Below are 57,671 nucleotides of genomic sequence, written 5' to 3'. Positions count from 1 at the left end.
AGTAATTCTCCCGTAGACGGATTGTACATTTTCAAGTTGACTTCCGCTTGACCGTAGTAACCACCTGTTTCCCGACCACCCTGCACGAAACCGTCAACTTCAATATAAACATCCGCACCGAGTTTTTGTGCAATCCACTGCACAACCGACAGATCTGCTGTTTCCGGTTCTTGGGCAAACAGCGAGGAGCTGTCTGATTTCAACGCTTCTACTGCGGCATAATCGACTGCACGATATCCGTTGTCGAGTAGGTATTTATTCGCCATATTGACAGCGGATTTTGAAAATGTATTCCCGTCTTTTGCCTTTTGATTCGGCACGACCATATACAGCATGCTATCGACATACTGTGTGATAAATCCGACATTGTTCCCCTGCAATTCGCTCTTTGTTTTTGCATCACGTACCTCGGAACTCGATAGAATATTGCCGCCCTTTGCAGAATAGGTACCGATCATATCAAGAGTCTTGCGTATCGCATCTATTTTTACGGGTACAGTGATTTCACAATAGTATCCGCGGTATGTTTCGCCGCGCCGCAAAATACGCATATAGTCGGTTTCAAGGTAAGCATTCGGCTTTGCATCAGTGTAAAAAACCGAATAGAGCTTACTACGGTTTTGCATTTCTTCCGTCTCTCCGATAAGGTCGATGACGGCGAGCCGCAATACATTTGCTTTTGCCTGATTAAGCGCCTCCAAAAATGAATATCCCTCGCCGGATCCGGCATAGTAAGGATTGATTCCCGTGTACTGCGGCATAACCGGTACAACAACACATGATGTCAAAAGCGCTAACAGTAGAGCATATAATACAGTATTTTTTTTCATACGCTTCTCCCTTTTTTTATGAGCAATATCGTGGGCTGTCAAAAACTTCAGTTTTGGACAGTTTATTTAGATTTAGCTGCGTGTCTAGAACCTGCCCGTTATTCCTATAAAAGCATGAAAGTTAATATGCGAAGATAAAATATCCCACTCATAATCATTGACCTTATTGAGTCCCTGACTGGGAGATAGGCTTGCGTTCTTCAATTTTTCAGCTGCTTGTACAGGGCTCAATAAATTGTGCATATAACCGAATCCGACACTGCCGCCTATCGTCCAATTCCGCGAAATAAAGTAATCTGCCGATACCAGAACCCGCCCGCCGAGCTGCGTTGCCATAACAGCAAAAGCGCCTGGTTTTGATGAGCCGGTTTGCACAGCAACGGAGGAGCTTGAAAAACAGAACTGTACTTCCGGCGTAATCTTAAATCGGGATACATAGGCATTATAGACCCCAATACCGAAATATCCCATTCCGAAAGGTATAAGCCGCATTGGTTTTGCACTAAGCGCAGCGGATCCTCCAACCGGCTGCTGTATGGCATATTCATATCCGATTGATATACTGAGATGAAAATTTGCCTTGTATGCGGCCCGTATGCCGAAGGTAGGCTGAACACGCAGATATTCCTTTAAGTCTCTTGTCTTTACCCCGGTAATAGGAACGGTTATACCCGCATACCCTTGCAGCAGAACACCGGATTTTAAAAGCTCTTTAACACCATCCCCTTCGACAATCGGCTGGTCCGCATAAATCACTTTTGCAATCGAAAAAGTATCGTGTACTTCCGAAATAATTACCAGACCGGTTTCTCTTACCGCCTGCTTTCCGGCAACTGAGATGGATTTTTGAAGAGTGTATTCATCTCCTGCATTTATACCGATGTCCTTTCCCAGCTCGATCGTAACGGTATTGTGTTCACGATTAACGGCAAGTATTCCGCTTGTCAATGCAAATTCCGGTTCAAATTTGATAGCTGTATATACCGAACTGAGTAAAGAAGAAATTGCATCGTCAACGGCATTGGAACGCCGTTTTGCGATTTTTCTGACATACAGCGGTATAACCCGCTCCCCTACTGAACCGGAAACGTCAAGGATTGATATTGCTCCTTCTATTCTAACCATCCAGTATTTTTTTATAACTTTTTTGCCCTCAACCTCGGTTTCTTCAAAGATAAGTCTTTCATCATAGTCGGTAATTCGGGGCGCAAAGACCAAAAATGCACCGGTAAGCCGTTCCCAATCGGCACGGGTAAAGGCCTCTTCTCCTGATAGCACAGTTTCGGAAATTTCCGACTGCTGTTCTTTCGTCCTTTTAATTTGATCGATAAAGGACGCAATAGTGTTTGAGTTGAGTCGGTACTCCATACCGATTACGTTAAATCGTTTAAAAGAAGTAACAATGCCGATAATTCGTTGATCTATCCTTGCGGCAACTTCGGAAGGGACATATCCTGAATGAGAAAGCCTAAAAACGGCGATATCTTTTTTACTGCTCACCGTTTGAGCGGAAAGCAACGTTACTAAGAGTAGATATACTAGAGCGAATACGTATCTTTTAAGATATTTAAACATAGCTATATACTAGCATAACCGATAATTTCGACGCAAGAGGATGGCAGGGTAACCGCATAAAATACTTCTTTAGCAGTCTCCCGCAAAAAATTGAGACTTTCCTAATTCCTAATAAAGAAGATATTTTTTACGTATGTCGTTGAATCGTTTTCCCTCTTTTTCCATGCGGGAAAAATAATCCTGTGCGGTTTGCGAAGGATCGGTGAGCTGTGTACAACCTGTTAATAAATGTAAGCCGCAGTATTTTTTACCCGCATTGTTTATCGTAAACTCGTCAGGATAGAGGCGCTTAAGCTCGTAAAACATGGCGATAGCCGTTTTAACGGGAGCGAAACTGCGGCGGTCGGTAACGGCAATCTGTACCCCTCCGCACAGCTTTCCCGTATAGAGTGAAAGCGACGGGGTAAAGAATGCGGACAAAAAGCGCACCCCTTCCAAGCCCAGCCGGTTCAGTCGAGTGGCTAGCCGATATGCATCGATATAAGGAGCCCCTAGGTACTGAAACGGCATCGTTGTTCCTCTCCCTACCGAAAGGTTTGTTCCTTCGAATAAACAGACACCCGCATATACGAGCGCGGTGAGGGGCGACGGAATATTGGGAGACGGCGGCACCCATATCAAAGGCAGCTCGTCAAAGTAAGTTTCTCTGTTCCAGCCTTCCATCGGGATCACCGTTAAATCACAGTGAATGCCGTATTCGGTGTTGAAGAGCAGGGCAAGCTCCCCGACCGTCATACCGTGCCGCTGTACAATGGGAAAATATCCCGTAAAGGAACGGTAGGCAAGCTCCAGCATATTCCCCTCGACGGCGCCGCCGATCGGGTTCGGACGGTCGAACACGACAAATGGTTTTTTGTGCCGCGCACATTCTTCCATCGCATACGCCATGGTGGAAATATAGGTATAGAACCGAGCGCCGACATCTTGAATATCAAAGCAGAGGATATCGATATCTTTCAGCATCTCCGGCGTCGGCCTCTTGGTGTTTCCGTAAAGGCTGTATACCGGAAGTCCCGTCCGCGGGTCGGCGCTATGTCCGATAGACGCACCTTCCCGTTCGTTGCCCTGCATGCCATGTTCGGGCGAAAAAAGCGCCGTAAGCTGCACCGACCGGCTTAACAGCACGGCAGAGGGAGTCCCTTCGGAATCGATACCGGTTTGGTTGGTAATTAGCCCTACCCGCTTCCCTGCGAAAACAGCACGGTACTGCGGCAATCGCTCAATTCCCAATTTCAGCCGATTCTCTGCCGTAGCTTCTTGGCATACAATACAAAATAAAAAGAAGAATACCGCCGCCGTTTTCACTTGGCGTAAATGGCATACATACGTTTTCATAAGGGGATGCAACCCAAATATATTTCTCATTAAGTGTATTATAGAGTACCTGCAAGCTTTGTTAAACCGGTATGGAAATTTTCAATGAGATGCAGTATATTTAGCAACAAAACACCCCAATACGGGAGAAACATATATCAGGAGAAAAAGATGAATACTGATACCATAAGAATGCGAAAGTTCTTTAACCGGATTACGGTAGCGGTGTTGGCCGTTATTGTATCGTTACTATGTACTGCGTGTCCTCAAAATGGGGGGGCTCCCGGCAACAACACGGGAAGCTACACACAGGTACCCTTTGCACAGTTAGACGACTATCTTAAAACAAAAGCCTCTGCCAGCACAGTAAACTACATCGAAGTAACAGGGCTTAAAAAAGAAGACTTAGGAGGACTTATGGAAGCAAGTCCTCTCGGCAAAACTCTTAAAGCGTCACCTTCTAAAAAAGTTGCGCTTAAATTCGGTGACAAAATAGAAGGACTTACAGATATGTTTTCTTGTTTTGACGGATGCAAAACTCTTATACAAGTTTTCGGAATACCCGGTAGCGTTACTGACATGAGTTTCTGCTTTAATGACTGTACAAACCTCACACAGACACCGATAATTCCCGCAAGCGTTACTGACATGAGCTACTGCTTTAGTGACTGTACAAACCTCTCCCAAACACCGGTCATTCCCGCCAATGTTACTGACATGAGATCTTGCTTTAATGACTGTACAAAGCTCACTCAAGCGCCAGTCATTCCTGTAAATGTTACGGATATGCAGAATTGCTTTTCCGGCTGCACAAATCTTAAAACTATTATACTGAAGTGTAATTATAATCCCGAAAAAGATAAGGACAATGATCCGTATTTCGAAGATGCCTTTGCTGGCTGTACGGCTTTAACGGCAGGCGGTATTAAGGTTCCTGCAGGACAGCTGGCAACGTACCAAGCTAATGCAGCTGTTATGGGCGTTACAGCGGATAAGTTTGCTGCCGAATAAGGTAAAACTTTTCGATATTTAAGAAAAATTATTTTTACGCGGGTAAAACTATAAGCTTCTCTCAACACTGCAGGCTTTAAACAGGGCAACCGCACCAGAAATATTTTAAACGGTTGCCTTCCGTCTGTGCGAAATTTTATCCAAAATTTCGCACATTTTTCCTAGCAGACGGGTGAACACATCAGGCTGAGTATATAAAATCGCAGAATTATTGAGGTTGTGAGACCATTTGAATCGCGAAGAGGTTCAACTCTGGTTGAACAGCCTCAATAATTCTGCGGGGGTCGTAAAAAAGGCCCAATATGTTTACCCTGATTCTGTGAGCCCTATAGCAGAAACCATCCGTTTTAAGTATACTAGCACCTAATTATGGAAGATAAAACGCAGGAAATGGAGCGGATTCAAGAACTGCTCGACAATAGGCACTACGTGGCTTTAATTGCAGAACTCGCCGAGATGAATGCGGTCGATGTAGCGGAAATATTGGATAAAGAAAATGCGGCAAATGCGGTGTTTCTTTTCAGAATGCTTCCGAAAGACCTTGCTGCCGAAGTATTCGCGCTCCTTTCGAGCGAGCAGCAAAGCGCATTTATTTCATCGATTACAGATAAAGAACTCGGTCCTATTCTGGACGAACTTGCGTTTGACGATGTCGTAGACCTTGTAGAAGAGATGCCTGCGAATGCCGTCAGAAAGATTTTAGCGAACTCCGGCGAAGAAGAGCGTAAGCTCATCAATCAATTCCTCAAATATCCTCCCGATTCAGCAGGAAGCCTGATGACGATTGAATACGTCAGCCTTAAAAAGACGATGACGGTAAAACAGGCGTTGGACTACATCAGAGAGACGGGGCTTAAAAAAGAAACGATTTATACCTGTTATGTAACTGATGCGAACAGGGTGCTTGAGGGCATCGTTTCATTAAAAGAGTTGGTGCTGGCGCCTGAGCAGGAACTGATTGAAAATATTTTTGAAAGCGAATGTATCTATGTGAACACTCACGATGACCAAGAAAGTGTTATCGCAGTTTTTAAGAAATACGCTTTCCTCGCATTGCCTGTTGTCGATGCGGAAAAACGACTGATCGGTATTATCACAGTTGACGACGTGATGGATGTTATGGAGCAAGAGGCTACCGAAGACTTCCAGATTATGGCCGCTATGCAGCCGTCCGAAGATGCGTACCTAAACACCGGCGTTTTTAAACTTGCCAAGCACCGTATCGGCTGGCTGATGCTTTTGATGGTTTCGGAAACCTTTACCGGTAAGATTATCGAACACTACACCGAACTGTTGGCAACGCTTACCATACTCACTTCTTTTATTCCTATGCTGATGGATACCGGCGGAAATTCGGGAAGTCAGTCATCAACGTTGATTATCCGCGGTCTTGCTACCGGCGAAATTCAGCTGCGAGACTGGGCAAAAGTATTATGGAAAGAACTTCGTATCGCAATTCTTGTAGGCTCGCTGCTCGGGTTCACTATTTTTGTAAAATCTTTTTTCTTGGACGGTAAACCGGTTCTTGTTTCTGCCAGTGTCGGCTTAACGCTTGTTGTAACCGTTACCATTGCAAAACTTACCGGCGGTCTTTTACCGATTCTTGCAAAAAAACTCCGGATGGATCCGGCAATTATGGCAGGCCCGCTCATCACCACGATTGTAGATGCGGTCAGCCTTATCGTCTATTTTAGAATTGCAAAGTTCTTATTGTTTTAAAGACTAATAGTATATTGGGATTATATGAAATGGTTTGAACGCTTCCGATACCGTACATTCTCTCAAACCGCCTCCGTAGAGGAACTGTTGGTTGAAGTGTTTAGGAAAACCATTCATCTGTCTTCTGCTTTAACCGTTGTATTTGCCGAACATTGGTATACGCCTACGATTGTCGCTATTGTTGCTATCACGCTGCTCTACTGTATCTCAGAATTTTTTCGTATGCGCGGCTATGAGCTCGGTATCATTGCGCATATTACTCGTTACGCATCACGGGCACGCGATAAAGGGCGGTTCGTATTGGGACCGCTAACACTTGCCACCGGAGTGCTTGCCGCACTTTTGTTTTTCCCCATGCATACGGCAAAAATTGCAATATTTGCACTTGCTTTCGGGGACGGTCTTGCGAGCCTTATCGGGAAGCGTTTCGGCAAAATTCATTTAGCTTTTTTTAAAGATAAAACCGTTGCGGGGAGTTTAACCTGTTTTGCTGCTGTATTCCTTTCGTCCTTAGCCGTCAGCGGGAATTTTGGGAAAAGCCTTGTCCTCGGTATTGTAGGGGCATGTATCGAAATGCTCCCGCTTAAAGATTACGACAATCTTTTAATACCGGTAGCTATCGGTTTTCTTGCCTTGCTTATCCGTGCATAAGTTCTTTTCGGCTATTTCATTGCTCCGCGTTCGTTCGAAAGTAACAGAGAATTGCCTAAGTAAAAAGAACTTTCTCCAGCGTCAGTAATGCTCTTTTTTTATCAAGGCCGCCTGCATAGCCGGTTAAGTTACCGTTCGCTCCGATAACACGATGACAGGGTACGATAATGGAAATGCCATTATGACCGACTGCACCGCCGACCGCATGTGCAGACATACGGGATAGACCTCGTTGACGGGCAATTTGCTTGGCTATTTCACCGTAGGTAGTTGTATGCCCGTACGGAATAGTACAGAGGATATTCCACACTGCATTTTGGAAATCCGTTCCGTTAAAATGGAGCGGCACGGTAAAATCAGGTTCTTTTCCGGAAAAATAGACATCAAGCCATCGCTTTGTTTGCTGTAAAAACGGGGTTTCTTTTTCTTCATGCTGTTCTTCAAGATACTGAGCAAAAAACTTTTCGCCGTTGAACCACACGCCGGTCAAACCTGCGCTGTCTGCTGCCAGCAAAATGTTCCCCAGCGGAGAATCATACCATTGGGTATATGTCATACGTATCCTCGGTTATCACATTTCAAGGCAACCTGTTTTAAAACTCATACGCGAGAGTGAGTCTGATAAAGCTATTGCGGGAAAATTGTCCGAAGTTTCCGGTCTTTTTACCGCCGAAGATACCGACATTACAGTCGATAAGCAAGGTTGCGAGCTGCCAATGGATACCGGGCATAATGCAAAAGTCTGCGTCCTCAAGCCCGACAATGGCGCCGAGTTTCCATTCCAAGGAATTACGCAAGAGGGTTTGCGATACGGAAAATGCGAGCTTAGTATCCGTTGCTTTTTTGCCGTATTCCACATCGCTGATTTGAGCAGCACTTCTGCTATGATGAAGCCGAATGTTTTCCGTTGCCGTTAAGCTGAGTTGAAAGCCGAGGGGTGCGGAATAGACCGCACCGATATTCCACGCAAGCGACGGGTTATATATGGAAGGATTATTGCCCGATAAATCCGAGGTGATATTTGCGGCGAATTCCGCACTGAGCGATACGGGGCCGAGTCCGACACCGTAGTCGATACCGATGTGGTGATAGGGATTATAGAGACCGGTAAAGGTTGTAGGGGAAAGGGTTTCAAATGCAAGCTCCGGCAGCCGACCGTAAAAATACTGAATACCGAAGTCGTGCTTGCCTCCTACGGCAGCCGTAAGCCGCCCGCCGCCCTGCGAATATACGAGGGTATTCGTTTTAACTGTGTCAACCGCACGGGTAAAAAACGATGGGTCGGTTTGCACAATCCGGTTAAATTGCTGCGAATACCAGCGGTCGGTTTTTCCGGTAACGATGCGGTTCCCTTCAAATACCGGCAAATATACGCCTTCCAGTTTGAGATCATACGGAAGGTACACGACTGCGGATATGAGCGGGCGGGCAATTTTCATCTCCTGCGGGGCATACATCAGCGTAAGGTCGGTTTTGTCGCGAGGATTGACGATATCAAGCACGCTCAAATCTTCCGCCCGCCCCCAGTTCATCTTTTGGATGCCGCCGGTAATAACTACCGAACCAAAGAGCATTTTGAGATATGCTTCGTCAATCCACGGAGCAATCTGGGGGCTTTTGGGAAAAACGTCCTGCTCTTTGCCGAGCAAGGGAGCGAGGGTTTTACCGTTAAGCTTAACGCCGAAATAGGCTTCCGTCATCGGCGCGGTTGCGTGAACGTGCAGCTTTCCCTCAACCAGCGAACCGGGCTGCACATCCTTAAAAGTCTTAAAATCGTTAAAATAAAACGAGCCGCCGAGGGAAAGCTTTCCGCCGATATCAATCGAAAAAGCACTGCCCGATTCCACCTCGCTGTCAAAGCCGAAGTCATCGGCCGCCTCTTCCGCATTCAACGCTGCCGCACAAACCAGACAAAACAGAATACCCGCCAGTATTGAAATTTTTTTCATTTAAGTCGCTCCAGTGATTACAACTTAGACAGCGGCACCATCTCCGGCGCCGTATTTTCACCTTCCATTGCAGAAAATTCGCTGAGCAGTTTCTTACCGCCGGAAGATATCCTCGTCGGTATTTTTATGATGACCTTGAGGTAGAGGTCGCCGGTTCTGCCGCTTGCAGCGGGGACACCTTCTCCGCGCACCTTGAGCGCATCGCCGTGCTGCGTACCGGCGGGAATTTTTACCGTCAGGCGCTTATCGTTCAGCGATTTTACCGTTATTTCTCCTCCGAGCGCGGCTTGCGTCATCGAGATGGGAATTACACAGTACAGGTCGTTCCCATGCCGTTCGAATAAGTGATGCGGCTTAATAAAGATGAATACGTAGAGGTCGCCGTAATCGCCGCCGCCTGAACCTGCATTTCCCTGTTTGGGAATGGTAATGCGCTTGCCTTCTTCAACACCGGCGGGGATGGTGATGATAATTTTTTGCTTTTTCCGCTCTAAGCCGGAACCGCCGCATTTTTTGCACGGGTTTTCAATAATAGTTCCCGAGCCGCCGCATCGCCGGCAGGTACTCGCGATGGAGAAAAAGCCGGTGTTCTGCCGTACCTGTCCGGTACCCTTACAGTCGGGGCACATCTTTCTGCCGCCCCCGCCGGCGCTTCCCGAGCCCTTGCATTCCGTACAGTGCTCGTCGCGTGAATACTGTATTTCAATCTTCTTGCCGTATACGGCGTCGGTAAAGTCGATTTGCAAGTCATACCGGAGGTTTGCACCCCGTGCGGGGCCGCTGCTCCGTGAAGAACCGCGGCTCGATGAACCGAACCCGCCGAATCCTCCGAACCCGCCTCCGCCGAATAAGCTTTCGAACAAGTCGGAAAGCCCGCCTCCGCCGCCGAAGATGTCTTCAAAACCTTGGAATGCGGACGGATCAAAACCGCCGCCCATATTTTTAACACCGTCAAAACCGTATTGGTCATAGACGCTGCGTTTTTTGTCGTCAATAAGCACTTCGTAGGCTTCAGTCGCCTCTTTAAATTTTTCTTCCGCTTCTTTATTTCCGGGGTTTTTATCGGGGTGATATTGAATTGCCAATTTACGGTAGGCTTTTTTTATTTCATCGGCGGTAGCGGTCTTTGCTACGCCCAATACCTCATAATAATCTCGTTGTGCCAAAATAAGCTCCTAGGGTAAACGCAGCAAACGATTTTTTAGTATATCCCGCAGAATCCTGTAGGCTGTTCAACCTCTCCTTTTAAAAATATGTGGGCATCTACTTCGTTATTTCACAAAAATTAGTCCTCGACGTGCAGAAGCACGACTGCGGGTAATTTTTGTTCATGCCTCGTATCTGCCTCGCCTATTTCTAAAAGGCTAACGGAGAGACTATTTTTAGCCTCTCCGTCTGCGATTTGTTTTTATCCGTTTGCTGTGCTTACCCTTATTCTAAAAAAAATATGCGAAATTTTCAAGAAAAATTCAAGAAAATTTCGCATAGAAGAAAAACCGTGGGGTTATTTATCTTCGTCTTTTACGACTTCGTAGTCAACGTCATCGGCGGTTCCTTTGGTGGGTCCGCTGTCGTCAGCGCCACCTGTTGCACCGGATCCGGCAGATCCCGCCGCCCCGGCCCCGGCACCCTGCTGCTTATACATTTCTTCTGCAATCTTGTACGCAGCCTGCTGGAGCGCTTCGGTCTTGGACTTGATGTCGGCAGTATCTCCGCCTTCTACAGCCTTCTTTAAGGTTGCAACAGCATCTTCAATACGCTGCTTGTCGGCGGCGTTCACCTTATCACCCATTTCCTTTAAGGTCTTTTCGGTTTGATAGATCATCGAGTCTGCTTCGTTGCGAACCTCAACTCTTTCGCGCTCTTTCTTATCGTTTTCGGCGTTGGCTTCCGCTTCCTTCACCATGCGGTCGATTTCGCTTTCGCTCAAGCCGCTGGAACTTTCGATGCGGATGTGCTGTTCTTTACCGGTTCCAAGGTCTTTTGCGGAAACATGCACGATACCGTTCGCGTCGATGTCGAAGGTAACTTCAATCTGCGGAACGCCGCGGGGAGCCGGAGGAATACCGACCAAGTCGAAGTTGCCGAGCGTCCGGTTCTGGCTTGCCATACCGCGCTCACCCTGCAAGACATGGATGGAAACCGCCGTCTGTCCGTCAGCCGCAGTAGAGAATACCTGACTCTTGCGGGTAGGAATGGTAGTGTTACGATTGATCAACGGAGTGAACACGCCGCCCATCGTTTCGATACCGAGCGAAAGCGGGGTAACATCGAGCAACAGTACGTCTTTGACATCGCCGCCCAAAATACCGCCCTGAATAGCAGCGCCGACCGCAACCGCTTCGTCGGGGTTTACACCCTTTGAACCTTCTTTACCGAAAATTTCTTTGATAATCTGCGCAACCTTCGGCATACGGGTAGAACCGCCGACCAGCAGGATTTCATCGATCTGATTCGGTTCAAGCCCTGCATCCTTTAGAGCTTTGCGGCACGGTTCTTTCGTGCGTTCAAAAAGGTCATCGGTCATCTGCTCAAACTTTGCACGGGTCAGCGTTTTCTGCAAGTGCTTGGGACCGTTTGCGTCGGCGGTGATGAACGGAAGGTTGATTTCCGTTTCTGCACGGCTGGAAAGCTCGATCTTTGCTTTTTCTGCCGCTTCGCGGAGACGCTGTAACGCCATACGATCCTGTGAAAGGTCGATACCCTGATCTGCCTTAAACTCTTTTTCGAGCCACTCAACAATGCGGTTATCAAAGTCATCGCCACCCAAGTGGGTATCGCCGTTGGTTGATTTAACCTCGAATACGCCGTCGCCCAATTCCAAAATCGAAATATCGAAGGTACCGCCGCCAAGGTCGTAGACCGCGATAACTTTCTCTTTCTTTGAATCCTTGTTAAAGCCGAATGCAAGCGAAGCCGCCGTCGGTTCGTTGATAATCCGCTTTACATCCAATCCTGCGATTTTACCGGCATCCTTTGTTGCTTGGCGCTGTGCGTCGTTAAAGTATGCAGGAACGGTGATAACCGCTTCGGTTACCGGTTCGCCTAAATAGTCTTCTGCGGTTTTCTTCATTTTCTGCAGAATAAACGCTGAAATTTCCTGCGTCGAATATTTTTTGCCATCCACTTCGATACGGACATCATCACCCTGCGGTACGATTTTATACGGAACACGTTTTAATTCGTCGGTTAATTCGCTGTACCGATGACCGATAAAGCGTTTTACCGAATAAATGGTACCTTCGGGATTGGTAATCATCTGGTTTTTAGCAGGCTGACCGACAATCCGTTCATCTTTTTTGAATGCGACGATAGAGGGTGTGGTACGTCCTCCTTCGGCATTTGGGATAACGACAGGCTCGCCACCTTCCATAATTGCAACACAAGAGTTGGTTGTTCCTAAGTCAATTCCGATAATCTTTCCCATAATAAAAAACTCCTTCTTATGTACCCCAATATGGGTACTATCTTATAGTCTTATTGACGGCTCCGAAAAGCGCAAAGAGCGTGATCGAGAGCCTCTTATTTCTTCTCGGCCGGTGTAGGCATCAATACCATGACCTTTGCCGGACGGAGAATCCGTTCCTTCAATTTATACCCTTTTTGCAGTTCCGCTCCGACAGTCGGTTCCGTAACCTCCGCCGAGGGATTTGTTGCAACGGCTTCGTGAATGTCGGGGTTAAATACCTTTCCCTGTACTTCGTAATACTGCAATCCGTACTTTGACTCAAGTAGCGAAGATAAGCCGTTCCGGATCATTACAACACCCTGCATAAAGGCAGCAGCGCTCTCTTCTCCGGCCTTTTTACCCGCTTCGATTGCACGGTCAAAGTCATCCAATATCTGCAAGAGGTCGGAAATCAAATTCGTGTTTGCGTAATCGATTGCCTCCTGTTTCTCTTTTATCATGCGCTTGCGGTAGTTATCGAAATCCGCCGCTTTGCGCAGATATTGATCCTGCAATTCCTTGCATTTTGCTTCCAAAGATGCGAGCTTTTCGGCATCGGACAGTTCCGGTTTAGCTTCCTTTGATGCTTCCGTGTCCGAAGCAGTTTGTCCAGAAGCCGTGTTGCCATGCTCTTGATTGCCGGTCTGCTGCTCAGACGCTACATTACGCCCGGTATTTTCCGTACCGCTACCGTGCGTATCCGCTGCCGCAGCTTTTTTACCGGCTTCGGAGTCCGTGTTCATACCGTTCTGCTCTGCCGGCTGCGCTTCGCACTCCTGCTCATGCTTTTTTCCGTGTTTTTTTGTCATTCCCTTCCTCAAAATATCCGACGCTTTATCTGCCTATTAGCTGAACCGCCGTCTGTGTTTCTCATTTGACAAATAGAAAATACTAACGGAATTACAAATGGTCAAGAAAAAATAAACTAAAGTGTTATCCATGTATCTGCAAAAAACTCGGTTAGCTTTTAGAGATACCACGGATATTTGACAGAGACGCGGGTTTCAAACTATACTGTCACGTATGACAATAGCCGGACGTAATAGAATCTTAATTTTCAGTATCTGTATTGCTGCGCTCATGGTAGTTGGAAGTATAAGTTGCTGTATTGCTATTGTTACACACAATTTGCTCGCAGAACTGCCGACAGCGCCTGAAAGTACCTTTCGGTTATTAAGTTTTCCATTTTTTGCCTATAATAATTATGCAGTCTTGGCCGGCATTACCGCGCTCCCTCTGATAGCGTTGGTACTGCTTATTTGCATTTTTTTCCTTTTTGAAAAAACCCATGCACTGGAAATTTCGTTTTTTAGTTTGTTTATTTTTGCACTGTCTTTTGAAGCATTACAACTGCTTTTTCCGTTGCAAGTGCAATATCCGTTATTGGTTGTTTTTATGGCTCCCGTTGCACGGATTATTTTCTTTTTCCGGTTCGGAGCCTGTTTAGCGCTTTTAACATCAAGCCTCTTTGCCCATAAAACTTTTACGCGAGAAACGGGGTCCATTATTTTCTTGTTGTGTTTTACTGCCTTCGCATTGTCTCATGTTATCCCAATCGATACCATTCATACGGTTTCGTTCTTCTCGTTTTCCCGCTCTTATCGCTATCTCCTTTATTCCTTTAACGGGATTGTTTGCGGATTGGCTGTAGCATCGTTTTTAATGGTCGGCATCTACCGCAGTATTACCGAGTATCGGAAGGCCGCGATTTGGCTGTTAGTAATGTTAATCGCATATACGCTCTTGTTGTATACCGGCTCATGGTTTTTCACCCTATTGGGTATCGGAGCGCTGTTAACAGCGGGGCTATTCTTTCTCAAAGCTATTCACCAATTTTATCTGTGGCAATAGGGAACCTCTAAAAAACTCGGTTAGGTTTTTAGAGACTCCCATATAAAAAATAAAAGATTGACAATGTAAAAAATCACCCTTATAATCCTACCTATTATGAATATAAATATAACGGATGTCTTTGATTCCTTTTGCATGCTTAACGCGGCATCCGCCTTTATTATAGCGGTAGCTTCATTAAAAAAAAGCAACTGGAATCCTGTTTTTAAGTCCATCGCTTACTTAGCCGCTATGATCGGTTTTTGGAATTTAATACGCTTTTTTTTGATACAAACGCACGAGCTTCAGTTAAGTTTTATTATGACTCGTTCCATCTATACGTGTATCGCATTTTCAGCGTTGTTTTTATTTTACTATGCCCAATCTTACTGTATACCGAATTTTCCGCTTTTATATCGTAGATTAATCGCGGTTATTCCCTGTATAACCTGTATATTAAGCATTACGGCAAATCGGCACTCCTTTTTTATTAGTATAAATCCGGAAGCAGAAATATTCGATATTGGTATTCAGCCGTTTATTTACGGCCACTGGTTCTACATACATGTTTTGTACAGCTATGCGTTAATCACCCTGTCGTGTATGTTATTTTTTATCAGACTGTTTTCGCCTCAAGTAAAAAACCGCAAGGAAGTTATCGCTATAACGGTTACAGTCTGTATTTTTACCGTAATAAATATCATCGGTACGTTTATTGGTCAAACGAAACCGATAATGCTTCTTTCGCTATTCGCTCATTTGTTCAGTATTAATGTTTTGTATTTCTTAACCTCTCGGGATATGGATCAAAAAGGACTCTATCTTGGCAGAAAGGACTTCTTTCAAGGTTTTAGTCAACCGGTGCTCATCTTTAATACAAAAAACGAATTACTTAAAGCAAATACCGCTGCTATGCAATTTTTTACTAAAGCAAACATCCCCATTCAACGGTATTCGCTGTATGACGATATGTTTTGCAGCCGTTTTTTTGTACCTATTCAGTCTCGAGAGCAAACCGAGTATGCTCTGTACATACAGCACAGGGCAACGGGAAAAGTGTTCCTTTGTCATAAAAAGATAGTTGTAAACCCTCAAAACGATAAAAGTGTCGGAACAACCATTATTATGTATGATGCCGGTATGTTAGGTGAACTTATACAAAAAATTGAACAAAATGCATTTACCGATGCACTTTGTGGATGTTTAAACCGAAGCTGCTTTGAGTTGCGGAAAGAAACAATCGTACAAAATTCTGTAAAGCCTTGTCTTTTGCTTGTCGCCGATATAGACGACCTTAAAAAGGTCAACGACACATTCGGACACAACGCTGGCGACGATTATATTCAAACATGCGCTGCAATACTCAAACAAGCGATAAATACGCCGAATACGCTGTTTCGCATAGGCGGGGACGAATTTGTTGCCTTTATACCGCATTGTACCGGAACTGATGCGACAACCATCATAAAAAAAATAGAAACATTATGCACAAAGCAAAAAAAATCTTGGGCGGTTTCCATTTCAGTGGGTTCTTCGATGATAAAAAACAATCATACTGACTTAATGCAGCACTTTACACAAGCGGATAGCGCTATGTATGCGCATAAGCAAAAACGCAAACAACAGCTTGCAGAGATTCAGCAGGCGATGTCTTCTTAGCTTATGGCATCGTTGGCCGGTACCGATCCTAAGGCATACCCTAAAATTAAATAAGAACACCTAAAAAAAAGTAAGGAAACAAAAAAATTTTCTTGCGGAAACAAACATTTCGTGCTACACTGATAATAACGCTGATTGGTACTCATTTATTCTAAAAGGAGGCTACTTTATGGAAAAACTCTTTCAGCTTCAAGCGCACAAAACGAATGTGCGTACCGAAATCATTGCAGGCTTGACCACATTCCTTGCAATGGCGTATATCCTTGCCGTTAACCCGCTCATTTTAAGTGACGCAGGCTTAAATGCCGGCAGTGTGTTTACGGCTACCGCATTATCTGCGGCAATTGCAACTTTGATGATGGCATTTCTTGCCAATCTCCCTGTTGCGCTTGCGCCCGGTATGGGGTTAAATGCTTTCTTCACGTATACCGTCGTTATCGGAATGAAGTATTCGCCCGCTACGGCATTAACGGCAGTATTCTTCGAAGGCTTGCTGTTTATTCTGCTGTCTTTTTTCAATGTACGGGAAGCGATTGTCGAATCAATCCCCTTCAATCTGAAAAAAGCGGTCGCAGCAGGTATCGGTCTTTTCATCACCTTAATCGGTATGAAAAATGCGGAAATTATCGTTGATAACCCTGCGACATTAGTCGGTCTCGGCAACGTTACTTCGGGGCCCGCCCTATTAGGAATTATCGGCTTGGTTATTACCGCAGTTTTGTATGTTTTGCGTGTTCCGGGTTCAATTCTTCTTGGAATTTTGATTACGACCGTAATCGGCATTCCGATAGGTGTTACCGTACCGTTTGGCGGCTGGGAAAATTGGTCAATCGTAAGCTTACCGGCAGCTCCGATTTTCTGGAATTTTGACTTTAGCAATATATTCAGCTTCCAGTTCTTTACAGTATTTTTCTCCTTCCTTTTTGTTGATATTTTTGATACGGTCGGTACCTTAGTCGGTGTTACCAACAGCGCAGGGCTTGTCGACAAAAACGGGAACATCCCGCGAGTAAAGCAAGCGTTATTATCCGATGCTATCGGTACGGTTTTCGGTGCCATGCTGGGAACCTCTACGGTTACCAGCTTTGTTGAAAGCACTTCGGGCGTAGCAGCCGGCGGACGAACCGGTTTAACAGCGTTGACAACCGGTGTGTTCTTCTTAATTGCTTTGATTTTCTCACCGCTTTTCTTATTAATCCCGTCAGCAGCTACCGCACCGGCGCTCATCATCGTCGGCTTCTTGATGCTAAGTGCCGCAGCCGAAATCGATTTCAAAGATCCTACGGAAGGTATTCCTGCATTCTTAACAATCGTTATGATGCCGTTTGCCTACAGCGTTGCCGAAGGTATCGTTTACGGTATCATGTCATACGTTATTTTGAAGGCAGCAACCGGTAAATTTAAGCAAATCCCGATTATTACATGGGTTTTGTTCATTATCTTCCTCTTGAGGATTATTTTCAATTAAATTATTTCTTAGCTAAAAGAATTTCGGGCATTTATACAAGGTATGAATGCCCTTTTTTATGCCTTTTTCCTGCTTGCAAAAGATATAAATAAGGATACAATAGTCGCCATGGATAGAAAATATGTATTACTGATCGACGGTGATAATATCCCGCCGAGTTTTTTGGAAGCTATCATTACCGAAGTTTCTAAAGAAGGTGAATTACTGATAAAGCGTTTATACGGCGACTGGACAACGCCGAATATGAACGGGTGGAAAAATTGGCTGGAGAAGATACCCATTCGCCCCGTACAGCAGTTCCGCAACGGTCCGAATGCAACCGATAATACCATTATTATGGATGCTATCGAGTTGGCTAATACCAATAAGAGCATTAACGCTGTTTGCATCGTTTCGACGGATTCGGATTACTACAGTCTTGCCCTTAAATTGCGAGAATACGGACTTTATGTACTTGGTATCGGAAAACAAAATGCTAAGGCTCTTTGGGTAAATGCCTGCAATGAATTTAAATATCTGGAAAATCTCGATAGCGCTGCAACCCCTGAAGAGGAAAGTCAAGACTCCCCCTTCGATTCTCTGGAGAAATTGCTGAACCATGCCTATAAAAACTCACGAATGACGGAAGACGGATGGGTTAGCCTTTCCGACTTGGGGAAATCCATCAGGCGGAGTATGCCGGAATTTGATCCCCGATCGTATAACCATAATACCTTACGCGAAATTCTTGAAGCCTTTCCCGATCAATATGAAATGACAACCGATAAACTGGTTCCGCCCAACCATTGGATTAAAGCAACGGAACGGCAAAAAAGCGATACGCTGAGCGGTACCATTAAGCGCTTTAAGGGAAACTGGGGAATCATCGAAACTACCGACCGCGGCGATTTCTACTTCGGTCTTACGAACCTTACGAAATCTTCTCGACGTAAGAAAATTATGGAAGGAATGCAGGTGCGGTTCAAGGTGTTTAAGGAACCGAATGCAGCCGGAGAAAATTTTGCCGAAAGAAACGGCAAAGCAACGGATGTGGAGCTCCGATAGACGTGTTTAATTAACATTCAATGGAAGGATAAGGGGACGTCATCACCTATTGGAACCGTTGTATCCGCTCATAAAGCGCAGAGGCAATAAGTAAGAGCGTCTCTTTGGTATTTTGTGCAGGGTCGTCTAGCACGGTTTCTAAAAGGTCATGCAACACAAGACCGAGGTATTTCCCCGCAGGAATACCGATTGCCATTAAATCTTTTCCGTTAACCGCTAAATCTTTCAGGCTGTAAGCTCCGTCCTCTTTGAGGATAGCATCAATGCGTGCCGTAAATTCTGCAAGAAAGTGCGGCTCAGCATACGTGCCGGTGAGTCCGAAAACATCCGCTTTCCTTAGCGCAAATAAATCGTCGATATTTTCTTTCCCAACGCGGACGATAAAACGGCGGACGGCGGCATCAGTCCATGAAGAATCATAATGAAACATGTGTTCCGCAACTAAATGAGCGGTTTTTTCTATTTCTGCATTGGAGTATTTTAGCCGCCGCATAATACTGCGAGTCATTTTTTCGGAAATAGCTTCGTGGCGGTAAAAGGTGCAGCTGCCGTCCGCCGCTTCCTTGCGGGCAGCGGGCTTCCCGATATCGTGGAAAAGCCCCGCGAGCCGAATATGGATGTGTTCCATTCCTGCTGGGCAGGCATTGCACACCAGAAAGCTATGGTCGAGTACATCAAAGTGATGATAGCTTCCCTGCCCGATGCCGCGGCATTCCATCAGTTCCGGAATAAAGAGATTCAGCAGCCCTGTGCTTTCCATTAGCCGCAAGCCGGTAAGCGGGGTTTGACAGCTGAGCATTTTTGTAAATTCTTCGCGGAATCGTTCAATCGAAATCTTTTGGGTGATATGCAGCGCCTGCGGGATTGCCTGTAGTGTTCCCGTATCAATGGTAAAGCCGAGCTGCGCTGCAAACCGGACGGCGCGGACGGGGCGCAATCCATCCTCCAAAAATCGGTCGAGCGGATTCCCGACTGTTCGGATTCGTCCTGTATGGATATCGGCTCTGCCGTTAAAGGGATCAACGATTTCTCCGTCAGGAAGAGAAACCGCAATGGCATTCATCGTAAAGTCGCGGCGCGCAAGGTCGGCTTCTATAGTCGCAGTATATGAAACGGCAGCGGGGTGCCGCCCGTCGGTGTAATCCGCTTCGGTACGGAAGGTTGTACATTCGATATGCTTGTTTTTATAGATGATGGTAACGGTACCGTGTTCTATGCCGGTGGGAATAGTTCGCCGAAATAAACGCGTTACTTCTTGCGGCGGCGCATCGGTTGCAATATCCCAATCGCTTGCCCTTTTCTTTAAGAAAAAATCGCGGACAGCTCCGCCGACGAGATATGCGGAAAAACCCGCTTCATGGAAATATCCGCTTATTTCTTTAAGTAGAGGCGGAACGGGAAATTTTTGCTCCATAATTTTACACTTTAATATCAGCTTCAGTTAAATAAAGAATCGTAAATCTTTTCTGCCGGTCATGTTGAATCGGTACGCTGTGATATAGGTTCCCGTTATCGCGGTTAATGCATTAATTGCTGCCGCAACGGAGCTGATAAAAAAGGCTGCCGGACGCAGAATCAGATACCCCGACTCAAAGCCGCGTCCATAAAACATGCACAATGAGGTAAGCGCAATATACGTTCCTCCGATGGGGAACCGTCCAAGCAAGCACGAGAAGAGAGAGGCATATCCCACCAGCCAAAATATATCGCTAAAAGCTATCCTAAATACATTAATCGAATAAGATTTTAAAATCACAACAAAACTGACGGTAATGACTAAAGCCGAACCCGCTCTTCCGAAAATAGAGAAAACAGGAAGGGCAACGGAGGAAATACGTCGACGCACGCCGAGACTTTCGTTGGAGTGACGCAGCAATACGCTGAGCGCAACATGGGTATCCTGTGAAAAAAAGGCTGCCATCATGGGGGCGAGGCTGGCATAGAGAACCCGATACGGATTTATATCACGGCAAAAAATCTTTAATAATGCGGGATAAATAATGAGGGCGATGATCAACAGATCGACAATAAGCAGAATTGCAAAATCGGCAAAAACCGCAGTCAACAGCATTTCGTGAAATTTAATCACCCAATAAGAGGAAACAGCCACCATACCGAATACCAGCATATCTACAAAAAAGACCAGTACCGCATAAGATATCCGCGCCAAAGAATCAATGAGCGTTATGGTTGGCTTCGCAATATTTCTGTCAACTGCACAACCGGCTCCGGCAAATCCGCCGAAAATACAAAGCGGTAGAATATAGGTTCCGTTTACCAGCGCTTCGAACGAGCTGGAAGGAAGTAATTGTAAAAGCGATTCTTTAACGCCGAGAACTTGTACATCGGATATGCCTTCTACAAAAATAGGTATACGAGCCGGTGTATGAATAAGTACGGATATTAATCCGATGCAAGACAATAATAATGCGGCGCCGCAGATAATGAGAATTGTAACAATCGCAACTTTAAGCAAACTTCTATTTTCGCGTAATTCAAAGATACTGAGTGTAAATCCGAAAAATACTGCCGGATAGAGAGCGTACCTTCCGAACTGTATTGCCGCATTTGATAAAAATTCTACAGCTTGTACAAACAGCGTATTTTCAGCACCGGCAACAAGAGCAAAGATTATCCCCAGCACAATGCCGATAAAATATTTCAACCAAATTTTCATAGCGATTGAGTGTAACCCAAAGATTGTACTGCGTCAACTCAGAGTCGAAGTTATAATCCTTACCGGTAAGTATGTACCACACGATTGCACAGATTCATGAGTACAAAGGGCAGCAAACGTTCTATAACGAAGAAGAAATAGCGGGCACTGACGCTCCTTTTATTGTATAAGCATGAATATTTTGTCGGCAGGTATACCAGTATCGAAATGCTAATAGAAATATGCTCAGCATTTTATTAAAGGCGTATATCCAATGCGATGAACGGTTCCGCAAAGCGTTTACTGCAGCTGCGCCTCTATCGTACCAACCGTACACAGCAGCTCAAGGAGCGGAATACGGAGCAAAGCGCGGGATGTCTTTTCAGTCTTTTTCTGTACGGTAACCGTCCCGACGGGACTGATATGCGCCGTCTGTACCTTATACGGCACATCGACGGTTAGCACAAATTCGGAGCTGCGGAGTTCGGCTGCAATCTTTTTTCCGTAAGCGGCGCCGATCAGCTCTTCGTATTCCGCAGGCGGTATTGCATCGCCGGTAAAGAGCGGCGCCATCAGCATATCAATAAAATCACGGCTTTCCTGCGGCAGTATCGCCAAAAACGATGCGATATTTTCGGGAGAAATACGCAATACCGTTTTTCGCTCTTTTGTATCGTAGCTGATAACATCCTTGAGCAGTTCATGATTATACGGCACAGTGCATGCAAGGCGTAATCCCATGGTTCCTTGCAGTGTAATATCTTGAACGCTAATTCCTTCTTTTGTAAACGCTTCTTTCAACTCTTGAACATTAAATACGGATTGCCCGTCAGTCTGCTCAGCCTTTTGTTTTAGTAAACGTGTGATATTTTTTTCCAACAAATCGCTCGGTATAAATTCTGCGGTAAGGCCGTAATCCGTATTATCCCGTATAACGATATGGGCAGAAGAAGAACAAGAAACCGTAATGCAAACGGTTGCGAAACAGCATACTAATATGCGATATACTATTTTCATGATAACAACTCCTCTTGTGTTTAGGGTAACCGCGCTAGAAATATTTTAAGCGGTTGCTTTCTTACTGTGCGAAATTTTATCTAAAATTTCGCACGGATATCGGGATGTATTTGGCAATTCTCAGGTGTTCTCGAAAAAAACGGAACAGTTGATTCGGCAAGAAAAATCTCTTCCGGCTTCATAATACTGCCTGCAAAGCGATACGTTTTTTTCCAGTACGGCTCTTGGATAGTCGAAATAATAACCCCTGTACGCGGCCCGTCCGATGCCGAATGAATAAATTTTCCCGCGCCGATATAAATACCGACATGGGAAATACCGCCTGCAGTGTTAAAGAAAAGCAAATCACCCGGCTGAATTTCTTCATCCGTTATCCTTTTTGCATATTCGGCAATCGCATCCGAGCGCCGCGGCATCTGCAACTTTAAAACATCAGCCCCATTGCGAAAAACAAAACCGGAACAGTCCATCCCCTTAGGAGAATGACCTGCGTAACGGTAGGGCGTACCGAGATAGTTCAACGCATTATTGACAAATGCGATCCGTTGAGAATCTTTTGGAGAAGGCGCCCCAAAAAGGAATTGCCCCGTCGCCAATATGATAAATAAATAGAAAAAAAAGGCTCGTATATCTTTCAAAATCATGTAAAATAGTTATACTAAAAATAAGAGAAAATTGCAATTTTGAAAGTAAATCAAAAAATTGTATTTATAAAGGAGTGTATTGATATGCATGAAATGGTAAAACGACCATGGGACTTTCTTGATGCATGGCGTGGGAAAAAATTTACCGGAGAATGGCCGACATTACCGGAGATGTTTGAAATTACTGTAGAACGTTTTCCGAATAGAAACTGTTTAACAGTCTTTGAGCCGGATAGAATTACGCTTACCTATCGTGAAACACTTGCGGCAATTAAGAAGTTAGCAGGTTGGCTTGTCGCTCATGGCGTAAAAAGGGGAACTCATATTGCCGTTTCGGGTAAAAATTCTTCCGAGTGGGCAATTGTCTATTTGGCGGCGCTGTATGCCGGTGGCATTATTATCCCCATCGACTACGGCCTACACAATTATGAGATCGAATCGCTTTTAAAAACAGCAAAGCCGCTCTTTTTCTTTGTTGATGAAGAAAAATATGATTATTTTATTGAAGCATCAAAATCGCAATCTTTTATCGGCGAAGTCTATTCTTTAAACAGTAAACACAGCGACCGCTATGTATATAATTTGGAAGCGGAACCGCTTGCTACCTATTATCCCTTGCAGGAAAACGACACAGCAGCTATCCTATTCACCTCGGGTACGATGGGTACTCCTAAAGGTGTTATGCTGTCCCACCGGAATATCGTCTCCGACTGTTACATCGCTCAATCGAACTTAACCATATTTGAAACCGATATTTTCTATGCACTGCTGCCGATTCATCACTCCTATACTATGGTCGCCGTTTTTATTGAAGCAATTTCCGTCGGTGCAGAAATCGTATTTGGAAAATCCTTAGTGGTATCTCGTATGCTGCGCGAGTTAAAAGAAGGAAAAATCACGATGCTTCTCGGTGTACCGCTCCTCTTTAACAAGCTGCTTGCCGGTATTATGAAAGGAGTGCGCAGCAAAGGCGTTGTGGTATATGGTATCATCAGATTTCTCATGGGGATTTCGTATATCGTGAAAAAGACAACAGGAAAAAATATCGGAAAAAAACTTTTTAAGAGCGTATTGGAAAAGGCGAATCTCACGACGCTCCGTATTGCAATTTCGGGCGGCGGACCGCTTTCAAAAGAAGTTTTTAGAGCATACAATGAATTCGGTATCGATTTTGTCCAAGGATACGGTTTGACCGAAACATCTCCTATTATTGCGTTAAACCCGAAAGATCACTTTAAGATTGAAAGCGTCGGACGTTACTTCCATCCCTATATGGAAATGAAAATTCTTGACCCTGATGAAAACGGTCGTGGAGAAATCTGCGTGAAAGGACCGATGATTATGCAGGGTTATTACAATATGCCGGAAGAAACTGCAGAGGTATTATCGGAAGACGGATGGTTCCGTACCGGTGATATCGGATGGATTGACGATGAAAAATATCTGTATCTCTGCGGACGCGCAAAGAATCTTATCGTTACCTCCGGCGGTAAAAACGTATACCCTGAAGAAATAGAAAATGCTTTCCAGATGTATTACAACGATATCGAACAGATAACTGTAAAAGGCTACCATCCTGCACACGATTTAACCAGTGAAGAAATTGAAGTATTGGTATACCCCACTGATGAGCTTTATAAAATGCTCAACCTTAACCGCGGCACTCCTGCCGGAGACAGCGCCGTTTATAAAAGAATAGAAACGATTGTCGAAATCGTGAACAAAGAACTACTGCCCTATCAGCGGATAACAAAAACCACACTTTTGGACAAACCGCTCGAAATGACCACAACCAAGAAAGTTAAACGGTACAATAAAGCTGAATAATGATCTGAGGTTGGAAAAAATACGGCATCCATTCTTACCGAACGGGTGCCGTACTCTAGAACTTCGATATATCGATAAGGTTTAGTTTACTTTAAATTTTCCAACTTCCATAACCAGCGCCTTAATGCTCTGTGTATTCTTTTGCGTAATCGCGTTGACTTCCTGTACGGCATTGTTAATCTGTGTTGCGCCTGAAGCCATTTCGTTCATACCATTGGTTATAATGCGCGTTAGATTATCCAATGTGCGCATTTCCGCTGCGACACCTTCCCCGCCTTTCAACATCTCTTCCGAACCGGACTGAACTTCCGTTGTTACCATATTGATGTTTTTAATAGCGGTTAATACTTCGTTGCTGCCGTTTGCCTGTTCGCGCATTGCTTCCGTAAGCCGGTCGCTCATTTCTTTTACTTGGGCTGCAAGGGTAAAAATAGTGTTAAACTTTCCTTCTACGGTTTTAGAAGATGACGAAAGCGTTTCTATTTCACTGCTGAGTATTTTAAGCGTTGTCGTAATGTTTTTTCCCTGCACGGCGGAATCCTCTGCCAACTTACGGATTTCGTCGGCGACAACGGCAAAGCCTTTGCCTGCCTCTCCTGCATGAGCAGCTTCAATGGCAGCATTCATTGCAAGTAAGTTCGTTTGCGATGCGATATGCTGAATAACGCTCGACGCTTCCATAAGTGAGCCGGATTCTTCCGCTATTTTCTGCGTTACCGTATTGGACGTAACCAGCGTTGCTTTTCCGTCTCCTGTCGCAGACACAAGGTCTTTCACGATTGTATCAGTCTTATTGAGCGTCTGACTGATAGAGGTAATATTTGCAACCATTTGCTCGACTGATGACGAAGACTGTGCAACACTTGCAGACTGCGTTTCGATACTGCTACTCAACTGCTTAATAGTGCGGATAATTTCCTCTACTGTCGCGGAAGTTTCGGTAACGCTCGCAGCTTGGGTCAAAACTTGTTGCTGAATACCGTCTATGTTTGCACTGATCTCGTTGATTGAGCTTGCCGTTTCGGACATATTCGAAGCAAGCTCACCACCTATCTCTTCCATAATATCGCTATTGACGCCGATAGATTTTATTGTAATACTAATTTTTTCTATTGTTTCGTTAAAATACTCCGATAAATCCGTTACCTCATCATTACCGCTTACAACCATACGAACCGTTAAATCACCTTCTCCTTGCGCAATATCCTTAAGCGCTGCAACAAGTTTTTGGATCGGTTTTACGATACTACGTGCAACAAAGTAGACGATAACCAATGCTGAAACAAAAATAACTACCAAGATAATGTCTATAGCAAGACTCATCTCATTCACTGATCCCATAAGCTCGCTATATGGAGCGGTCATAATAACCGTCCATCCTGATAGCTTGCTCTTAGCATAAGAAGATATTACGGAGGTGCCATCGCTGTCATAATACCCGATACCCGGTTCTTGCGCTTGTAACGCTTGTTGTTCAAACGATGCAAGCGGCACCATACTCGGATCACTTTGTGCATCTTCATAAGAATTGTATTGATCTTCGACAAAACCTATATCTTTATCCGCTATCGTATTTCCCGTTAAACCGAGTATATAGCAATAACCGCTCTGTCCCAAAACAATATCTTGAATTACTTCGGATAAAAGGTTGGCTCCGACAGTTACGCTCAATACGCCGACAATCTCTTTGTTATCGCCAATAATGGGAACGGCATAGACAATCTGCATTGCATTTGAGACACGAGATATAAGGGGTTCCGATACAAAACTTTTTCCCGATGAAGCAGCTTGGAACCAATCCCTGTCGCCGACATAAATAGGTTTCTCGTCATTTGCTCCATAACGGTTTCCCTGTAAATCAGTCACGCCGAAATAATCGACCCTTGCATTATGCTCCGCTTCATGCGCGAGACTCTGTGCTTTTTGATAGTATGAAAGGGAAGTATCACGCAGCGAAGGCATACGGGCAACCCCTTCAACAAATTGAAGAGTCGCTTGTATTCTTCCATCGATAATCTCTGCGACATCAGCAGCTTTATCTATTAAATGAGCTTCAATTTTTTCCGTTACAGCTTTGCGCGCAATCATAATTGCAAGCACCCCCTCGATGACAGATGCCCCCAGAATCAATAGCCCAAAAACCAACATCAATTTGTTTCTTAACGAAAAACGCTTTTTCTTTAGTTTACTTCCCATCTATTCGTCTCCTAATCGTTTTGATACCGACTACTCAATTAAGCGATAATTATAACAGTTGCCATATAGAACAGCATTGCCGACCTTTTACTGTTTTAAACGGTATAAACCTCACAGCATAATTCGACAATTTTAAAATTGCAAAACAGGAATATTATTTTCCTGAGCAAAGAGACCTATTTCTATGACTAATATTATAGAGAATATTATGAATTATATTTGTTTAAGTTCAGTTAGTCTATCCCTCCATAGGCTGAGTTTGAGAAACCGCCATACAGCACAGTACAATGCGATTACTGAAAAGAGTTCCTAGAGTTGTTCACCGGCGCGTAGTTTTACCCGCATTGCTTGGATTTTTGCATCCATCGCTTCAAGCTCATGTAACAGTTCTTTCTCGTGATTGGAAGTTTCGATAACCGCATAGATACCGCCGTTCTTAATGACGATACGTTTATCGGCATAGAGCGCAAGCGCCGGATCATGCGTAGCCATCAGCACGATTTTATCGTTCGATACCAAAAGCTGCAAAGCCTTTTTCCGGTCGATTCCGGCATTTTCAATCTCGTCTATCAGAACGATCGGAGATGAGCTTAAAATGGCGGTATCGGCAATCATTAACGCCCGGGACTGCCCGCCGCTTAGCACGGTAATCGGTGTGTCCAGCCGGAATTGTTCGCCTGCCAGTTTATTTGCCGCCTCGATAATACCGCTGACAGCTGCTTCTTTGTCTTTGACCATCCGGCTTTCCGCATGCAGCTCGATAAACTCCCGCACGGAAAGATCCATCACAAAGTTCATATTCTGCGAAAGCTGCGCAACCAGTTTATTGTTAATCGAAAACCGGAGCGCTTTATCGGGCGCCTCGCCGTTAATCAGTATTGCCCGACCGGTCGGCGTGTCTTTTTGTGCCGTCCATTCGATGTCGGCAAGCAGCCGCGACTTACCGGAACCGGTCGGTCCAACAATCGAAATAATCTGAGACGGATATAATACAAGGTCTTCAAAGTTTTCAGGCTCACCTGATTTATTCGTACCGGGCAGTATCGTAAGGCTCTGCACGCCTTGAACATCATCCCCATTTAAAAAACCGCTGCATTTGAATGATGTATTCAAAAAATGAGTATGATAACGTTTCTCTATCGAGCGCATAATCTTCACACTGTTCTTCGGAAAGACTTTTCAGAAAAGAGTCAAAAGTACGATGTGTATTATCCAGAATGTGCAGCTCGGTCAATCTGTTTTCTGCAAAAAAATCTTCAATAAACGGATACTCTGCGAGGAGCGTTTCTATCGTTTTTTTTGAAAGTTCTCTTTTCTTTTCGGCGGCGCCGTGCGTTTCAAAACCGGTATCTGCAGCCATATTGTCCCCCATAAAATTTTTGCACGATGTTTTGGACATCTCTAAAAACTCGGTTAGCCTTTTAGAGGTTCCCTTTAACTATTTGTTTGCGATTCGGCAATCTTCATCTTGCGGATGTTGCCCATCTGGAAATTTTCGCCGACCCGCGTTTCGCCCAAGCAGTAAGAACACAGCGCCGCGGGCATCGGGAATCGGAGTTCCATTCCCTGCACCGTCGAAATATCTTTATCGGGACTGAACAGCAGCGTGCTGAGTTCAAAAGCGCCTTGCCCCGTCAGTCCGTTCACCTGCATAATAACCGCCCGCGGATTAACGGTATTGACACGGGCGCAAAACACTTCGCGTTCGGCTTGCGACACAATATCGCCTTTTGTGATGACAACAATATCCGCCGCTTTTAAAAGCGGGCCGATTTTTTTCGGCGTATTGATGCCGGAAAGATTATCGATAACGCAGATCCCGAGAATATTCTTAATATACGGAGAACAGCGGTTGCACAAACCTGCGGATTCCGTTATCAGAAGGTCAAATTTCTCTTTTACACCCCATTGTACTACCTCTTCGATATTGGAAACAAAGAAGTGATCGGGGCAGAGTGAGCCGGAAATACCTTTTTGGACAGGGATACCGGCCTTTTCGTATAGCACATCGTCATCGGTGTAAAGGCAGTCAAATTTCACCACTCCGGCGCGGAGTCCTTGCGTGCGCAGCGCCTCGATTGTCTTTAGAATAACGCTTGTTTTGCCCGAAGACGGTGGGCCGGAAACGATCAAAAGATTCATAGTGTTGCGATTATATCATATACAATGAGGGTGTTCCGTAACATACGTTACAGAACACCCTTTTAAAAATATTCAAGCATCTGCGTTGTCGCATCGCCAAAACTATACATCCTTGTATAGTTTTGACTGTGAGTTTCGCATACAGACGAAACTCACTACTGGTTAATACAAGCGGCGTCCATGCCGCTACTGCAAACAGTCCTCGACGTATCAGAACCGCCACGGACGGCGGTGGTTCTATGCAGTAGGGGGCTGTCCTAAAAGTTTTGTTTTATTACCGATTGTATAGCCCCTGCTTCACAGAACTAACCATATTTTTCGTTTTTTTTGATTATTTTAGGGGTAACCCTCGATTTATCCCCCTTATGCCGCCTTCTTTTCCTGTTCTTTGCGCATAAGGTTCTTAATATTATAACCAAGCAATAACAGAGCGATCTCTACTGTTACTTTTTCAGTGCTGCGTAAATAAAAGCGACGGAAGTGCTGGTTCCCTTTTATTTGTCCAAAGACCGTTTCGCATTCTACCGAGCGGCGTTTCATGATTTTCTTGTTCTCATCATCATCAAGTAGCTCATTGACTTGCTTCTTTTGGGCAAGCCACTTCTCGTTCCGCTGTACCGTTCGCCCTTCTTTCGCTTTGCTACACTTTTCCCGTAACGGACAACCTTCACAGTTGTGACACTGATAGATATCAATAGTATGGGTATACCCGTTTTTCGTTTCTTTCGTCACGGTTTTCACATACGGTACTCTGTTGCCGGCTGGACAGGTGTATGCTTTTTGCTCACTATCATAGTCCCAATTTTCACTATTAAAGAGCTTCTTTTTAAAACTCTTCTTCCGCTGTTGATGATAGCTTCCATACTTTACTAATGCAACACTTCCATTTCTCTCAAGATACTCATAGTTTTCTTCACTGCCATACCCTGCATCTGCTATCACCATTTCAAAGGTGTATGCTCTAACCGTTTTTGTACATTATCAATATGAACCGGTAAGGTTCTCATATCCGCAGCATCCGCAAATATATCAAAGCCTATTGCAAAGGTATTCTCATTGCCTACTTGTACATTGTAGCCGGGCTTTAACTGCCCATTCTTCATAGCATCTTCTTTCATCCTCATAAAAGTGGCATCATGATCGGTTTTAGAAAAACTGTTTCTCCCATTAAAGGTTGCGTTGTATGCTTCATATTTTTCTTTTCGCGGCAGCAGCTCTGTCTCAAGTTCTTTCTTTGCTTTCTCCAGTTTTTTTTTAACTGTTTTTGCTTTCTTCTCACTGTTCTCTGCCAACGCTTCAAGCTTGTTATTTATCTTTTGCGCAACTTCTTTGATCTCTTCGCTCGTTACCTCTGCTCCTTCTCCAAGCTCTTCTAAATCTTTATCGCCATATATATCATTTTCTTGTTCGGCTATCGTATTTATTTCTTTTATCAACTCCCTGACCTTTTCGTCCAGTTTCTTTTCGTACTTTTCTACCGACCCTTTCCATACAAATGTATATTTGTTCGCCGCACTTTCTATCTTTGTTCCGTCCACAAAATACTTCTCTAGTTTGACATAGCCTTTTTCATACAAAAGCTTTACCGTTGCGGTAAATACTTCTTCAATCACACTTTTCAGCCTTTCTCCTCGGAATGCATTGATTGTTCTAAAGTCCGGTTTTTGGTTTGCCGCCAGCCACATTACATTCACATTTTCCCGGCATTGTTTCGCAATCTGCCGCGACGAATAGGTACCGGTCAGATAGCAGTAGATCAATACTTTTAACAGCATCTGCGGATGGTAGCGGCTTGCTCCCCCTCCCGTTGTGTAGGCTTCAAACAGGGCTTTCAGTTCTATTTCATCCACCGTTGCGCTGACTACTCTTACCAGATGATTCTCCGGTACCAATTCTTCTAAGCTCGGGGGCAATAGCCACCGTTCACTTTGATCATACGTCTTAAACGTTATTTTACTACTGACTCCTCTACTCATATCCTGATTTTATCACGTCTTTATACTTTTGGGACAGCCCCTCGCAGCCCAAGAATGTACACGGACGTTCATTTTGGGCGAGGATGTCCGTGGTTCCACGCAAAGGCGATGTTTTTGCGCAGCGAAAACTCGTCGTTGAAAAGTGTACACGGATGTACACTTTTCAACAGGCCTGCGGTTAATTTGTGCTCGCTCCTAGCATCTGCTCTACCCATTTTCAAAAGGCTAACGGAATGGCTATTGCCAAAAATCAACATCCCGACGCAGTGGACGGAAACATAGCCAATAGTTGGGCGACAATTCGTCCGGCTTTTCCGCGATGGGACAGTTCGTTTTTTTCTTGTGCCGTCAGTTCTGCAACCGTTTTGCCGATCTTGGGAAGATACACAATCGGATCATAACCGAAGCCGTGTTCTCCGCGCTCCGATTCGGCAATTACGCCCTCGCATGTTTCTTGTACCGTAAAAAAACGGTGAGCATCCAGCATTACCGCAATGCAGCAGACAAACCGGCAGCTGCGGTTTTCTATCCCTTTCATCTGTTGCAGCACAAGTTGATTCCGCTCCTCCGCTTTCAGCTGTACACCGTCTTTCATGCCGTAGCGGGCTGAATAGATACCGGGCTTACCGCCCAGCGCATCGATACACAGCCCCGAATCGTCGGCAATCACCGGACATTTAACACATTCGTATAGGACGCGGGCTTTTAATAATGCATTTTCTAAAAAAGTCGTTCCCGTTTCTTCGGGGTCAAAGAGGATACCCGCATCAGCAGGGAGGCTGATGTGATGGCCTTCCAAAATAGCGGCAAATTCTTCTTGCTTATGTCGGTTGCCGCTTGCTAAGTATATGTGCATGGCTTACCATAACACGCTTTTTTAAGCTCGACAAGATCGCTGTTAATCGTTGCTCGAGAAACGCCCAGTTGCCGTGCCAATGCTCGATTGCTCGGCCCCCGCGTGTATTCCCGTATCCGCTTCAGGTATCCCTGCCAACGTGCATAGCTGTATGCCTGACGATGTTTCAAACGTTTGATAACGGAACCATGCGCCTCATCAACCTTACGAAGCTGGAGCGTCGCACTCTTATACCGCACATAATAAAAATCCCGCTTTGCTACCCATTCGTTGTAAACAGCATCCCGTTTATCGGTCAGCTCCTTTGCTTCCTCAATCAGCAGTCTCACCTTTCGTACCGATATTCCTAAATGTACGGCAACTGTTTGCAGCAAATGTTCGTTGATACAAAAACAAGACTTACACAGTAGTTCGAGAAAATAACGTGTATAGATGTCTTTTCTTTTTCTTTCCCATCTGATTGTTTCCTGAATAGACTGAACTTTTTCGGGTAACACCGTATATGAAGGCGACGGACTTGCTGCATACAATTCATAGTTTTGTGATCCGTTCTGTTCGTCCCGTCTCGTTTTAACGATCCGCTGCTGATCATCTTGAGCAACGGAAGCATACGTTGCCTGTTCACGATTCCGCCTTAGAAAAAGCTTCCAACTATAGGTAAGAGACATTCGCAAGTAAGTAGGAAATATTGACCTATCGGGATTATAACCGTCTATGATAGTATCCAGCTTTGGATAGAGCCAAAGCAAAAAGTCACTGCGCATATCCTCGCTTCCACAGTAGACCCCGAATTCACCGAGATTAAAATACAAATACTGAAACAGCGTATCTACGGCTTTTTTTTGTTTATTCTGCCGTGAAAAGTCCGCCAATATCGTTTCAATGATATCCTCTTGCATACGTTTCTCCTTCGGTTTCATCTTGTCTATAGGGTTGTCATAGCAAGATATATGCCAAAAAAGGATTGCAGGATTTTTCAAAAACCGAACAGTCCATAAAAGATAATGATTGGCAAAGACGGATAATAAATTTATTAAAATAAGTCCTTCTATGATAATAACTTACAAGTTTTTTCATTAAATTATACGTATGAAAGAATATGTTTGTTCCGTTTTTCTCCTACCGTGATTATGCAGTAACATCGAAATATGGATAAAACGTAACTAATTCACCTGTCAGAATATGACATACGGAATATCAGAATTTGAGACTTCGAAAATAATCAGGGAAGTACTAATGAAAGCGAGGGCTGTATATATTTTTTTCGATAAATGCCCGTAGGGTAGGAATATGGCTAGTCTCAAGTTCTTTGACCGCATACAGTATTGTAACGTTCCCGTTTTGTAGCTCGGTCTTAATTTTTTCGATAAAAGCCGGTGCTTCAGGATTTTCCGCCAATTCATTTGCATAGAGGGCGGAAAAATGGCCGTAATCCATTTCTTTTCTATGATAGGCTTGTCGTATTGCCGATGATGGTGCAATATCTTTAGCCCAATCTCCGAGCGCTGCCTTTTCTTTTGTAAGTCCGCGCGGCCATAGCCGATCAGCTAATATCCTAAACCCGTCTTGCGGTTCAGCAGCATCGTATATCCGCTTCCAATATAGTGTTCCCATAATAATGCCTCCTAACGCATCTACGCCTTAATCTTGTGCCAGTACTCTTCCGACGTATCATGTATGGTTTGCATGCACCTTAGCGATGTATCGTAGCGTGTTATCCACGACACTATCCGCAAAAGCTCACTGTAAATACTTTTCCCAATCGCGCCAGCTCACATAAGCAGTGCCGTTGATGTTCATACTCATATCGGACAAATAAAACACTGCGTTTTTTGCCGTTTCATCATTCAGCAGCTGCAGGTATTTTTTTGTGTTGCGCGACAGCTTTGCGTCCGGGGCATTGGAACTTTTTATCTCAATCGCAAAAGTACGGTTCCAATCCGCAATCGTATCTACCTCCAAGCCCTTGCTGTCTCTAAAAAAGGTGAGGTTCGCTTTTTTACCCTAATTCAGGCGATGTTTCAGTAATTCCGAAACGGCAAAGGTCGCAACCGCGGCTCCCTTGTATCGGCTCAAGAGCAAATCTTCTTTTGTCTCCAGCCGCAAAAGATGACACATCAACTCTGAATCAACAAAATAGAGCTTCGGCGTTTTTACGATGCTTCGTCCAAGGTTATTAGTATTCGGTTCAAGAAAGTGGATAATAAACGAAGCCTCTAAAATAGAAAGCCAGCTCTTCACCGTCGGCGCAGAAATGCCGGTATCCCGCGCAATGCTATCCATAGAAAGCAGCTGACCGCTGTGCACCGCGCACACGTGCACAAACTTCTTGAACAGAGAAATATTGCCGGAATTAATCTGATCCCGTATATCCAAATCCAAGTAGGTATCGATATAGTTTTCATACCAATCCTCTCGAATTAGGACTGTCCCAAAAGTCGGTTACTTTCGGGACAGCCCCCGTTCCCTGTTATTTATACAGGGGTCCGAGTGTTGCACATGCACGATAATCCGCGCCTTCCAACTCATCGCCGAAAGCATTCCAGTACTGCGGACGGTAGATTTTTGCATTTTCAACATTGTGCATACACACCGGTATACGCAAAATAGCGGCCAGTGCGATCAGTTCTGCCCCGATATGTCCGTATGTAATTGCCCCGTGATTTGCACCCCACTTTGCCATGACGGAATAAACATCGGTGAACGCTCCCTTACCGGTCAAGCGCGGAACAAACCACGTAGTCGGCCAAGTCGGATTGGTGCGCAGATCAAGTTTTTCGTTTACGGCTTTAGGAAGCGATACGGTGGCGCCTTCGGCAATTTGCAGTACCGGACCCAAGCCGTGCACCAAGTTAAGACGCGCCATAGTAACCGGCATTCCGCCTTCCGTTAAGAAGTTGGAAGAATAACCGCCGCCTCTAAAGTATTCCAAGCTCGCATATCGCCACTGCGTGGCATCAAGACAGGCATTAGCTTCTCCGGAGGTGATTTCCCAGAACGGCTTCATAACGGACTTACCGTCTTTTTTCTGTTTCCCCGTACCGTCAAGACAGGTTGCTCCGGAATTAATCAAATGGATAAAGCCGTTTGCCGCATCGCCTTGAGGCTTCCATCCGGTAATCCGTTCAACCGCTTCGGGGCTCCAATAGGTTCTGACGTCGGAGAAAATCGCCGCACTATAGCCGAGCAGATGTTCAAACATCATACAAACGCCGTTCAGCGAATCATTTTCGGTGGCTACTAAGAATGGCTCACGGATACCGTTCCAGTCAAAACTGGAGTTCAGCATGGCTTCGAAGAAGTCGCCGTTCGGCATAAAATCAGTCCAGTGGCGCTGTCCTTGGAAGCCTGCCAACAAGGCGTTGCGTCCTTTGGCTTCCTCAGGAAATTTTGCTTCAAGTTTCTTGTTTCCGATCATCAAATCGCGGACGATGATCATGCACTTAACACAGATTTCCCATGTTTTATCTTTCCGTTCCCGTGAATGCTGCATTTTTTCGGGGTTGTCGTCCTTCCCCTCTTTGCAGTGTTCTTTTGTCCATGCAAGCGCTTTTTTGAATTCTTCTTCATCGTAGATATTCTCGTTGATGCGCCGAATAAGTTCGGACATATCGACGGTTTCATTTCTCATACCGAGATACCGCTGGAAAAAGTCCTGAGAAACGATCGAACCTGCAATCCCCATCGAGACGCTTCCGATAGACAGATATGATTTTCCCCGCATCCATGCAGCGGCAAGGGCTGCACGGGCAAAAAGCAAGATTTTTTCTTTTACATCGCAGGGAATAGCAGTGTCATCGGCATCTTGAACATCCCGTCCGTAAATGCCGAATGCGGGCAGCCCCTTCTGGGTGTGTCCTGCAAGCACGGCCGCAAGATATACCGCGCCGGGTCGTTCCGTACCGTTAAAGCCCCACACTGCCTTAATGGTCATCGGATTCATATCCATAGTTTCGGAACCGTAGCACCAGCAGGGGGTTACGGTCAGCGTGATATCCACACCTTCCCGCTGAAATTTTTCCTCGCAGGCAGCAGCCTCGCCGACACCGCCGATAGTAGAATCTGCGATAACGCACTCAACCGGCATACCATTCGGATGGCGGAGATTTCCGCTAATCAGCGCCGCAGCGCTCTTTGCCATATTCATGGTTTGGTCTTCAAGACTCTCCCGCACTCCCTGCTGCCGACCGTCAATAGCCGGTCTGATACCGATTTTCGGTAAGTGTCCTTTATACCGGTTTACCGGTTCCGTTTGCTTAAACTGTGTTGACATACGTCCTCCTTACTGTTTTCTGTTAACGACAAAACGCCCGAAATGCACTGTAATGTTCATCCCACAGGCGTGTATCTTCCGGCTCATATTCTGCAACCGGATATGAAGCGGCAATAACTTTCCGGGCTTCCTTGATATTCCGTACATCGCCGGAAGCGATTAATTGCACTACAATATTACCCAATGCCGAGGCTTCCGTAGGGCCTGCTTTTACCGGCCGTCCACAGGCATTTGCTGCAAGACGGCAGAGATGCGTATCCTTAATGCCGCCGCCGACTATATGAATAACAGGATATCGTTTACCGGTACACAGCTCTATTTCTTCAAGGGTTTTTCGATACAGGAAAGCGAGACTCTGATAAATGCACTGCATAATGCTTCCGACCGTTTCCGGCACGGGCTGACCGGTGTTCTTGCAGTATGCCCGTATCCGCCCGGGGATATCGCCGGGAACACCTAATTCGGGAGCATCCGGATCGATAAATGATACGAACGGCTTGGCTTTACGCGCCTCTGCCTCAAGCTCTGCAAACGAGTAGTTTTTACCTTCCCGCTGCCACTGCCTTTTGCTCTCTTGTATCAGCCAAAGGCCGGTACAGTTTTTTAGAAAATTTGTTTTACCGCCGAAACCTATTTCATTGGTAATATTAAACCGTGCGGAATCATCCGAAATAAGCGGAGCATCCAGCTCAGTTCCGAATAAAGACCATGTTCCGCAGCTGACAAAGATAAAATCGTCACAGTCGGCAGGAACAGCGGCAACGGCGCTCTGCGTATCATGCCCGCAAACGGCCGTAACCTTGACGGCAGTCTTTCCGAAACCTTCGCACACCGACGGTTTCAGTAAGCCGATTTCGGTACCGGAGGGGATAATAGGGGTAAGAATATGAGCAGGCAGCCCCAGTGCACCGATAATCTCCTCCGACCATGTTTGAGAGTCGGCATCAAGCATCTGTGTAGTAGAAGCGATGGAACACTCCGTCCGCTTTTCACCGGTTAAAAAATAATTGAAAAGATCCGGCATACACAGCATCGTTTCGGCGCCGTCAAGCAGGTAGGGACGCTGTTCCTTTAGTGCATAGAGCTGGAACACCGTATTAAGCGGCATTAGCTGTACGCCGGTAATACGGTAAAACCGCTCGGCGTTGATTTTTTGTAAAGCATGAGGGAAACTTGTTTCGGTTCGTCCGTCACGATAATGAACGGGCGTTTCAATAAGCGAACCGTCTTTTCGTAGCAAGCCGAAGTCTACCCCCCATGTATCAATCCCGATACTTGAGACAGGCACGTCCTGCTGCGCTTTCAGAATGCCCTGTGTAATTTCAAAAAATAAACGGTAAAAATCCCAATACAATACTCCATTTAGCATAACGGGATCATTTGAAAAACGATGACTTTCCTGCATCGTAATACGGCTGCCGTCAAAGCAGCCTAAGAAAGCGCGCCCGCTTGAAGCGCCGAAATCAAGCGCTAATACAACTTTATTACCGGATATCATAGGTTCTCTCATTCTTTTCGATAATGCTTATACCCCGGATGCCGGCCGGTTACCTTATAGTCGGCACGCATTCTGCACAAACGTTCAATGTTTTCAGGGGAAATTTCTTTTTCACCGCCGAGAATGGTTGCATTTATACTGATCTTTGCCCAGAGTTCCAACGTCTCCATACGGTAGTATGCAGTGATGAGATCACAACCGACCGCTAATGCTCCATGGTTTTCCAACAGCATTACATCGTGTTCTTGCAGATAGGGGGTAATCGCATCCGGAACTTCATGCGTGGAAGGCGTTCCGTATGGAGTTACCGGTACGGAACCGATCGTAATAACGGATTCGATCATCGTATAGCGATCCAAGGGTACATGAGCCACGGCGAAGCCTGTTGCGGCAGGCGGATGGGCGTGTACGACAGCCCCGACGTCATCACGTTCTTCGTAACAGCGAAAGTGCATTTTAATTTCGGAGGAAGGCTTATATCCTTCTGCTCCTTCAATAATAGCGCCGTCTTTTGCAACAATAAGCAGCTTTTCGGGTGTAATAAAACTCTTACTAATCCCTGTCGGGGTTACCAAAAAGGTGCCGTCGTCAAGTTTAACGGATACATTACCGTCATTGGCTGCAACCCAACCTAACTGCCACATTTTATGGCAAATATCGCACACTTGGTCTTTCAATTCACTTATGTTCATTTTATAGCCTCTTATGTTTTAAGTATAACACAGCCATTTCTCCTGTCAATTTCAATCACAAGATTGACAAAAATTCTTAGGAATTCTATTTTTTAATCAGTTTAGGGCGGATATCCTTTTTATGTCCTGCGGTGGGCTATCCCGGGCAGCAGGCATAACAGAAGCAACTCTTGCACAAGCCTCAGTCAAAAAAACAATGATTAAAAACGCTCGGCAGCGTATTTTACTGTGCGACAGCGATAAGATGAATGTAGAATTTTTTTGTAAAATTTGTGAATTTGATGAAATCGATTTGCTTTTGACCGATTCCCGTCCGCCTGAAGATATTATGCATATACTCGGAAATAAGATCGTGTATGAATAAAGGCATCTATAAAAACTTCAGGCATGAATTTTTAGAGCTTTCCATTTATGTTTCCCACAGGATAATCGCTTTTACCACAGATTCTTCTGTCGTGATTACACCGTCTTTTTGTTTTTCGTTCAAAAGCTGCATAACTGTTGCTTTTTCTTCATCGGTATATTCAACCTCTTGTGTATAAAATTCGACAGCATGAGTTACAGTCTGAATACGTTTATCAAAAAAAACGTTCGGATAATATCCCATCTGCCACAAAATATTCCAAATCCCATAGATATAATTTTTATTGTTATGCGGACGGTTAAATAATTTCTGTTGGAAGTGTTGTTCTATTTCTTCTTGAACAATGTCTTTTTGATATATAACTCGTTCCAGCATACAATACTTTTTTGAAATCATATTCATTCGTTTTATATTCTCGATGGAGCTGATTGCTGGCGTCATACACGCAAAGACAAAATCAAATTCGTCTTTAGTTGTAAATGTTTCCATCCAATTACCGTGAATTAATGTTGCCTGCGGAATATGCTGAAGTTTTTCTTGTGCATACGCAAGCATTTTTGAAGAAATATCGATACCGGTAAGATACGGTGTGTATGCCGAAAATTCCAGCAAATGCCGCCCCGTTCCGCAGCCGATATCCAAAACTTTAGAATCCGCACCAAGTAGTGTCCGTTCTTTTATCAGTCGAAATACAAATTCATTTGCAAACTGCTTTCGTTTTTTTTCCGTATGTGCATGAAAGCTTTCGCTTCTGTTATCCCACATTTGTTCGGAATTTGCGTCAGTCCGAGTTTTTTGAATATACCGTTCGAAATCATACATCGTTAGTTCCATCATTACCTTCTCCTATTTTTGCCCTGTCTCCAGTGCAGTATATTTTTGTAAAAAGACCTCAAAATTATGTTTGCGGATTTCAATGTCTTCTTTCCATTCACATAAATCATGTTTACCGCTCGACGTAATTGCATATTTCTTCCGTGCAGCTCCTTCCGGCGGCAATTCCCACTCCATCGTTACCAAGCCTTCTTTTTCCAAACTGCTGAGGCAGCGGTACACGGTTGACATATCGATGGTAAAACCGGGAAAATCCTGCAGAAGGATCGACTGTATATCCCGCGGATTGCGCGGCTGCTCTGCAAGGATAACTAAGATAAACGCCGTCAAATGCTTAAATTTCGATTTTTCATTGATATTCATTGCATACTCCCTCTCAATCCTTTTTACAAAATACTTCAGGGCAACTGCATCACAAATAGTTTAAGCAGTTGCCTTCCTTCTGTGCGAAATTTTATTAAAATTTCGCACATTTTTTCCAGCAGACGGGCAAGCGCATCAGGTTGAGTAGGCAAAATCGCAGAATAATGGAGACTGGGAGACCATTTGAGCCGTACAGCGGCGAAACTCTGGTTGAGCAGACTCCATTATTCTGCGGGGCTGTTAAAACAGCCACCTGATGCGCTTGCCCTACCAAACACCTTCCGTATGCTGCCTTCTTCTACGATGCGGCCGGCTTCCATGCGGTACACATAGTCGGCAACTTTCTTTACAAGGTCGATGTCGTGTGTAACCAGCAGCATCGAAAAGCCGAGTTCGTATTGCAGCTGCTTTAAAAGGCGCATGATGTTCACCTTAGATGAATCGTCGAGCATGGCGTTTATTTCATCTGCTAACAGCAGTATCGGCTGCATCGAGAGCGCCCGTGCAATCGCGGTTTTTTGCCGCTGCCCGCCGGATAATTCCCGTGCTTTTTTATGCAGCAGCGCAGCATCGGCAGGCAGCCCGCAGAGCTTTGCATATTTCGCTGCCGTTTCCGCAAAGGCAGCGGCGCTTTTACGGTAGCGGATGACGGATGGTTCGGCGATAATTTCCTGTACGCTCAGCGCGGTGTTCATTGAAGAAAACGCATCCTGCTCTACAATTTGCAGGGCATGTTCCCGCGCAAGCAAATTATTTTTTTCCATTGAGGTGCCGTTAAACACAATGGAACCGGCGTCTTTGTTCAAAAGCCCTGCAATGATATGCAGCACGGTCGTTTTCCCCGAACCGGATTTTCCCAGCAAGGCGACAATTTCTCCGTGCCGCACCCGCAGCGAGCAGTCTTGAACGGCTGCTGTTTTTTGTGTGCCCATACCGAACGTCTTTGAAAGATGGTGGACGCTTAAAATAGTCTGTATGCCGTTTTTTGCACAGGCACAGCCTTCACTGCACTCCGGCGGCAAATACGGCGTGTACGATAGGCACTCGCTGCTTTTTTGCGTACACCGCTCATAAAACGGGCAGCTCTGCCGTTCATCCGCTTCTTTAATGCCCCACAAATCCTTCCACGGATTAAGATAGGTACTCGATTGCAGCAGCGCATTGGTGTACGGGTGCTTTGCCTCTTCCAAGATATTCTGCGTTTTGCCTTTTTCGATAATATATCCGTGCAGCAGTACCATCAGATTATCAGTGAGGGCTTCAATCACTGCAAGATCATGGGAAACAATCAACATTGTCGTGCCGTATTCGCTCCGGATGTTTTTTAGAAGTTGCAGTATCTGCTGCTTTGATGCGGGGTCTAATGCGGTTGTCGGCTCATCAATCAACAAAAGCGGCGGGCGCAGGCAAATTGCCATTGCGATAAATACCCGCTGCCGCATACCGCCGGAAAGTTCATGCGGATACCGGTTTTTTACGCTTGCTTCCAGCCCGACGGACTGGAGCACTGCGGCAAGTTCTTGTTCCAACAGCGCGGCATCACTTGTTTTTTTGCGCAGGATTTCGGCAATTTGCTCCCCAACCGTTAGCGCAGGATTGAGCCGCTCATCCTGATTCTGAAACACCAGTCCGATTTCCGTAAAGCGGAGATGTTTCCACTCATTTTTTCCGGTATTTTGTATTTCTCTTCCATTATAAATGATTTTGCCCGTTATCTCAGCAGAGTCGGCATCGCCGCCGCGCTTTTCTTGCAGTAAGCCCATAATTACCGAAAGCAGCGTGCTCTTGCCGCCGCCTGATTCTCCGATGATGCCGCAGCGTTCACCCCGCTTGAGCGAAAAGCTGACATTCCATATTCCGGATTTGGCTCTATCAGTATTACCGGCTGCAGGAGTGCGTGTTCCTGCCTTGTCTGTATTACCGGCAGCGGTATGGTAAATTTCCGTATCGGCGGCGCTTCGGTACCGCACCGTGAGGTTTTCTACCCTGAGTATTTCGTCCGGCATCATGAGCGGGTACGCCCTCCAATGCTCAGCTCCATCCGCCTACCGATTGCCGCAACAGAGAGCACGGTACACACCATCACGGCTGTGGGAAATACGAGCCACCACTTCCAAAAATCCGTGAGGTAAATATTCGGAAAATCCATTGCACGGGTAATGGTCATCCCCCAGCTTTTTGACAGCGGATCGCCGAGTCCCAAATACGCGAGCGATGCTTCCGCCAGAATCGCTTTATTCATAATCTTAATCACACTCACCAGCATAATAGAAAAAAGCGGTTTCCAAAAATGCCACGCAAAGATATGCCAAAAATGCGCGCCGTACGCTTTTGAAAGCCGGATATACGGTTCCGTTTTCAGTTTGAGCACTTCGCTCCTGACAATTTTAGCAGGCATTATCCACGACACAAGGGAAATAGCAAAGATGATATTCGCCAACCCCGGACCCAAAAAAACTCCCAGCACTACCATCAGCAGCAGATCGGGAATACCGATACAAAAATCGATCATACTCACTATCACCGCGTCGATACTGCCGCCTGCATAGCCTGCAAGCATCCCGATGATACTGCCACCGATTGCTGCAGCTACTGCGCTCCCCACCGATAAGAGCAAACTGCTTTTTGCCCCATAACAGATCGACGCAAAAAAGATCGATGCCGAGGTCATCAGTGCCGAACCAATGTTCCCGCGACGGCGGACTCAGTGCAACTCCGCTGGGTATGGTACCCGATTTCAAAAACGGAAAGTACGGTAAAACGGCAGCCAGCACAACCGCACACAAAAAAAAGCATGGCAGATACGGCGTAGTAAATTTCGGTTGTTTCACACTGCACTCCTTTCCGTCCGCCGGTACACCGCTTCACCCACTGCACTGATGCACAAGATAAACACGGTGATAACAAAAAAGATGCCTTGCAGCAAAAGGTAGTCTCGATAAAAGACGGCATCCCTAATGAGCCTGCCGATACCGGGATACTTAAAGACGTTTTCTACAATGAGCGCACCGTTAAAGAGCGTTTGTAGGCTGAGCAAAAAGCGGGTGATAATCGGGTTTGATGCATTCGGCAGACAGTGTTTTACCACGATGGTGAACGCTCCCAAAGATTTTGCCTGCGCGGTTTCGACATACTTTTTTTGCAGCTGCCGCAGCATCGCGCTCCGGGTTACAAAATAAAAATCCGGTGTTTTAAGCAAGGATAAGGTCAGCGCAGGCAACACCGCGTGTTTTATGATGTCGGTGATAACAGGCAGGGTAAACTCCAGCGGTAAAAACGGCGTGATGCCGCCCGATGTCGGTAATACTCTCCAGCGGATAACAAACAGCATCAGAATAGCGTTTGCCGTTAAGAAGGACGGAATCTCCGACACTACCGTCATGGTATGATACAAAAAACCGTCAAGCCGCTTTCCGGCAAACCACGCACTCAGACTTCCCAAACAGAGTCCCAGCAATAGACTGAACAATAGGGACGCGCACACAATCCCCGCCGTCCATACCAGCCGCTTAAAAATAAGGTTGACCACCGAATCTTTAAAGTAAATGCTGTAGCCTAAATTAGCAGTAGCAATACCCGCAACGTACTGCACATATTGCTGCCACAGCGGCTTGTCGAGTCCGTAATACGCTTTGTACTTATTGATTTCTTCCTCGCTGTAGCTTGCAACTTCCGTTCCGTCTGATGAGATGAACACAAACGGATCTGCGCGCATCAAGCGGGGAAGAAAAAAATGAGCGGTAATCAAAGCAAAAAATAAAACGAAATATTTCATTGGGGAGGAAGCCTCACGTGCGTGCTGCGCTGCCGCGTTGTACTGCAGCAGCTTTAAATATCGCTTTTTACTCGCTCTATTTTACCGGATAATGTACGATAACTTAGGATGCTCCAATTTTGCGTGATCGTACCGCACCGTCCACCGGTCGTATTTTGCGGGGCGATACACCGCATTATCGATTTTGCCGTAGAGCAGCAGCATCGGAATTTCATCCGCAAGAATTTCCTGCACATCATAGATCAGCTGCTTCCGCGTTTCCGCATTCCGCTCTATCGACTGCCGGTACAATAGGTCATCTAGCCGCGCATTGGCATATCCGGCAAGGTGAGGCTTTTTCATTTTAGACGAATAAATTTCGCGCAGCATATCAGCATCGCCGCCCATACCGCCCGATTCCACAATCGCAGTCTGATAGGTTTTATCCCGGATCATACCGTCCCGCGCTTTGGAGTCGACACTGACAACATCCAACGTAATTCCGATATCCGCCAATCTGATTTTAATCAGCTCCGCCATCTTTACCTCTTTCGGCGAGCTGCCCACGGTCAACTGCGCGTTGATTGTTCTGCCCTTCATCAGCTCCTTTGCTTTTTCAACATTGAACTCGTACTTGGGAAGATTGGGATTGTACATCGGGTGCGCAGGGTGCAGATACCCTTGACTGCCTTCCAGCCCCGAACCACGTTCAAGCTTTTCGATTAATTCTTTGCGGTCTATTGCATACGCGATTGCCTGCCGGACTTCCTTTTCGCGGAAAGCAGGAACGGTATCAAAATTGAAATAGAAACGGAAATCGTGCAAACCGAAATTTTTAACGACCTTAAACTCGCTGTTGTTTTCGTAATTTTTGACGAGATCGGCGGGCAAGTTGGTAATATCAATTTCGCCGTTATTAAATGCCAAAATAGCATCGCTGACGGGAATCCATTCTATTGCGGAAACGGCGGGCTTTAATCCCCAAAATTCGTCAAAGCGTACCATTTTATATGCGCCCTGTTCGCTCTGGTAAGAAGCCAGTTTATACGGCCCGGAACCGACGATATCACCTTCGCCGGAAAATTTTGCAGGGTCGTCAATATGTTCCCAGACGTGTTTGGGGATGATGCGCATACTGCCGATTTTTTCCAGCGCGGTCGGCGTATATTCCGGAATGTGAATGCTCACCGTATTGCCGTTGACGGTAACGGAATCCATCAGATATTTTCCATGCAGCATCAGACCTCCGCGCATCGGCGGATGTGCTTCAAAATACTTAACCGTAAACGCAACATCGTCCGCCGTCAGCGGCTTGCCGTCATGCCACGTTGCATTGTCTACAATGGTGAACGTATAGGTTTGCCCGTCATCGTTCACCGACCATTCCTTTGCAAGCCATGGGATCAGCCCTTTTTCGTCCTTTTCCAAAAGCGAATCGTAAATCAATTCCATTTTGAAAAAGCCCGGCCCGCGGTTTTGGTGCCGAAACGGGTTCGGATAGCCGAAGTCCCCGCCTGCTTCCCGCAGCACAATATCCGCAGCCTTTTTTGCCTCCGGATTCTGCATACCCTGCATATCCGCATTTTTTTCCTTGCTGCACGAAACCGCCAGCACTACACACAGCGCACCTATTCCTAATGCGCGTATTGTTTTGTTTAACATAACGCCTCCACTCTATATTAAGTTAATAATAACTAACTTCGGGGCGCATAATAGTGCATTATGCACTATGGTGTCAAGTGGAAGGGGAAAAAACAGGCATTGATATTACTCTACATAAATAAGGCGATCTTCGATATCAACAATGGCAGAATTCTGCGGAGGTAGGAGCGCAGCTCATTGATGTAATTTACTTTTCAAACACCTCGGTTTTCCAATTCTTAATTGTCCGCGTTGCTTCCTCAAATCCTGTTAAACAATGTACGTCCTTGTACATTGTTTAACGTCGAGTTTTTGTAAAGCAAAAACATCGCTGCTGCGTGGAACCGCCGCCATCCGTGGCGGCACTGCTATAGCAGTGGACTTCCGTCTGCACAAACTGCCCCATCAGTTTAAAGATGAGGTACACTGCTGTCTGGTAGTTTTGCTCCCGCAATTTCAGCTCTTTGCTGTTAAAGTTGTCATAAGAAATACCGGCGATAAGCGACTGCATCCGTTCCATAAAGCCGTTTACATTCCCCTTGCGGATATCCTGTACAAAACGTCCTACCCATACGCCTGTTTGACCAAAGGGGACATCAGAGTATGCTGGCAGCAGATTTTCCAAAAAGCCGTATCGTACTTCATCATTCGGAAAGCCAAGCCGGTAGAGCCTAACATCGCGTATGTACTCTTTTATGGTCAAATAACCGGCCTGAAAGAGAATAGGCAGTGCATCTTGTGCTACCGCCCGATAGGTCTGTAATCCCGATTCATCGAGCTCAACATTTCCATCCAAGTCAGGGATAAAATAGTGTGCTTCTTTGAGAAAATTCACTAAAAATGTCGGCGTTCCCGTGCTAAACCAAATGTTTTATACGCGAAGCCCTTTCCTTGTAGTAAGGCTTCGCTCTCATTCCACAAGGGCTTGCCCCCTTTCGGGACAAGCCCCCATCAGCCCGTGCAGCAACTCAGCTGCACGAATTTCTCTCATATTTCTTCTACGGTTGTTCAATAATCTTGTCTGCATTAACCCCGTAGTCAAGCAGCTTCTGCTTTACATTGCCGCCGGATTTAACCTTAAACCGTGCTTCGTCATGAATATTGTCAAATGCATAACTTCCTATCCCCGTTATATTCATCGCTTCGATAGTGATGTCTTTGAGCCCCGTGCAGCCGGAAAAAGAATAGCTTCCGATTTGGGTAACACCCGCAGGAAGGGTTATGCTTGTCAGCCCCGTGCAGCCGGAAAAAGAATAGCTTCCGATTTGGGTAACACCTGCGGGAAGGGTTATGCTCGTTAGCCCCGTGCAGCCTTCAAAAGAAGAGCTTCCGATTTGGGTAACACCTGCAGGAATGGTTATGCTCGTCAGCCCCGTGCAGCCTCCAAAAGCAGAGCTTTCGATTTTGGTAACACCCGCAGGAATGGTTATGCTCGTCAGCCCCGTGCAGCCTCCAAAAGCAGAGTTTCCGATTTTGGTAAGCCCCGCAGGAAGGGTTATGCTTGTCAGCCCCGTGCAGCCGCTAAAAGCAGAGAATTCGATTTCGGTAAGACCTGAAGGAATGGTTACCTCGGTAACTTTTACGCAGTCTTTAAAGGCGTTATTTGCAATGCTTTTTACATAGTCGGGAACTGCGATTACCCCTTCGGCAGTTTTTTTACACGATTCGACATAATGCTCTCCTCTCCAATCTTTTCTAATGGTAAGAATATCGTCAGGTTCAAAGGTTACCGAAACAGTCTTGTCTGCTTGCACCGTGTGGACTTTAACATAGCCGTGTTCGGGGTCGGTATTTACGTTTTCCCACTTTAAGAGCCGGTAGTCTATTTCGGGAATGGCGGTAAAAACGATATGCTGCCCTTCCGCAGCTTTGTCACCGCTGTTAAATTGAACACCGTCAAGGGTGGCTTTAAGAGCTCCATTGGCAGGTTGGTTAAATGTTATGGTGTACTCGGGCACATTGATAAATTCAACCGACACGTGTACCGCTTTTGTAACGGTGAGTGTGTGGATGGTTTTAGTATCTGCATTTTCCAATCCCGTCCATTTTCTTACACGGTAGGTAGGAGCAGGTTCTGCCGTAAAGACGATAATTTTGCCTTCTCGTACTTCACCGCCGGTAAACGGAGCGCCGTCAAGGCTTGCTGTTAATGTGCCGTTCTGCGGGGTATCAAAGGTAACGTTAAATTTTGGAACCGGAATAACCTCAACTCCATACTCAAACTCCACCGAAACCGTTGCATTTTCTTTTACCGTGAGTACTGCCGTTTTATCCGTGCTTGCAGGATTATCCGTGCTTGCAGGATTATCCGTTCCCGTCCAGCTCTTTACTCGGTACCCGTCGGCAGGGGTGGCGGTAAAGACGACTGTTTTCCCTTTTTGCACGGTGCCGCCGGTAAAGTCTTTTCCGTCAATACTTGCCGTAAGCTTTCCGTGTTCGGGTTGCGCAAAGGTAACCGTATGCATAATTGCCGTGCATTCTGCGGTTACCGAAACGCCTGCCTTTACGGTCAGTGTTATGGTAACTTTGCCTTCGGATTTATCTATCCCCGTCCAGCGTGAAACCTGCATTCCGCTTTGCGGATGAGCAGTAAAGGTTACCTCCTTTCCGACTCCAATCAAGTCCCCGTTTTTAATTTCTTTTCCGTCTACACTGGCGGTAACGGTTCCTCCGACGGCACTAAAGCTGACCGGGTATGCGGTAACCGTAACGGACGGCTGCTTACAGCCCATAACCATGCTTACAGCCAGCATCATCGCCGTTACTGCAAACGCAAAGAATGTACTTCTTTTATTCGTAGTCTTCATATAGTTCTCCTATTTAAGTTTGTAGTTGTTCGTTCATGTTGAATGGCGGAATGATCGATAATTATCCCTATCAAGCCGGATACTCTGCCGTCCCCATCGGTACAAAGCAGCATTGTAAAAGCGCATGCAATAGCTGATATTCAGTGTTTCAATTAACCGCGAAGTACGCAGAGAGCGCAAAGAATAAGGTATAGAAAGCAAAGTATAAAAATCCTTGGGATATTTTTGCGTTCTTAGCGGTCTCTGCGGTTTATTTATACCCTGTAATGCGAAAAGAGAGTGCTGTGTAACCTGAAAAAACCGTCTCAAGCCATGCCGCTCCGCATCTACTGGTGAGAAAAAATAATGATATTTGTGAAAAAATGCGAAAAAATTATCTAAAGAGTATTCGCCGTGAAGCCGTGAAGCCGTGAAGCCGTGAAGCCGTGAAGCCGTGAAGCCGTGAAGCCGTGAAGATTTTGCCGGCCATTACAGGTCTGTCAAGCCCTGTGTACGAATTTCTTGCTGGGGTTTGTGCTTTGGTGAGAGACTTTTTATACTGCGACAATCCTGTTCTGCGGCTGAACATAGATATTATTATAGAAGCAAAAACGGGGAAACGCAAGCGGAAAAATGAGGAGAAAACGCACAACCGGAGGCAAGCTGCCGTAGAGCATATAACAGACCTCTTCTGAAACTTTCATTTCCGAACAGGTTTAACGTAAAAGCGCAGGGATGGCAAAAGCAACCGACTTTTGGGATAACCCCGATGTCCGATCATTACAATTCCGACAGAAGTTCTGTAGAAAAATGATTTATCGTATCCGCTAACGTGGATTGTGAATCAGTTTTTAGCTACACCCATCAGTGTATCAATAGCAGCTTGTATATGCTCCGGTACCGGCACGGTAAAAAGGCGAACTTTGCCGCCGATGGGAAAGCGGAGACGGTATGCGCAGAGCTGGAGCTTTTTAATACGAGCGGTTTTCCAAAGCTGTTTATTTAATGCAAAGTTTCCGTGCTTGTCGTCGCCGATAATCGGGCAGCCGATACCTGCAAGGTGAATACGAATTTGGTGCATTCTGCCGGTATGCAACCGGACGGAAAACAAACTGCATGCGTCCGTACCTGCAAGCAGTTTATACGCGCTTGAGGCAGGCTTTGCCGTGCCGTTTTCCATAATCGGCGTATCGATAATGCCTTCTTTCGGAATGGGTTTCAATGTTTTCTTATTTACAGAATGTTCAAAACTGCCGAAGCATAATGCAAGATATTCCTTTTCGACCGCCCTCGACTCAAACAAGGTGCGGCATGAACGGGCGGCGGCGGCGCTTTTTGCCGTTACCAATAAGCCGGAAGTCTCTTTATCCAGCCGGTGTACCGGAAATATTTCTGTCCTGAGCTGCTTGCTTAAAATCTCGGTAAGGCACACGGCAATGTGCGCCCCGCCCTGTACCGGAATACCGTAAGGCTTATTAACGATACAAATCGCTTCGTCCTCGTATACAATCGGAATGGATTTCTTTACAATATTTTGTTGACTATTGTGCATAGTGGGGAGTATATGATGAATCGAAAAAAAATTCAGCACTTGTTATGTGTAATCCTTTTATCGTTTTGTATCGGCTATCCGCTTCGGGCGGAACTGATCAGCAATCCTTCATTAGGCTATACATTGGATTTACCGGAGGGATTCAGGCAGGTGAATTCCCGGGATAATTCCCGCTACCTTTATCAAAACACAATTATCCCCGTCGGATTACAGGTTGCCCTCTACCCATATCAACAGTTCGGTACGGTAACCGCTGCGGCGGAACATATTTTTTCTCAACTGAAAGCGCAGAAAAAGGCGATACAATTTTTGATGCAGGGCAACCCCGCACTCGTTGCAAACCTTCAATTTACACAGCAAAACCAAAAACAGGCAGGGTGGCTTTTGGTGCAGCCGCTCGCCGAACAAAAGGGATGGCTGGTTGTCTTAACAACAACGCAGGCGGCAAAAGCGCAGGAATATGAGCCAATGATGATTTCCTGCTTGGATGCGGTATTCATCAGCCGTCAGTCCTTTTTTGAACCCGGTCCGATGATTCAAGCGGTATATCCCAAAGAAGGGACGGTAAAAAAAGAAGTACTCTTTAACGGAAAAAAACTTTCCGTGCATTTTGACCGCTCCGATTCCGAAGCAAACCAAGCAGTAATAGACCGCGAGTTTGCCCTGCTGACCCGCTACCTTAATTCCCCACTGCAGCAAAAAGCATGGCAGCGCTATTACCGGATGATTTACCGCGACAGTATTGCCCGCTGCCGCCATCTTTCGCTGATGCTGGAAAAAGAATTAATCGAAGTGGACAAAGAAGGAAAAATACCTGCTGCGGAAACCATCGCCGCAGCCCTGCTGGAGTGGCTGCAGAATTTTACCTACACAAGGGATGAAAGCGGAGCAGACTTTCTCAATATCCCGACCGTGTGCAGCGACCGGAGCGGCGATTGCGACAGCCGAGCGCTGCTGATGTCCGTACTATTGCAGCACTTCAATATCGATTCCATCTTGATGATTGCACCCGGACAAAAACACGCGGTTGCAGCCGTAGACTGTACCGGCGACGGAGCACGCTTTACGCACAACGGCAAGCGCTATCTTATTGCAGAAACGACGGCAAAGGTTGCGCTCGGGCAAATCGCACAAGACCTTGCCGACCCCAGCCTCTGGTTCGCCGTCGATTGGTACGTTCCCCCTGAACGGGACGAGTACGGCTTCGGTAAGAAAGAATAACTCTCCCCGCAGAGGAGCTATGCGGGAAAGAAAAACATTCCTGAAAATTTACTCAAGCATGTTCTTCTGCCGCATAATTTCAAAAACGCTCGACTTTCCAAGGAAGTGTGCAGTACCGGCAAAAACAAATGTATTGCCGCCTTCGCGCAGGTATTCATCGAATTTCTGCGCCCATATCCGGTTCCGGTCGGTCAACAGTGTATCAATATAAGCTTGCGCCTTTTTTTCAGAGAAAGAAGACGGTACATTCAAAAGTAATTCGACCAGCAACGCTGAAAGCTCTTTCCGATTATTACTCAGATAAAAATCCCGAATCCTATGCATTTCTTCAATACTCTTATCAATATCTCGCAATGCTTGTATGGAATCCTTTAATAGAGCAAGTTGCTCTTCAAAAGTACCGTACGATAACACTGCAAGCTGCTGCTCTGCCGTATCGAGCGCTGCAATTTTTTTATTTTCAGCCCGCTGCATCAAATACATATCGATACCGTCTCCGGCATTCAACCCTGCTTTATTCATTAAAAGCTGCGCTAAGACCGTGTTCAAAATCCACGGATTAAATAAGGCAAGTTGATGCACCGTATCATCACCAATCGTTTCATAGAGGAAAGCAATATCTTCCTCTGATAAGACTTTGAGCAAACTCTTTTTGGGGTCGGCATTTATATTCTTCATGATAACGGTTTGCAACATTCCGGTGAATGCCTCCAGTTCTGCCTTGCCGCCGATTTCACTTACTAAGCGGTCAGCTTTATCGAATGCACGGAGCACGTTCTTTTCAAGCGGATAAAAACCTTTATCGGCAACATGAACGGTTCCTAGCACATAGACGGAGCCATTATTACCCTTTATCTCCCAAAAAAAACGTTCTGGGTGCTCTATCAGCACCGGTTTCGATAATTCAGAACGACGTTCAGCCTGTCCCGTAGTCGTACAAGCAGTAAGCGCGATAGTCAACATAAGGAGCAGCGCAATCTTTTTCAAATATTTAAGGGTTATCATACAGTCCTCCTATTTATCCCTAAAATAACGTTTTTTTGTATTTCCTACTAGAGGACTCATATCCGATTCTGCAGAGAAAAAAAGTTGTTGATTCGAGTGCCTTATTTCGAGTGTCCCATAATATCGGCAAAAAGAGCATTGACATTTATCATTTTACCGGTAAAATAAAAGTAAATGGGGAAAAGTGGAGGAAAGTAGGTAAAAGTGGAAAAAAGTGTGTTTTCAGGAGAGTATAATAATACACTCGATGAGAAGGGGCGTATTATGTTTCCTGCAAAATTACGCTGTTTACTGCCGGACTCACAAGTAGTGATTACCCGGGGGATCGACCGCTGTCTATGGATATTTCCCCCTGAAGAATGGGCATTGCTATCCGAAAAAGTTATGCAATCCGCTTCGTTATTTCAGGCAAACTCCCGTCTTGTACTGCGCAGACTTATCGCTCCTGCGCAGGAAATAGACATCGATAAGGCGGGACGTGTTTCAATACCCCAAAGTTTACGTGAATACGCGCAGCTCGAAAAAGACTGCGTGCTATTGGGCATCAACCGTTATCTCGAATTATGGGATGCGGATGAATATCGGGCTTATCTGGAGGGAAGCGAGGCGGATTTCCATCAAGCGAGCGAAGACTTGGGGCTTATTCGTTTTTAACATGTATGAACTTTGTACACACACCGGTTTTATTACAAGAATGCCTGCAGTTGCTTGCCCCGGAAACATCCGCCCCGCTCCTCATCGACGGAACATTAGGCGAAGGCGGCCACAGTGAGGCCTTTCTAACCCGCTTTCCGCAGTTAAAGGTTATCGGTATCGATGCCGACCCTGCCATTCAAGCAAAGGCAAAAGTACGGCTTGCCCCATTCGGCAACCGTATGCAATTTTTTTTAGGCTGGTCGGATGCTTTTTTCGATCAATACCCTCACGATATGCCTGCGCCTTCGCTCATCTTATTTGATCTTGGCATCTCTCTCTTCCATTATATGGAGTCAAAACGCGGCTTTTCATTCAGCGGCGACGAACCGCTCGATATGCGCATCAATCCGAACGAATCGCTAACGGCCGCCGATATCGTAAACACCTACAGCGAAAAAAAACTGGCGGATGTATTGTACCACTATGCGGAAGAACGTTTTTCGCGGCCGATCGCCCGCGCTATTGTTGCGGAGCGGGAAAAACGCCCCTTTATGGAAGCGCGGCAGTTAAGCGAAACCGTATTCCATGCGGTTCCCGCCCGTTTTCGGCACGGCCCCATACACCCTGCAACCAAGACATTCCAAGCCCTACGGATTGCGGTCAACAGCGAGCTTGATCGGCTGCCGCGCCTATTGGAAAAAGCCTTTGCCTGCCTTGCGGAAGAGGGAAAAATGGGTGTTATTTCCTTTCACTCGCTGGAAGACCGCATCGTAAAACTTTTTTTTAGAGACCTTGCAAAAAGCTGTATTTGCCCGCCTGAAATGCCGATATGTACTTGTGGAGGCATCCCCCGTGCAGCTTTGCTTACTAAAAAACCGGTCGGTCCCTCCGCCGAAGAGACAGCCGGCAATGCGCCGTCCCGCAGCGCCCGGCTCCGTGTTGTTAAAAAGCTCTCTTTGAGGAGGTCATAACCGATATGAAACACCTTTTAGCTTTGATTCTTACCATCAGCATCCCGGGTCTGTTTTTCTTTACCGTTAAACAGTCTCAAGTTTATAATACACTTGAACGTGAAGTAAACGCATATAACGACGAGCAAAATCGCTTGATTGCAGAAAATAAACGGAAGATTTCGGCTATTTCCATCCTCTCCAAACCGCAGCGGATAGAAAAAATCGCCGTCGAAGAATTGGATATGCACAAAGCGGATTCCTCTCAAATTATCCGCATCACCTTAGATAAGGAAAAGAAGGGATAACGCCATGCTGTTGGGTTGGGAGGCTCTCTGCAAGGCAATTGCAGGAACATTTATTTGCAATTATTCTCCTTATCAAGGGTTTGATTCCGTTACCACGGACAGCAGAACCGTAAAGCCTCGTGCACTCTTTATTCCGCTGCGGGGCACACAGCAAGACGGACACCGCTATATCGAACAAGCCTTGCAGCAAGGCGCTGCGTGCGTATTTGCCGATGCGGTATTCCTCGACATTCAAGAAAACATCCAACATATTATTGCTCTTTGCAAAAAACATCAGGCAGCCTGTATCCGCGTTGAACACACGTTAAAAGCATTGCAAGATGCCGCTGCTGCCTATCTGGAACAATTCCCGCAGCTCCTAAAAATCGGGGTAACCGGTTCAAACGGTAAAACGACGACGAAAGAACTGCTTGCATCCGTCTTTGCGCAAAAATACCGCACCGTGAAAAACGAGGGCAACCTCAATTCGGAAACGGGGCTGCCGCTCTCGGTTTTTACCGTAACAAAAAAACATGAAGTTGGCATTTTTGAGCTCGGTATGAACCGGAAAGGAGAGATTGCGGAGCTTGCCGCAGTTCTTAAACCGAATATTGCCGTTATCACCAATATCGGCACCGCACATATCGGAATGCTCGGATCCAAAGACGCTATCGCACACGAGAAAAAACAAATTTTTTCCTGTTTTGATGAAAACTCTGTCGGATTCGTCCCCGATAAGGACGAGTACACGGCTGTCTTAAAAGAAGTACCGCACGGAAAAATCTTTACTTATAGCGCAGCTCTCGGCTCCTATACCCTCGAGGGGCTTTCCGGCGCAGAGATACGGTATAAGGGAGAAACCATCCGCCTGCCGCTTCCGGGAATCCATAACGTACAAAACGCTTTTGCTGCGATTGCCGTCGCGGAATACTGCAATATTCCGCTGCAGTTGATAAAAGCAGGCATCGAACAGATACAGGCGCTATTTGGCAGGTCGCAAATTATCCGTGGTCCGGTAACTTACCTGCTCGACTGCTATAACGCCAATCCCGATTCCATGAATGCGGGACTTGCGCTGTGTGCGAATATCGCAGTACGCGGCAAAAAGATTTATCTGCTTGCCTCGATGAAGGAGCTTGGCCCGGAATCAACGAAAGCACACCGTGCCGTATGTGCAGCAGCATTTGCCTCCGATGCCGATATACTATTCTTTTTCGGCGAAGAAATATGCGCTGCTGCCGTCGAACAAAATAAAACTTCGAATAAACCTTTTTTCTGCTTTACGGAAGCCGAAGCGGGCAAACTCCGCGACACATTGGACAGCTTATTAAACCGAAACGACTTCGTATTTCTGAAAGGATCCCGCAGCCTTGAGCTTGAGCAGTTTGAGCCTATCCTGCAAAAGGAGCGGGTATGATGCAGCACACTATCACTGTTGAAAAGAACATCAACCGCGACCGGTACAGCTTCACGTTTATCCTGCTCGTGCTCATCATGGTTGGAATCGGCCTCGCTGTGCTCTATTCGGGTTCCTTGCATTACGCCGAACGTTTTTTCGATGATTCTTCTTATTTCCTTGTCCGGCAATTTCGCAATCTCCTTATAGGCTGCATCGGCCTTATTTTCTTTTCGTTCTTCAGTTTTGACCGTTTACGAAAACTGCTCCCCTATCTCTTGATAGCAGGCGTTATCCTCCTCTTACTTCCCTTTATTCCGGGCATCGCTTCGCCGCGGAACGGCGCTAACCGCTGGATTTCCATCGGCGGTTTTAGCTTGCAGCCGTCAGAATTTATCAAGCTTTTGCTCATTATCTTTCTTGCAAACTTCTTTGATAAAAAAGCGGATCAACTGGATGCGCCCTTAATTTCCATATTGCCGCCTTTTTTTATTACGTCGGTATTCGTATTGCTGATATACCTTGAAAACGATTTTTCGAGTGCAATTTTTTTAATGCTCATCTTTATGGTCATGTTTTTTGCGGCAGGAGGGCCGCTGCTCTGGTTCCTCAAAGGATTGATTGTTACCATCCCCTGCGCAGTTCTCATGGTTGTTACTTCAACCTATCGGATGAAACGTGTACTCTCCTTTATCTCCCCCGATAGCGATCCGCTCGACACGGGCTATCAAATTAATGCAGCCCTCGAAGCGCTTGCAAGCAGCGGTTTGTACGGTACGGGAATAGGGAATGGCATCCATAAAATTTCGAGCGTTCCCGAAATATATTCCGATTTTATTTTTGTCGCATGGGCCGAAGAGATGGGCTTTTTGGGAGTATGCGGTTATCTTGCACTCTTGCTTGCATTTACTGCGGTAGCCTATCTGATTGCCTTTTCCTGTAAAAATCGATTCGGCTGCTATGTCGCATTCGGCGCCGCCACCTCAATCGTTCTTCAATCTTTTTTAAACTTAGGAGTCGTTGTCCGCCTGCTACCCGCAACCGGTATTCCTCTCCCTTTTTTCTCATTCGGAGGATCTTCGCTTATTACCAGTCTTTGCCTATGCGGACTGATTATCAATGTTTCAAGTTATTCAAAAAGGAGCGCTTCATAATGTCTGATATTATCGGTTTACAAAACCACGCATACACCGAATCGCGTCAATTACCTCAAACCGTAAAAAAAACAAAAGGAAAGCAGCTCCTTAAAATCATTATTTTAGCGATGCTGTTGTTTTTGGTAGGCGACTTAGTATATTATCTTTTTATCGTACCGTTTAATTCGACGGCAAAGATACGGATTTCGGGAATCGACACCATTCTCGAAGCGGATTTGAAAAAGGCATCCGGCCTGACCGGAACGGAAAAATGGGGAAAGATCGATAAAGATGTGCTATTGCATCGGATTGCAAGCTATCCGCTCGTTGCGGAAGCACGCGTAGTCAAAAAATATCCGGACAAGGTGTTGATTGAAATAATCGAACGAAAGCCGGTCGGCGTATTGCTCGCGACAGTCGGCGGACGTACAATTCCGATGGAAATAGACAAAACGGGAACGGTGTTCAAAGTCACTTCAAAGAAAGATACTCAAACACTGCCTGTTATCAGCGGCCTTTCTTTTCAGACTATACGAGCGGGAATGAAGGTACACAAACAGCTTGTGCCATTATTTAAACAACTGGATCTTTTGCAGAAAAAAAATCCGGCCTTACTCAGCGAAATCTCCGAAATGAAGATTGAACAAAAAAAATACGGCGGATTCGACCTCATTCTCTATCCGGTACAAACACCGGTTAAGGTACGTACCGACAGTACATTGAATGAGGAGCGATTGCAGTATATGATATTGACATTGGATGTTATACGAGATCTTGATCTGAGTGCAAAGATTGAGGAGTTGGATGTACGGGCGGGAACCGCTTCCTACCGGTTAAGAGGTGAAGCCGATGAGTGATATCATAGTCGGATTGGATATAGGTACCAGCGCAATCAGAGCCGTTGTTGCCGAAAAACTGGAAACAGGCGTTTTACAAATTATCGGCGTGGGCACCGGCATTTCCGAAGGCTTACGGAAAGGAACCGTCGTCAATATCGAAAAGACCGTACAGGGAATCCATGAAGCGGTGGAAGCCGCGGAGATGATGTCCGGCGTGGAAATTACCCACTGCATTACGGGAATCGGCGGCACCCACATTGAAGGAATTAATTCCCGCGGTATTGTTGCCGTTACCGATAAAGGAAAAGGGAACCGCGAAATAGACCAACAGGACATCGACCGCGTTATAGAAGCTGCAAGAGCAGTCGTTATCCCGATGGATAGGCGCGTCATGCACGTTATCCCCCAATCGTATATCGTTGACGACCAGCGCGGCATCGCGGATCCGCATAACGTCATCGGTGTCCGCATTGAAGCCGAAGTGCATATTATCACCGGATCGGTTACCTGCATCAAAAATATCGTCGATTGCGTGAAGCGCGCTAATTTACAAGTTGATGCACCGATGTATCACGGTTTGGCCGCCGTAGAATCCGTTATGACGCAGGAAGAACAGGAACTCGGCTCGGTGC

50 protein-coding genes and 2 pseudogenes (2 of these 52 cut by a window edge) are annotated in these 57,671 nt (G+C 45.8%); 17 read left to right on the top strand and 35 right to left on the bottom strand.

The window, feature by feature from the left end; all coding sequences use genetic code 11:
* The 3 genes from GWP40_RS05290 to GWP40_RS05280 form a co-directional block, all read right to left on the bottom strand.
* Positions 1 to 830 carry the 5' portion of a hypothetical protein gene (locus GWP40_RS05290; protein ID WP_212566352.1) on the bottom strand. 412 nt of this gene lie to the left of the window's left edge, so only the first 830 of its 1,242 coding nucleotides appear in the window; it begins with the start codon at positions 828 to 830; the stop codon falls past the left edge of the window.
* A gap of 84 nt (positions 831 to 914) precedes the next feature.
* Entirely contained in the window at positions 915 to 2,405 is a 1,491-nt protein-coding gene (locus GWP40_RS05285; protein WP_212566351.1) for a hypothetical protein, read from the bottom strand.
* A 108-nt stretch (positions 2,406 to 2,513) separates the two neighbouring features.
* Positions 2,514 to 3,740 carry an exo-beta-N-acetylmuramidase NamZ family protein gene (locus GWP40_RS05280; protein WP_230974625.1) on the bottom strand — a complete coding sequence of 409 codons (1,227 nt, stop codon included), beginning with the start codon at positions 3,738 to 3,740 and terminating at the stop codon, positions 2,514 to 2,516.
* Positions 3,741 to 3,890: 150 nt separating this feature from the next.
* On the opposite strand from GWP40_RS05280, the gene GWP40_RS05275 reads away from it, so the two are divergent.
* From GWP40_RS05275 to GWP40_RS05265, 3 genes are all read left to right on the top strand, one after another.
* Complete coding sequence (locus GWP40_RS05275) at positions 3,891 to 4,730, top strand: leucine-rich repeat protein (RefSeq protein ID WP_212566349.1); 840 nt, start codon at positions 3,891 to 3,893, stop codon at positions 4,728 to 4,730.
* A 369-nt stretch (positions 4,731 to 5,099) separates the two neighbouring features.
* Positions 5,100 to 6,449: a magnesium transporter gene (gene mgtE / locus GWP40_RS05270; protein ID WP_212566348.1), complete on the top strand. Its 1,350-nt coding sequence runs from the start codon at positions 5,100 to 5,102 to the stop codon at positions 6,447 to 6,449.
* A gap of 24 nt (positions 6,450 to 6,473) precedes the next feature.
* Positions 6,474 to 7,100 (top strand): diacylglycerol/polyprenol kinase family protein, encoded by a 627-nt coding sequence (locus GWP40_RS05265; RefSeq protein WP_212566347.1) that lies wholly within the window; start codon positions 6,474 to 6,476, stop codon positions 7,098 to 7,100.
* Positions 7,101 to 7,155: 55 nt separating this feature from the next.
* Here GWP40_RS05265 and GWP40_RS05260 read toward each other — a convergent pair whose 3' ends face one another.
* The 5 genes from GWP40_RS05260 to grpE all read right to left on the bottom strand — a co-directional run bounded on the left by GWP40_RS05260 (position 7,156) and on the right by grpE (position 13,306).
* On the bottom strand, positions 7,156 to 7,656 hold the full coding sequence (locus GWP40_RS05260; RefSeq protein ID WP_212566346.1) for a methylated-DNA--[protein]-cysteine S-methyltransferase: 501 nt from the start codon (positions 7,654 to 7,656) through the stop codon (positions 7,156 to 7,158).
* 37 nt (positions 7,657 to 7,693) lie between these two features.
* Positions 7,694 to 9,049: a hypothetical protein gene (locus GWP40_RS05255; protein ID WP_212566345.1), complete on the bottom strand. Its 1,356-nt coding sequence runs from the start codon at positions 9,047 to 9,049 to the stop codon at positions 7,694 to 7,696.
* A gap of 17 nt (positions 9,050 to 9,066) precedes the next feature.
* Entirely contained in the window at positions 9,067 to 10,215 is a 1,149-nt protein-coding gene (dnaJ, locus tag GWP40_RS05250; RefSeq protein WP_212566344.1) for a molecular chaperone DnaJ, read from the bottom strand.
* 338 nt (positions 10,216 to 10,553) lie between these two features.
* Positions 10,554 to 12,476, bottom strand: coding sequence for a molecular chaperone DnaK (gene dnaK, locus GWP40_RS05245; protein ID WP_212566343.1), 1,923 nt, complete (start codon positions 12,474 to 12,476; stop codon positions 10,554 to 10,556).
* Between the two features lie 95 nt (positions 12,477 to 12,571).
* Positions 12,572 to 13,306, bottom strand: coding sequence for a nucleotide exchange factor GrpE (gene grpE / locus GWP40_RS05240; RefSeq protein WP_212566342.1), 735 nt, complete (start codon positions 13,304 to 13,306; stop codon positions 12,572 to 12,574).
* Positions 13,307 to 13,577: 271 nt separating this feature from the next.
* On the opposite strand from grpE, the gene GWP40_RS05235 reads away from it, so the two are divergent.
* The 4 genes from GWP40_RS05235 (at position 13,578) to GWP40_RS05220 (ending at position 18,498) form a co-directional block, all read left to right on the top strand.
* Positions 13,578 to 14,348: a hypothetical protein gene (locus GWP40_RS05235; protein WP_230974624.1), complete on the top strand. Its 771-nt coding sequence runs from the start codon at positions 13,578 to 13,580 to the stop codon at positions 14,346 to 14,348.
* A 135-nt stretch (positions 14,349 to 14,483) separates the two neighbouring features.
* On the top strand, positions 14,484 to 15,986 hold the full coding sequence (locus GWP40_RS05230) for a histidine kinase N-terminal 7TM domain-containing diguanylate cyclase (protein ID WP_230974623.1): 1,503 nt from the start codon (positions 14,484 to 14,486) through the stop codon (positions 15,984 to 15,986).
* Positions 15,987 to 16,155: 169 nt separating this feature from the next.
* Positions 16,156 to 17,454, top strand: coding sequence for an NCS2 family permease (locus GWP40_RS05225; RefSeq protein WP_212566339.1), 1,299 nt, complete (start codon positions 16,156 to 16,158; stop codon positions 17,452 to 17,454).
* A 108-nt stretch (positions 17,455 to 17,562) separates the two neighbouring features.
* Positions 17,563 to 18,498, top strand: a complete 936-nt coding sequence (locus GWP40_RS05220) for an NYN domain-containing protein (protein ID WP_212566338.1) — start codon at positions 17,563 to 17,565, stop codon at positions 18,496 to 18,498.
* Between the two features lie 46 nt (positions 18,499 to 18,544).
* On the opposite strand, the gene GWP40_RS05215 is transcribed toward GWP40_RS05220, so the two are convergent.
* The 4 genes from GWP40_RS05215 to GWP40_RS05200 form a co-directional block, all read right to left on the bottom strand.
* The gene (locus GWP40_RS05215; protein WP_212566337.1) at positions 18,545 to 19,912 is read right to left on the bottom strand and encodes a CCA tRNA nucleotidyltransferase; all 1,368 of its coding nucleotides are present in this window, start codon (positions 19,910 to 19,912) and stop codon (positions 18,545 to 18,547) included.
* A 27-nt stretch (positions 19,913 to 19,939) separates the two neighbouring features.
* Positions 19,940 to 21,175 (bottom strand): dicarboxylate/amino acid:cation symporter, encoded by a 1,236-nt coding sequence (locus tag GWP40_RS05210; RefSeq protein ID WP_212566336.1) that lies wholly within the window; start codon positions 21,173 to 21,175, stop codon positions 19,940 to 19,942.
* 279 nt (positions 21,176 to 21,454) lie between these two features.
* Complete coding sequence (locus GWP40_RS05205; protein ID WP_230974622.1) at positions 21,455 to 22,171, bottom strand: hypothetical protein; 717 nt, start codon at positions 22,169 to 22,171, stop codon at positions 21,455 to 21,457.
* An 80-nt stretch (positions 22,172 to 22,251) separates the two neighbouring features.
* On the bottom strand, positions 22,252 to 22,815 hold the full coding sequence (locus tag GWP40_RS05200) for a C40 family peptidase (protein WP_212566335.1): 564 nt from the start codon (positions 22,813 to 22,815) through the stop codon (positions 22,252 to 22,254).
* Positions 22,816 to 22,899: 84 nt separating this feature from the next.
* Here GWP40_RS05200 and GWP40_RS05195 point away from each other — a divergent pair, with 84 nt between their 5' ends.
* Entirely contained in the window at positions 22,900 to 24,642 is a 1,743-nt protein-coding gene (locus GWP40_RS05195; RefSeq protein WP_212566334.1) for an AMP-dependent synthetase/ligase, read from the top strand.
* Between the two features lie 81 nt (positions 24,643 to 24,723).
* On the opposite strand, the gene GWP40_RS05190 is transcribed toward GWP40_RS05195, so the two are convergent.
* From GWP40_RS05190 to GWP40_RS05140, 13 genes and pseudogenes are all read right to left on the bottom strand, one after another.
* Positions 24,724 to 26,838, bottom strand: coding sequence for a methyl-accepting chemotaxis protein (locus tag GWP40_RS05190; protein ID WP_212566333.1), 2,115 nt, complete (start codon positions 26,836 to 26,838; stop codon positions 24,724 to 24,726).
* A 309-nt stretch (positions 26,839 to 27,147) separates the two neighbouring features.
* Positions 27,148 to 28,198, bottom strand: a pseudogene (locus GWP40_RS05185) (ATP-binding cassette domain-containing protein).
* Positions 28,199 to 28,272: 74 nt separating this feature from the next.
* Positions 28,273 to 28,980, bottom strand: a complete 708-nt coding sequence (locus GWP40_RS05180; RefSeq protein ID WP_212566332.1) for a GTP-binding protein — start codon at positions 28,978 to 28,980, stop codon at positions 28,273 to 28,275.
* A 363-nt stretch (positions 28,981 to 29,343) separates the two neighbouring features.
* Positions 29,344 to 29,925, bottom strand: a complete 582-nt coding sequence (locus GWP40_RS12720) for a transposase (RefSeq protein WP_230974621.1) — start codon at positions 29,923 to 29,925, stop codon at positions 29,344 to 29,346.
* Positions 29,919 to 30,956 carry an IS1182 family transposase gene (locus tag GWP40_RS12715; protein ID WP_230974620.1) on the bottom strand — a complete coding sequence of 346 codons (1,038 nt, stop codon included), beginning with the start codon at positions 30,954 to 30,956 and terminating at the stop codon, positions 29,919 to 29,921. The genes GWP40_RS12720 and GWP40_RS12715 overlap by 7 nt, the downstream gene beginning before the upstream one ends.
* Positions 30,957 to 31,206: 250 nt before the next feature.
* Positions 31,207 to 31,812: an RdgB/HAM1 family non-canonical purine NTP pyrophosphatase gene (gene rdgB / locus GWP40_RS05170; protein ID WP_212566331.1), complete on the bottom strand. Its 606-nt coding sequence runs from the start codon at positions 31,810 to 31,812 to the stop codon at positions 31,207 to 31,209.
* Entirely contained in the window at positions 31,797 to 32,711 is a 915-nt protein-coding gene (locus GWP40_RS05165) for a hypothetical protein (RefSeq protein WP_212566330.1), read from the bottom strand. The genes rdgB and GWP40_RS05165 overlap by 16 nt, the downstream gene beginning before the upstream one ends.
* Before the next feature lie 334 nt (positions 32,712 to 33,045).
* A complete protein-coding gene (locus GWP40_RS05160; protein WP_212566329.1) occupies positions 33,046 to 33,426 on the bottom strand; it encodes a DUF488 domain-containing protein in 381 nt (126 codons plus the stop codon).
* 126 nt (positions 33,427 to 33,552) lie between these two features.
* On the bottom strand, positions 33,553 to 33,774 hold the full coding sequence (locus GWP40_RS12710; RefSeq protein WP_230974619.1) for a hypothetical protein: 222 nt from the start codon (positions 33,772 to 33,774) through the stop codon (positions 33,553 to 33,555).
* A gap of 42 nt (positions 33,775 to 33,816) precedes the next feature.
* On the bottom strand, positions 33,817 to 34,194 hold the full coding sequence (locus GWP40_RS12705) for a DUF4143 domain-containing protein (RefSeq protein ID WP_230974618.1): 378 nt from the start codon (positions 34,192 to 34,194) through the stop codon (positions 33,817 to 33,819).
* Between the two features lie 88 nt (positions 34,195 to 34,282).
* Entirely contained in the window at positions 34,283 to 36,085 is a 1,803-nt protein-coding gene (locus GWP40_RS05150; protein WP_212566328.1) for an L-fucose isomerase, read from the bottom strand.
* Positions 36,086 to 36,107: 22 nt separating this feature from the next.
* Positions 36,108 to 37,583, bottom strand: a complete 1,476-nt coding sequence (locus GWP40_RS05145; protein ID WP_212566327.1) for a rhamnulokinase — start codon at positions 37,581 to 37,583, stop codon at positions 36,108 to 36,110.
* Between the two features lie 8 nt (positions 37,584 to 37,591).
* The gene (locus GWP40_RS05140) at positions 37,592 to 38,275 is read right to left on the bottom strand and encodes a class II aldolase/adducin family protein (protein ID WP_212566326.1); all 684 of its coding nucleotides are present in this window, start codon (positions 38,273 to 38,275) and stop codon (positions 37,592 to 37,594) included.
* An 82-nt stretch (positions 38,276 to 38,357) separates the two neighbouring features.
* On the opposite strand from GWP40_RS05140, the gene GWP40_RS05135 reads away from it, so the two are divergent.
* On the top strand, positions 38,358 to 38,639 hold the full coding sequence (locus GWP40_RS05135) for a DeoR/GlpR family DNA-binding transcription regulator (protein WP_414162766.1): 282 nt from the start codon (positions 38,358 to 38,360) through the stop codon (positions 38,637 to 38,639).
* Between the two features lie 45 nt (positions 38,640 to 38,684).
* Here GWP40_RS05135 and GWP40_RS05130 read toward each other — a convergent pair whose 3' ends face one another.
* The 9 genes and pseudogenes from GWP40_RS05130 to GWP40_RS05090 all read right to left on the bottom strand — a co-directional run bounded on the left by GWP40_RS05130 (position 38,685) and on the right by GWP40_RS05090 (position 49,608).
* A complete protein-coding gene (locus GWP40_RS05130; protein WP_230974617.1) occupies positions 38,685 to 39,476 on the bottom strand; it encodes a class I SAM-dependent DNA methyltransferase in 792 nt (263 codons plus the stop codon).
* A 9-nt stretch (positions 39,477 to 39,485) separates the two neighbouring features.
* On the bottom strand, positions 39,486 to 39,836 hold the full coding sequence (locus tag GWP40_RS05125; protein WP_212566324.1) for a PadR family transcriptional regulator: 351 nt from the start codon (positions 39,834 to 39,836) through the stop codon (positions 39,486 to 39,488).
* Between the two features lie 224 nt (positions 39,837 to 40,060).
* Positions 40,061 to 41,845 carry an ABC transporter ATP-binding protein gene (locus tag GWP40_RS05120; RefSeq protein WP_212566323.1) on the bottom strand — a complete coding sequence of 595 codons (1,785 nt, stop codon included), beginning with the start codon at positions 41,843 to 41,845 and terminating at the stop codon, positions 40,061 to 40,063.
* A complete protein-coding gene (locus GWP40_RS05115) occupies positions 41,842 to 42,507 on the bottom strand; it encodes an ABC transporter permease (protein ID WP_230974616.1) in 666 nt (221 codons plus the stop codon). The genes GWP40_RS05120 and GWP40_RS05115 overlap by 4 nt, the downstream gene beginning before the upstream one ends.
* 156 nt (positions 42,508 to 42,663) lie before the next feature.
* Positions 42,664 to 43,611: an ABC transporter permease gene (locus GWP40_RS05110; RefSeq protein WP_212566322.1), complete on the bottom strand. Its 948-nt coding sequence runs from the start codon at positions 43,609 to 43,611 to the stop codon at positions 42,664 to 42,666.
* A gap of 81 nt (positions 43,612 to 43,692) precedes the next feature.
* The gene (locus GWP40_RS05105; protein WP_212566321.1) at positions 43,693 to 45,252 is read right to left on the bottom strand and encodes an ABC transporter substrate-binding protein; all 1,560 of its coding nucleotides are present in this window, start codon (positions 45,250 to 45,252) and stop codon (positions 43,693 to 43,695) included.
* A gap of 352 nt (positions 45,253 to 45,604) precedes the next feature.
* Positions 45,605 to 46,096 (bottom strand): annotated as a pseudogene (locus GWP40_RS05100) (AAA family ATPase); the annotation flags it as partial.
* A 133-nt stretch (positions 46,097 to 46,229) separates the two neighbouring features.
* On the bottom strand, positions 46,230 to 48,038 hold the full coding sequence (locus GWP40_RS05095; protein WP_230974615.1) for a leucine-rich repeat protein: 1,809 nt from the start codon (positions 48,036 to 48,038) through the stop codon (positions 46,230 to 46,232).
* A gap of 823 nt (positions 48,039 to 48,861) precedes the next feature.
* Entirely contained in the window at positions 48,862 to 49,608 is a 747-nt protein-coding gene (locus tag GWP40_RS05090) for an RluA family pseudouridine synthase (RefSeq protein ID WP_230974614.1), read from the bottom strand.
* Between GWP40_RS05090 and GWP40_RS05085 the strand changes: the two genes are divergently transcribed.
* Positions 49,585 to 50,790, top strand: coding sequence for a hypothetical protein (locus GWP40_RS05085; protein WP_212566320.1), 1,206 nt, complete (start codon positions 49,585 to 49,587; stop codon positions 50,788 to 50,790). The two genes, GWP40_RS05090 and GWP40_RS05085, sit on opposite strands and share 24 nt — an antisense overlap.
* 48 nt (positions 50,791 to 50,838) lie before the next feature.
* Here the strand turns inward: GWP40_RS05085 and GWP40_RS05080 are convergent, their stop codons facing one another.
* Positions 50,839 to 51,795, bottom strand: coding sequence for a TraB/GumN family protein (locus GWP40_RS05080; protein ID WP_212566319.1), 957 nt, complete (start codon positions 51,793 to 51,795; stop codon positions 50,839 to 50,841).
* A 204-nt stretch (positions 51,796 to 51,999) separates the two neighbouring features.
* Between GWP40_RS05080 and mraZ the strand changes: the two genes are divergently transcribed.
* The 7 genes in view from mraZ to ftsA are tightly spaced (at most 5 nt apart) and all read left to right on the top strand, a layout consistent with a single transcriptional unit that may run on beyond the window.
* On the top strand, positions 52,000 to 52,449 hold the full coding sequence (gene mraZ, locus GWP40_RS05075) for a division/cell wall cluster transcriptional repressor MraZ (protein WP_212566318.1): 450 nt from the start codon (positions 52,000 to 52,002) through the stop codon (positions 52,447 to 52,449).
* A 5-nt stretch (positions 52,450 to 52,454) separates the two neighbouring features.
* Positions 52,455 to 53,402 (top strand): 16S rRNA (cytosine(1402)-N(4))-methyltransferase RsmH, encoded by a 948-nt coding sequence (rsmH, locus tag GWP40_RS05070; protein WP_212566317.1) that lies wholly within the window; start codon positions 52,455 to 52,457, stop codon positions 53,400 to 53,402.
* Between the two features lie 5 nt (positions 53,403 to 53,407).
* On the top strand, positions 53,408 to 53,689 hold the full coding sequence (locus GWP40_RS05065) for an FtsB/FtsL family cell division protein (RefSeq protein ID WP_212566316.1): 282 nt from the start codon (positions 53,408 to 53,410) through the stop codon (positions 53,687 to 53,689).
* Between the two features lie 4 nt (positions 53,690 to 53,693).
* Positions 53,694 to 55,085, top strand: coding sequence for a UDP-N-acetylmuramoyl-tripeptide--D-alanyl-D-alanine ligase (locus GWP40_RS05060; protein WP_212566315.1), 1,392 nt, complete (start codon positions 53,694 to 53,696; stop codon positions 55,083 to 55,085).
* Positions 55,082 to 56,218 carry a putative lipid II flippase FtsW gene (gene ftsW / locus GWP40_RS05055; protein ID WP_212566314.1) on the top strand — a complete coding sequence of 379 codons (1,137 nt, stop codon included), beginning with the start codon at positions 55,082 to 55,084 and terminating at the stop codon, positions 56,216 to 56,218. The genes GWP40_RS05060 and ftsW overlap by 4 nt, the downstream gene beginning before the upstream one ends.
* Entirely contained in the window at positions 56,218 to 57,057 is an 840-nt protein-coding gene (locus GWP40_RS05050; RefSeq protein ID WP_212566313.1) for a cell division protein FtsQ/DivIB, read from the top strand. The genes ftsW and GWP40_RS05050 overlap by 1 nt, the downstream gene beginning before the upstream one ends.
* Positions 57,050 to 57,671, top strand: partial view of a cell division protein FtsA gene (gene ftsA, locus GWP40_RS05045; protein ID WP_212566312.1) — the 5' portion only. The gene runs 620 nt beyond the window's last position; 622 of the gene's 1,242 nt are visible here — the first part of the coding sequence; its start codon is at positions 57,050 to 57,052; its stop codon lies beyond the right edge, outside the window. The genes GWP40_RS05050 and ftsA overlap by 8 nt, the downstream gene beginning before the upstream one ends.

Source organism: Treponema vincentii (assembly GCF_018336815.1).
Classification (GTDB): domain Bacteria; phylum Spirochaetota; class Spirochaetia; order Treponematales; family Treponemataceae; genus Treponema.
This window is presented reverse-complemented; position numbering and strand designations above follow the sequence as displayed.

Coding starts and splice junctions, on each gene's coding strand:
- GWP40_RS05285 (WP_212566351.1), bottom strand. CDS start 2,405: ATGTTTAAATATCTTAAAAGATACGTATTCGCTCTAGTATATCTACTC.
- GWP40_RS05280 (WP_230974625.1), bottom strand. CDS start 3,740: ATGAAAACGTATGTATGCCATTTACGCCAAGTGAAAACGGCGGCGGTA.
- GWP40_RS05275 (WP_212566349.1), top strand. CDS start 3,891: ATGAATACTGATACCATAAGAATGCGAAAGTTCTTTAACCGGATTACG.
- mgtE (WP_212566348.1), top strand. CDS start 5,100: ATGGAAGATAAAACGCAGGAAATGGAGCGGATTCAAGAACTGCTCGAC.
- GWP40_RS05265 (WP_212566347.1), top strand. CDS start 6,474: ATGAAATGGTTTGAACGCTTCCGATACCGTACATTCTCTCAAACCGCC.
- GWP40_RS05260 (WP_212566346.1), bottom strand. CDS start 7,656: ATGACATATACCCAATGGTATGATTCTCCGCTGGGGAACATTTTGCTG.
- GWP40_RS05255 (WP_212566345.1), bottom strand. CDS start 9,049: ATGAAAAAAATTTCAATACTGGCGGGTATTCTGTTTTGTCTGGTTTGT.
- dnaK (WP_212566343.1), bottom strand. CDS start 12,476: ATGGGAAAGATTATCGGAATTGACTTAGGAACAACCAACTCTTGTGTT.
- grpE (WP_212566342.1), bottom strand. CDS start 13,306: ATGACAAAAAAACACGGAAAAAAGCATGAGCAGGAGTGCGAAGCGCAG.
- GWP40_RS05235 (WP_230974624.1), top strand. CDS start 13,578: ATGGTAGTTGGAAGTATAAGTTGCTGTATTGCTATTGTTACACACAAT.
- GWP40_RS05230 (WP_230974623.1), top strand. CDS start 14,484: ATGCTTAACGCGGCATCCGCCTTTATTATAGCGGTAGCTTCATTAAAA.
- GWP40_RS05225 (WP_212566339.1), top strand. CDS start 16,156: ATGGAAAAACTCTTTCAGCTTCAAGCGCACAAAACGAATGTGCGTACC.
- GWP40_RS05220 (WP_212566338.1), top strand. CDS start 17,563: ATGGATAGAAAATATGTATTACTGATCGACGGTGATAATATCCCGCCG.
- GWP40_RS05215 (WP_212566337.1), bottom strand. CDS start 19,912: ATGGAGCAAAAATTTCCCGTTCCGCCTCTACTTAAAGAAATAAGCGGA.
- GWP40_RS05210 (WP_212566336.1), bottom strand. CDS start 21,175: ATGAAAATTTGGTTGAAATATTTTATCGGCATTGTGCTGGGGATAATC.
- GWP40_RS05205 (WP_230974622.1), bottom strand. CDS start 22,171: ATGAAAATAGTATATCGCATATTAGTATGCTGTTTCGCAACCGTTTGC.
- GWP40_RS05200 (WP_212566335.1), bottom strand. CDS start 22,815: ATGATTTTGAAAGATATACGAGCCTTTTTTTTCTATTTATTTATCATA.
- GWP40_RS05195 (WP_212566334.1), top strand. CDS start 22,900: ATGCATGAAATGGTAAAACGACCATGGGACTTTCTTGATGCATGGCGT.
- GWP40_RS05190 (WP_212566333.1), bottom strand. CDS start 26,838: ATGGGAAGTAAACTAAAGAAAAAGCGTTTTTCGTTAAGAAACAAATTG.
- GWP40_RS05180 (WP_212566332.1), bottom strand. CDS start 28,980: ATGAATCTTTTGATCGTTTCCGGCCCACCGTCTTCGGGCAAAACAAGC.
- GWP40_RS12720 (WP_230974621.1), bottom strand. CDS start 29,925: ATGGTGATAGCAGATGCAGGGTATGGCAGTGAAGAAAACTATGAGTAT.
- GWP40_RS12715 (WP_230974620.1), bottom strand. CDS start 30,956: ATGAGTAGAGGAGTCAGTAGTAAAATAACGTTTAAGACGTATGATCAA.
- rdgB (WP_212566331.1), bottom strand. CDS start 31,812: ATGCACATATACTTAGCAAGCGGCAACCGACATAAGCAAGAAGAATTT.
- GWP40_RS05165 (WP_212566330.1), bottom strand. CDS start 32,711: ATGCAAGAGGATATCATTGAAACGATATTGGCGGACTTTTCACGGCAG.
- GWP40_RS05160 (WP_212566329.1), bottom strand. CDS start 33,426: ATGGGAACACTATATTGGAAGCGGATATACGATGCTGCTGAACCGCAA.
- GWP40_RS05150 (WP_212566328.1), bottom strand. CDS start 36,085: ATGTCAACACAGTTTAAGCAAACGGAACCGGTAAACCGGTATAAAGGA.
- GWP40_RS05145 (WP_212566327.1), bottom strand. CDS start 37,583: ATGATATCCGGTAATAAAGTTGTATTAGCGCTTGATTTCGGCGCTTCA.
- GWP40_RS05140 (WP_212566326.1), bottom strand. CDS start 38,275: ATGAACATAAGTGAATTGAAAGACCAAGTGTGCGATATTTGCCATAAA.
- GWP40_RS05130 (WP_230974617.1), bottom strand. CDS start 39,476: ATGATGGAACTAACGATGTATGATTTCGAACGGTATATTCAAAAAACT.
- GWP40_RS05125 (WP_212566324.1), bottom strand. CDS start 39,836: ATGAATATCAATGAAAAATCGAAATTTAAGCATTTGACGGCGTTTATC.
- GWP40_RS05120 (WP_212566323.1), bottom strand. CDS start 41,845: ATGATGCCGGACGAAATACTCAGGGTAGAAAACCTCACGGTGCGGTAC.
- GWP40_RS05115 (WP_230974616.1), bottom strand. CDS start 42,507: ATGACCTCGGCATCGATCTTTTTTGCGTCGATCTGTTATGGGGCAAAA.
- GWP40_RS05110 (WP_212566322.1), bottom strand. CDS start 43,611: ATGAAATATTTCGTTTTATTTTTTGCTTTGATTACCGCTCATTTTTTT.
- GWP40_RS05105 (WP_212566321.1), bottom strand. CDS start 45,252: ATGTTAAACAAAACAATACGCGCATTAGGAATAGGTGCGCTGTGTGTA.
- GWP40_RS05095 (WP_230974615.1), bottom strand. CDS start 48,038: ATGAAGACTACGAATAAAAGAAGTACATTCTTTGCGTTTGCAGTAACG.
- GWP40_RS05085 (WP_212566320.1), top strand. CDS start 49,585: ATGAATCGAAAAAAAATTCAGCACTTGTTATGTGTAATCCTTTTATCG.
- GWP40_RS05080 (WP_212566319.1), bottom strand. CDS start 51,795: ATGATAACCCTTAAATATTTGAAAAAGATTGCGCTGCTCCTTATGTTG.
- rsmH (WP_212566317.1), top strand. CDS start 52,455: ATGAACTTTGTACACACACCGGTTTTATTACAAGAATGCCTGCAGTTG.
- GWP40_RS05065 (WP_212566316.1), top strand. CDS start 53,408: ATGAAACACCTTTTAGCTTTGATTCTTACCATCAGCATCCCGGGTCTG.
- GWP40_RS05060 (WP_212566315.1), top strand. CDS start 53,694: ATGCTGTTGGGTTGGGAGGCTCTCTGCAAGGCAATTGCAGGAACATTT.
- ftsW (WP_212566314.1), top strand. CDS start 55,082: ATGATGCAGCACACTATCACTGTTGAAAAGAACATCAACCGCGACCGG.
- GWP40_RS05050 (WP_212566313.1), top strand. CDS start 56,218: ATGTCTGATATTATCGGTTTACAAAACCACGCATACACCGAATCGCGT.